This is a genomic window from Allobacillus saliphilus (assembly GCF_018138385.1).
GTDB lineage: Bacteria > Bacillota > Bacilli > Bacillales > Alkalibacillaceae > Allobacillus > Allobacillus saliphilus.
On record NZ_JAGSIE010000003.1, the window covers coordinates 1 to 57,671 of the forward strand.

Annotated in this window: 58 protein-coding genes (1 of these 58 running past the window's edge); 48 read left to right on the top strand and 10 right to left on the bottom strand. The window is 41.4% G+C overall.

Annotation, left to right across the window (positions count from 1 at the left end; translation table 11 throughout):
• From KC820_RS00310 to KC820_RS00320, 3 genes are all read left to right on the top strand, one after another.
• On the top strand, positions 1–374 hold a 374-nt coding region (locus KC820_RS00310; protein WP_212367056.1), incomplete at its 5' end, for a CidA/LrgA family protein.
• The gene (locus KC820_RS00315) at positions 365–1,030 is read left to right on the top strand and encodes an LrgB family protein (protein ID WP_212367057.1); all 666 of its coding nucleotides are present in this window, start codon (positions 365–367) and stop codon (positions 1,028–1,030) included. The genes KC820_RS00310 and KC820_RS00315, both read left to right, overlap by 10 nt.
• Positions 1,031–1,139: 109 nt before the next feature.
• Positions 1,140–1,463, top strand: a complete 324-nt coding sequence (locus KC820_RS00320; protein ID WP_212367059.1) for a hypothetical protein — start codon at positions 1,140–1,142, stop codon at positions 1,461–1,463.
• Positions 1,464–1,516: 53 nt separating this feature from the next.
• Here the strand turns inward: KC820_RS00320 and KC820_RS00325 are convergent, their stop codons facing one another.
• A complete protein-coding gene (locus tag KC820_RS00325; protein ID WP_212367061.1) occupies positions 1,517–2,032 on the bottom strand; it encodes a GNAT family N-acetyltransferase in 516 nt (171 codons plus the stop codon).
• Positions 2,033–2,285: 253 nt separating this feature from the next.
• Here KC820_RS00325 and KC820_RS00330 point away from each other — a divergent pair, with 253 nt between their 5' ends.
• The 5 genes from KC820_RS00330 to KC820_RS00350 all read left to right on the top strand — a co-directional run bounded on the left by KC820_RS00330 (position 2,286) and on the right by KC820_RS00350 (position 8,532).
• Positions 2,286–3,200, top strand: a complete 915-nt coding sequence (locus KC820_RS00330; protein ID WP_212367063.1) for a prolipoprotein diacylglyceryl transferase — start codon at positions 2,286–2,288, stop codon at positions 3,198–3,200.
• Positions 3,201–3,278: 78 nt separating this feature from the next.
• A complete protein-coding gene (locus KC820_RS00335) occupies positions 3,279–3,905 on the top strand; it encodes a hypothetical protein (protein ID WP_212367065.1) in 627 nt (208 codons plus the stop codon).
• 93 nt (positions 3,906–3,998) lie between these two features.
• Positions 3,999–5,879 (top strand): TcaA NTF2-like domain-containing protein, encoded by a 1,881-nt coding sequence (locus KC820_RS00340; protein WP_212367067.1) that lies wholly within the window; start codon positions 3,999–4,001, stop codon positions 5,877–5,879.
• Between the two features lie 312 nt (positions 5,880–6,191).
• Positions 6,192–7,313: a S8 family peptidase gene (locus KC820_RS00345; RefSeq protein WP_212367069.1), complete on the top strand. Its 1,122-nt coding sequence runs from the start codon at positions 6,192–6,194 to the stop codon at positions 7,311–7,313.
• Positions 7,314–7,590: 277 nt separating this feature from the next.
• Entirely contained in the window at positions 7,591–8,532 is a 942-nt protein-coding gene (locus KC820_RS00350) for an MBL fold metallo-hydrolase (RefSeq protein ID WP_212367071.1), read from the top strand.
• Positions 8,533–8,785: 253 nt separating this feature from the next.
• Here the strand turns inward: KC820_RS00350 and KC820_RS00355 are convergent, their stop codons facing one another.
• Positions 8,786–10,144 carry a hypothetical protein gene (locus tag KC820_RS00355; RefSeq protein ID WP_212367072.1) on the bottom strand — a complete coding sequence of 453 codons (1,359 nt, stop codon included), beginning with the start codon at positions 10,142–10,144 and terminating at the stop codon, positions 8,786–8,788.
• A gap of 306 nt (positions 10,145–10,450) precedes the next feature.
• Between KC820_RS00355 and KC820_RS00360 the strand changes: the two genes are divergently transcribed.
• Positions 10,451–10,972 (top strand): AbrB family transcriptional regulator, encoded by a 522-nt coding sequence (locus tag KC820_RS00360; protein WP_212367073.1) that lies wholly within the window; start codon positions 10,451–10,453, stop codon positions 10,970–10,972.
• Positions 10,965–11,447 carry an AbrB family transcriptional regulator gene (locus KC820_RS00365; protein ID WP_212367075.1) on the top strand — a complete coding sequence of 161 codons (483 nt, stop codon included), beginning with the start codon at positions 10,965–10,967 and terminating at the stop codon, positions 11,445–11,447. The genes KC820_RS00360 and KC820_RS00365 overlap by 8 nt, the downstream gene beginning before the upstream one ends.
• Here the strand turns inward: KC820_RS00365 and KC820_RS00370 are convergent.
• The gene (locus KC820_RS00370) at positions 11,439–11,621 is read right to left on the bottom strand and encodes a hypothetical protein (protein WP_144089125.1); all 183 of its coding nucleotides are present in this window, start codon (positions 11,619–11,621) and stop codon (positions 11,439–11,441) included. The genes KC820_RS00365 and KC820_RS00370 overlap by 9 nt on opposite strands.
• Positions 11,622–11,703: 82 nt before the next feature.
• Here KC820_RS00370 and KC820_RS00375 point away from each other — a divergent pair, with 82 nt between their 5' ends.
• Positions 11,704–13,593, top strand: a complete 1,890-nt coding sequence (locus tag KC820_RS00375; RefSeq protein ID WP_212367076.1) for an SEC-C metal-binding domain-containing protein — start codon at positions 11,704–11,706, stop codon at positions 13,591–13,593.
• Positions 13,594–14,003: 410 nt separating this feature from the next.
• On the top strand, positions 14,004–17,210 hold the full coding sequence (locus KC820_RS00380; RefSeq protein WP_212367077.1) for an AfsR/SARP family transcriptional regulator: 3,207 nt from the start codon (positions 14,004–14,006) through the stop codon (positions 17,208–17,210).
• Between the two features lie 391 nt (positions 17,211–17,601).
• Here KC820_RS00380 and KC820_RS00385 read toward each other — a convergent pair whose 3' ends face one another.
• Positions 17,602–18,327 carry a YwaF family protein gene (locus tag KC820_RS00385; protein ID WP_212367078.1) on the bottom strand — a complete coding sequence of 242 codons (726 nt, stop codon included), beginning with the start codon at positions 18,325–18,327 and terminating at the stop codon, positions 17,602–17,604.
• A 249-nt stretch (positions 18,328–18,576) separates the two neighbouring features.
• Here KC820_RS00385 and KC820_RS00390 point away from each other — a divergent pair, with 249 nt between their 5' ends.
• From KC820_RS00390 to proC, 11 genes are all read left to right on the top strand, one after another.
• Positions 18,577–19,782 carry a substrate-binding domain-containing protein gene (locus tag KC820_RS00390; RefSeq protein ID WP_212367079.1) on the top strand — a complete coding sequence of 402 codons (1,206 nt, stop codon included), beginning with the start codon at positions 18,577–18,579 and terminating at the stop codon, positions 19,780–19,782.
• A gap of 75 nt (positions 19,783–19,857) precedes the next feature.
• Positions 19,858–20,628 carry an ABC transporter ATP-binding protein gene (locus tag KC820_RS00395; RefSeq protein WP_212367080.1) on the top strand — a complete coding sequence of 257 codons (771 nt, stop codon included), beginning with the start codon at positions 19,858–19,860 and terminating at the stop codon, positions 20,626–20,628.
• On the top strand, positions 20,609–21,319 hold the full coding sequence (locus KC820_RS00400) for an ABC transporter ATP-binding protein (RefSeq protein WP_212367082.1): 711 nt from the start codon (positions 20,609–20,611) through the stop codon (positions 21,317–21,319). The genes KC820_RS00395 and KC820_RS00400 overlap by 20 nt, the downstream gene beginning before the upstream one ends.
• Positions 21,320–21,330: 11 nt before the next feature.
• The gene (locus KC820_RS00405) at positions 21,331–22,203 is read left to right on the top strand and encodes a branched-chain amino acid ABC transporter permease (RefSeq protein ID WP_212367084.1); all 873 of its coding nucleotides are present in this window, start codon (positions 21,331–21,333) and stop codon (positions 22,201–22,203) included.
• Positions 22,203–23,228, top strand: coding sequence for a branched-chain amino acid ABC transporter permease (locus KC820_RS00410; RefSeq protein WP_336511002.1), 1,026 nt, complete (start codon positions 22,203–22,205; stop codon positions 23,226–23,228). Before KC820_RS00405 ends, KC820_RS00410 begins: the two co-directional genes overlap by 1 nt.
• A gap of 2 nt (positions 23,229–23,230) precedes the next feature.
• Positions 23,231–23,416 (top strand): hypothetical protein, encoded by a 186-nt coding sequence (locus KC820_RS00415; protein ID WP_212367088.1) that lies wholly within the window; start codon positions 23,231–23,233, stop codon positions 23,414–23,416.
• Entirely contained in the window at positions 23,409–24,434 is a 1,026-nt protein-coding gene (locus KC820_RS00420) for a 3-oxoacyl-ACP synthase (RefSeq protein ID WP_272874413.1), read from the top strand. Before KC820_RS00415 ends, KC820_RS00420 begins: the two co-directional genes overlap by 8 nt.
• Positions 24,431–25,324 carry an intracellular short-chain-length polyhydroxyalkanoate depolymerase gene (gene phaZ / locus KC820_RS00425; protein WP_212367090.1) on the top strand — a complete coding sequence of 298 codons (894 nt, stop codon included), beginning with the start codon at positions 24,431–24,433 and terminating at the stop codon, positions 25,322–25,324. Before KC820_RS00420 ends, phaZ begins: the two co-directional genes overlap by 4 nt.
• Before the next feature lie 13 nt (positions 25,325–25,337).
• A complete protein-coding gene (gene fabG / locus KC820_RS00430; protein ID WP_212367091.1) occupies positions 25,338–26,069 on the top strand; it encodes a 3-oxoacyl-ACP reductase FabG in 732 nt (243 codons plus the stop codon).
• Between the two features lie 27 nt (positions 26,070–26,096).
• The gene (locus KC820_RS00435; RefSeq protein WP_212367092.1) at positions 26,097–27,584 is read left to right on the top strand and encodes a class I adenylate-forming enzyme family protein; all 1,488 of its coding nucleotides are present in this window, start codon (positions 26,097–26,099) and stop codon (positions 27,582–27,584) included.
• Between the two features lie 149 nt (positions 27,585–27,733).
• The gene (proC, locus tag KC820_RS00440) at positions 27,734–28,522 is read left to right on the top strand and encodes a pyrroline-5-carboxylate reductase (RefSeq protein WP_212367093.1); all 789 of its coding nucleotides are present in this window, start codon (positions 27,734–27,736) and stop codon (positions 28,520–28,522) included.
• A 260-nt stretch (positions 28,523–28,782) separates the two neighbouring features.
• On the opposite strand, the gene menC is transcribed toward proC, so the two are convergent.
• Positions 28,783–29,895, bottom strand: a complete 1,113-nt coding sequence (menC, locus tag KC820_RS00445; protein WP_212367095.1) for an o-succinylbenzoate synthase — start codon at positions 29,893–29,895, stop codon at positions 28,783–28,785.
• A gap of 86 nt (positions 29,896–29,981) precedes the next feature.
• Between menC and KC820_RS00450 the strand changes: the two genes are divergently transcribed.
• The 5 genes from KC820_RS00450 to KC820_RS00470 all read left to right on the top strand — a co-directional run bounded on the left by KC820_RS00450 (position 29,982) and on the right by KC820_RS00470 (position 33,115).
• On the top strand, positions 29,982–30,587 hold the full coding sequence (locus KC820_RS00450) for a pyroglutamyl-peptidase I (protein ID WP_212367097.1): 606 nt from the start codon (positions 29,982–29,984) through the stop codon (positions 30,585–30,587).
• Positions 30,588–30,602: 15 nt separating this feature from the next.
• Positions 30,603–30,893 carry a hypothetical protein gene (locus tag KC820_RS00455; RefSeq protein ID WP_212367099.1) on the top strand — a complete coding sequence of 97 codons (291 nt, stop codon included), beginning with the start codon at positions 30,603–30,605 and terminating at the stop codon, positions 30,891–30,893.
• Between the two features lie 174 nt (positions 30,894–31,067).
• Positions 31,068–31,295, top strand: a complete 228-nt coding sequence (locus KC820_RS00460; protein ID WP_212367101.1) for a hypothetical protein — start codon at positions 31,068–31,070, stop codon at positions 31,293–31,295.
• A 126-nt stretch (positions 31,296–31,421) separates the two neighbouring features.
• Positions 31,422–32,627, top strand: coding sequence for an Nramp family divalent metal transporter (locus KC820_RS00465; RefSeq protein ID WP_212367103.1), 1,206 nt, complete (start codon positions 31,422–31,424; stop codon positions 32,625–32,627).
• A 50-nt stretch (positions 32,628–32,677) separates the two neighbouring features.
• Complete coding sequence (locus tag KC820_RS00470; protein ID WP_212367105.1) at positions 32,678–33,115, top strand: PH domain-containing protein; 438 nt, start codon at positions 32,678–32,680, stop codon at positions 33,113–33,115.
• A gap of 6 nt (positions 33,116–33,121) precedes the next feature.
• On the opposite strand, the gene KC820_RS00475 is transcribed toward KC820_RS00470, so the two are convergent.
• The 3 genes from KC820_RS00475 to KC820_RS00485 all read right to left on the bottom strand — a co-directional run bounded on the left by KC820_RS00475 (position 33,122) and on the right by KC820_RS00485 (position 35,050).
• Complete coding sequence (locus KC820_RS00475; protein ID WP_212367107.1) at positions 33,122–33,397, bottom strand: hypothetical protein; 276 nt, start codon at positions 33,395–33,397, stop codon at positions 33,122–33,124.
• Positions 33,398–33,460: 63 nt separating this feature from the next.
• Positions 33,461–34,363, bottom strand: coding sequence for a DUF7916 family protein (locus KC820_RS00480; RefSeq protein ID WP_473678986.1), 903 nt, complete (start codon positions 34,361–34,363; stop codon positions 33,461–33,463).
• Positions 34,364–34,759: 396 nt separating this feature from the next.
• A complete protein-coding gene (locus KC820_RS00485) occupies positions 34,760–35,050 on the bottom strand; it encodes a hypothetical protein (protein ID WP_212367110.1) in 291 nt (96 codons plus the stop codon).
• Between the two features lie 224 nt (positions 35,051–35,274).
• Here KC820_RS00485 and murQ point away from each other — a divergent pair, with 224 nt between their 5' ends.
• From murQ to KC820_RS00540, 11 genes are all read left to right on the top strand, one after another.
• Positions 35,275–36,183, top strand: coding sequence for an N-acetylmuramic acid 6-phosphate etherase (gene murQ, locus KC820_RS00490; RefSeq protein WP_212367112.1), 909 nt, complete (start codon positions 35,275–35,277; stop codon positions 36,181–36,183).
• Between the two features lie 9 nt (positions 36,184–36,192).
• Positions 36,193–37,260: a serine hydrolase domain-containing protein gene (locus KC820_RS00495; RefSeq protein ID WP_212367114.1), complete on the top strand. Its 1,068-nt coding sequence runs from the start codon at positions 36,193–36,195 to the stop codon at positions 37,258–37,260.
• 13 nt (positions 37,261–37,273) lie between these two features.
• Positions 37,274–38,869: an ABC transporter substrate-binding protein gene (locus KC820_RS00500; RefSeq protein WP_212367116.1), complete on the top strand. Its 1,596-nt coding sequence runs from the start codon at positions 37,274–37,276 to the stop codon at positions 38,867–38,869.
• Positions 38,870–38,984: 115 nt separating this feature from the next.
• Positions 38,985–39,929, top strand: coding sequence for an ABC transporter permease (locus KC820_RS00505; protein ID WP_212367118.1), 945 nt, complete (start codon positions 38,985–38,987; stop codon positions 39,927–39,929).
• A 36-nt stretch (positions 39,930–39,965) separates the two neighbouring features.
• Complete coding sequence (locus KC820_RS00510) at positions 39,966–40,796, top strand: ABC transporter permease (RefSeq protein WP_212367126.1); 831 nt, start codon at positions 39,966–39,968, stop codon at positions 40,794–40,796.
• 23 nt (positions 40,797–40,819) lie between these two features.
• Positions 40,820–42,022 (top strand): anhydro-N-acetylmuramic acid kinase, encoded by a 1,203-nt coding sequence (locus KC820_RS00515; protein WP_212367134.1) that lies wholly within the window; start codon positions 40,820–40,822, stop codon positions 42,020–42,022.
• A 1-nt stretch (position 42,023) separates the two neighbouring features.
• On the top strand, positions 42,024–43,019 hold the full coding sequence (locus KC820_RS00520) for an ABC transporter ATP-binding protein (protein ID WP_212367135.1): 996 nt from the start codon (positions 42,024–42,026) through the stop codon (positions 43,017–43,019).
• A complete protein-coding gene (locus tag KC820_RS00525) occupies positions 43,012–43,998 on the top strand; it encodes an ABC transporter ATP-binding protein (RefSeq protein WP_236782448.1) in 987 nt (328 codons plus the stop codon). The genes KC820_RS00520 and KC820_RS00525 overlap by 8 nt, the downstream gene beginning before the upstream one ends.
• 18 nt (positions 43,999–44,016) lie before the next feature.
• Positions 44,017–44,862 carry a MurR/RpiR family transcriptional regulator gene (locus KC820_RS00530; RefSeq protein WP_212367136.1) on the top strand — a complete coding sequence of 282 codons (846 nt, stop codon included), beginning with the start codon at positions 44,017–44,019 and terminating at the stop codon, positions 44,860–44,862.
• A 49-nt stretch (positions 44,863–44,911) separates the two neighbouring features.
• Positions 44,912–46,327, top strand: coding sequence for a glycolate oxidase subunit GlcD (glcD, locus tag KC820_RS00535; RefSeq protein ID WP_212367137.1), 1,416 nt, complete (start codon positions 44,912–44,914; stop codon positions 46,325–46,327).
• A complete protein-coding gene (locus tag KC820_RS00540; RefSeq protein WP_212367138.1) occupies positions 46,320–47,645 on the top strand; it encodes a (Fe-S)-binding protein in 1,326 nt (441 codons plus the stop codon). Before glcD ends, KC820_RS00540 begins: the two co-directional genes overlap by 8 nt.
• Before the next feature lie 392 nt (positions 47,646–48,037).
• Here KC820_RS00540 and KC820_RS00545 read toward each other — a convergent pair whose 3' ends face one another.
• Positions 48,038–50,101, bottom strand: a complete 2,064-nt coding sequence (locus KC820_RS00545; protein ID WP_336511000.1) for a catalase — start codon at positions 50,099–50,101, stop codon at positions 48,038–48,040.
• Positions 50,102–50,269: 168 nt separating this feature from the next.
• On the opposite strand from KC820_RS00545, the gene KC820_RS00550 reads away from it, so the two are divergent.
• The 9 genes from KC820_RS00550 (at position 50,270) to KC820_RS00585 (ending at position 57,012) form a co-directional block, all read left to right on the top strand.
• On the top strand, positions 50,270–51,202 hold the full coding sequence (locus KC820_RS00550; protein WP_144089616.1) for a nucleoside hydrolase: 933 nt from the start codon (positions 50,270–50,272) through the stop codon (positions 51,200–51,202).
• Between the two features lie 19 nt (positions 51,203–51,221).
• Positions 51,222–52,130: a ribokinase gene (rbsK, locus tag KC820_RS00555; RefSeq protein ID WP_212367139.1), complete on the top strand. Its 909-nt coding sequence runs from the start codon at positions 51,222–51,224 to the stop codon at positions 52,128–52,130.
• Positions 52,123–53,022, top strand: a complete 900-nt coding sequence (locus tag KC820_RS00560; RefSeq protein WP_212367140.1) for a DMT family transporter — start codon at positions 52,123–52,125, stop codon at positions 53,020–53,022. Before rbsK ends, KC820_RS00560 begins: the two co-directional genes overlap by 8 nt.
• 35 nt (positions 53,023–53,057) lie before the next feature.
• Positions 53,058–53,531 (top strand): small multi-drug export protein, encoded by a 474-nt coding sequence (locus tag KC820_RS00565; protein WP_212367145.1) that lies wholly within the window; start codon positions 53,058–53,060, stop codon positions 53,529–53,531.
• A gap of 135 nt (positions 53,532–53,666) precedes the next feature.
• Positions 53,667–54,794 carry an NAD/NADP octopine/nopaline dehydrogenase family protein gene (locus KC820_RS00570; RefSeq protein ID WP_212367147.1) on the top strand — a complete coding sequence of 376 codons (1,128 nt, stop codon included), beginning with the start codon at positions 53,667–53,669 and terminating at the stop codon, positions 54,792–54,794.
• A gap of 95 nt (positions 54,795–54,889) precedes the next feature.
• Positions 54,890–55,114: a hypothetical protein gene (locus tag KC820_RS00575; protein WP_212367149.1), complete on the top strand. Its 225-nt coding sequence runs from the start codon at positions 54,890–54,892 to the stop codon at positions 55,112–55,114.
• Positions 55,115–55,251: 137 nt separating this feature from the next.
• Positions 55,252–56,181 (top strand): BCCT family transporter, encoded by a 930-nt coding sequence (locus tag KC820_RS00580; RefSeq protein ID WP_272874421.1) that lies wholly within the window; start codon positions 55,252–55,254, stop codon positions 56,179–56,181.
• Positions 56,148–56,639 carry a BCCT family transporter gene (locus tag KC820_RS13365; protein WP_272874422.1) on the top strand — a complete coding sequence of 164 codons (492 nt, stop codon included), beginning with the start codon at positions 56,148–56,150 and terminating at the stop codon, positions 56,637–56,639. Before KC820_RS00580 ends, KC820_RS13365 begins: the two co-directional genes overlap by 34 nt.
• A complete protein-coding gene (locus tag KC820_RS00585; RefSeq protein ID WP_212367151.1) occupies positions 56,617–57,012 on the top strand; it encodes a soluble NSF attachment family protein in 396 nt (131 codons plus the stop codon). Before KC820_RS13365 ends, KC820_RS00585 begins: the two co-directional genes overlap by 23 nt.
• Here KC820_RS00585 and KC820_RS00590 read toward each other — a convergent pair.
• Positions 56,979–57,671 carry the 3' portion of a YitT family protein gene (locus KC820_RS00590; protein ID WP_144089715.1) on the bottom strand. The gene runs 159 nt beyond the window's last position, so only the last 693 of its 852 coding nucleotides appear in the window; the start codon falls outside the window, past its right edge; its stop codon occupies positions 56,979–56,981. The genes KC820_RS00585 and KC820_RS00590 overlap by 34 nt on opposite strands.

A 57,671-nucleotide genomic window follows, 5' to 3' on the forward strand; every position in this document is an offset into this window, starting at 1 on the left:
TGATCGAGGTGTTCATGATTACTTACATACTAGGGATTTTACTTGTCATCGGGTTTTATTTACTTGGAGAAGCCGTTCAGGTTGTTCTATTGCCATGGCTCCCGGGCAGCATGATCGGGATGGTGTTGTTGTTTGTCGTCTTTGTCATTTTCGGTGAACGACTCGTCCGCTGGGTCAAAGAAGGAGCTGAGTTATTCATCAGCTATTTACCGTTATTTTTTGTTCCTGTAACGGTAGGTGTTTTGCAGTATGAGCATTTAGTCAGTTGGTTTGGATTATCGTTTTTCGCATTACTGTTCATTAGTTCATTATTTGTCATGATGTTTGTGGCTATAATGATGGACCGGAAAGCAGGTGGTTCTTCGTGTGGCTAGTCATGACGACTGTTGTTTTTTTAGCAGCACAGTGGGTTTATAAAAAGCGCAAGAAAAATTATTTACTTCCTGTATTCACAACGACCATAGCATTGATCAGTGTCATAGTCTTATCGGGTCAATCGTATGAACAGTATTATGCATCAGCCAAATGGATTGATTGGTTGCTCGGTCCGGCAGTAGTTGCACTGAGTTACCCTTTGTACAAATACCGAACAATGCTTTTGAAAAGTGGAGTCAAAATCATTGGTTGGGTAACTGTTGCTTCGTTGTTAAGTGTCGTTACTGGTGCATTGGTTTTGTCGTTATTTCCAGTGAGCCATAATTATATCGTTACGGCGATGCTGAAAAATATTACAACTCCAGTAGCGATTGACTTGGCAGAAATATACGGCGGTATTCCATCATTGGTTGCGATTATCTGTACCTTGTGCGGCATGCTTGGCGCGGTCGTCGGTCCGATGATTTATCGGCGATTTAATGTTCAAAGTAAACTGGCACAGGGCGTCGCGATGGGTGCGCTTGCACATGCAATCGGTACGTCGAGGTTGATGGAGGAAGATGACTATTCAGGGGCAATCAGTACGTTATCTTTTTTGGTAGTGACGTTGGTGATGCCTTTGTTCGTCCCTGTGTTGGTGTATTGGCTTAGCTGATAAGTTGTCGAATATTGTAGAAAAAAGTCGTACAATCCGAAATTGTGATACACTAAAGAAGAGACTGAAGTTTTATATACATAGAGGATAAATTTCAGCAATTGAATAAATGGTAGAGATATTATGGAGAAAGTTATTGATGACCGTCTTAATGGCAGGTTTTCTATTGTTAGTAGCCTGCGGTGGACAAAGCATCGAAGGAAAATGGGAAGATAGCACAGGTGCAATCGTTGAGATTACTGAGGATGCAATGAAATTCGGGGAAGATATGGGCATGGCCTTAGAAATTGACCTCAAACATATTAAAGATGACCTGTATGAAATCTCCATGATGGATGAAACTGAAGAAGTGACATTCAACGTCGATGGTGACGAGTTAACAATGGAACATGTAAGTTCTGGTGAATCAGAGGTCCTTACGAGAGCAGAATAATTGATTGAAAAAGGCTGTCCTACATGGGCAGCCTTTTTTACGTTGGTGACTATTTACTGACCAAATGTATAATCTTTCCGCAGCAAACTCATCACATAAGCATCATGATATTCTCCGTTTACAAAGTAATGTTCACGTAGTGTACCATCTACTTGGAAGCCGAGTTTCTTGTAAATATGGACGGCTTTTTCGTTTACTTCATCTACGTATAAATATAGTTTGCGTAGGTTCACTTTATTGAATCCATACTCGACAGTTAATCGAGTCGCGTCTGCAGCATAACCTTTGCCTTGATGCTCGGGTGCAATCATAATTCCGAATTCTGCGTTTCGGTGTCTTGTTTCAATATCAAAAAGGCCTACATAACCAATTCGCTCATCATTTTGGTACAAAATAAATTGCCGGTGCGAATCGTTGTCTTGGCTGTTTTCATACATCGTGTTCATTTTTTCAAGTGTTGTGTATGGCTCTTCAAACCAATAGTCCATCACGTCTGAATTAACGCGCATGTTATGCATGAATTCTAAGTCGCTTTTTTCTAACGGTCGTAAGTGTAAGTTTTTTGTCATCAATGGTTCTCCTTCGTTTGCAGATTATTTATATCATAGCAAAACATTGTAAAAACGTGAAATGATTAATTGAAGGTTAGCCGTTTTTTAAAAGGTTGAAGGGTTAGAAAAGTGTATTCGGTCTGTCATTAGGGGATCGAATTTTCCCGCGACATTTTAGAGTAAGACTTTATCGAATGGAGGAAAGTTTTAGCAAAGAATGATATAATCTACCTAACTTAGTCGAATTTCCATAAAGTTGGGAGAGACGGAAATGAAACGAAAACATTGGAGTGCAATCTTGGCGATTTTAGGGTTGCTTGTTTTGCCCGTGCATATGGTTGCTGAAGAACAAGGTCAAGAAGGCCCTGCTGTGCAGCAAGAGAATTCACCAGCCGAAGACTCGGAACCGGGCAAGACTGAAACACCTCAGGAAGAGGAGAATGGAGCAACTCAGCCAGGCGGGAATAATGAGGGGGAATCACCTGACGATGGATCGTTAAATGAAGAGGATTCAAGCGGATCAACAAATGATCCAAGTAACCCCGAGGATTCAAAGCCTAATAAGAAGCCTGATGAAAATAAGAAACCTGACAAAGACAAGAATGATCCAACTGAATCAAATAAAAATGATCAACAAAGTGCAAATCAGGAAGAGGATCCTGCAACAAAAGAAGAGGATAAAGAATCAAGCAATATAGATGATGGAAAAAACACTTCACCAGAAAACACAAACAAACCAACAAACACCCGAGACGACTCAAATACATCTACTGAACCACCATCCTCAACAAAGTCACCACATAGAGAGTCTACATATGAAGAAGATCCTGACTTAGAAGATTTACAACTCGAAGAAGAAGAACCAGAAGAAGATGAAGCAGCAGAAGATGTCGTGGATGAAGAAGAGCAGGAAGATGCAACTCTTGGCGGAATCGGTAGCAATATTTTCTCGAACCAACGAGTGACGGACGGGTTTTTCCAAGAAGTTCGGTTGGTAAAAAGTAAACCTGAAGAAGAAGTCGTTGAAGCGGATACCGATTCGGCAAATGAAGTGAAGGTAAAACACTATTCTTCTGGTTATACGCCGGATGAACCGAATAAGTTATTGATTGTAGTCATTGTCGTGACGACAGGGATATTAGCGTTTATGGCAATTCAGTATTTCATGAAACGACGAGTAAAGTAAGTGAATTGGCGCAACTCGGTTATATGAGTCGCGCCAATTGTTTTGTTATCTCCATAAAAGTTGAAGGAGGAGTTCATCATGGAAAATTACGTTTGGTATGCCAGCTACGGATCGAATATAAACCAAGATCGTTTTTATGCGTATATTTTTGGTGACATTCCGCCTGGTGGTACCGTAAGTGAGGTTGGTTGTCGTGATCAAAGTCTTCCGTTGCGTGCCGAAAATGTCATGATTGATTTTCCGATGTTTTTCGCGAAACGGTCGAGTCGATGGGACAATAAAGGAGTCGGGTTTATTGATACGACTTCCGACCCTGAACGCCCAACGTATGGACGGATGTATTTGATTACGAAGGAGCAATATGTGGATGTCGTTCGTCAAGAAAATAACGACATGATGTTGGAGATTGATTTCAATCAACTGGAATCAATGGGTGAGTATGTCATCGATTCGACGAAGATGTATGGAAAAGTCCTTGACGTCGGTGAAAAAGAGGGACGACCCATCTATACGTTTACGCATCCCCATGCCATTGATCCGGACGAACGAATCACTCCTTCCATCACGTATTTGAAAGTAATTGGTGCAGGAATAAAAGAAGCTTTTGGAATTTCAACAGCAGCATTGGTCGATTATTATTTGCTTCGAGAAGAGGTAGCGGAGGTTTATTCGAGAGAGGAATTAATGGAATACTTAGCGAATTAGGCTGCACAAACTAGAAATGCTCTTTCTTTTGTAGGAATTTTTAGATAGTATATTACTATAGAACTAGAATAATAGAATAAAGGGGAAGAGAGAATGAAATTTTGTTCAGAATGTGGGACGGAATTGTCAGATTCGACAGCTTTTTGTTCGAATTGCGGGAAAAAAGTTGAATCATCGGCAAGCGATCAATTGAATCATTCAAGTGAACAATCGATGAAGAGCAACCAGGCGGCAACGATTCAGCCGACGCGCCAAAAGGAGAAGAAAGAGGATTTTGCAACTTTCATCAAAAGACATAAGATGCTATTGTCGATTGGTTTAGGTGTTGCGCTTGTTATTTTGGCCGGTTACTTCACTTTATCTTTTATCAATTCACCGGATCGCTATGTCAATGGTGTGGTGGATGCAATTGAAGCGGATGATTATGAGTCTTTAGCGGGTTCGATGTATTTTGCTGATACGGAAGAAAAAATTTCTAAAGAAAGCATTGAAGTGTATGTGAATTATTTAAAAGAAAATAAAAATCGTTTAGATCAAGTGAAGCGTGACTTGCAGGAGCAAAGTGAATTGCTTGAGGAAGATGATCAGACGATAAGTGATTTTTCAACATACTGGGATGAAATGTACTTGGTTAAAAAGGACGGATTTTTGAAAGATACATACCGCGTCTATGTCATACCGAGTTATGTGACAATTGAATCAACGTTGGATGGCTTGATGTTATCCAATGATTTGGAAGAGGACCTTCATACATTTTCAGAACGCGAGAGTTCTTTTGAGGTAGGCCCGCTTGTGCGAGGGTTTCACCAGTTCACATTCACCTATGAGGGTGAGTGGATGAAGTTAGAGGAGCAAAGGGAGCACTATATTGCCGACAAAAGTGAATATGTTTCACCAGAATTTGATGTCGATTATTTAACATTTGAAACGGGTTTTCAGCATGATTACGAAGAAAAATTAATCGTGAGTGGCAACGAAGTCAGTGATCCGATTTTTAACGAGGAAATCGGTCCGTTTCTACTGGATGAGCAGTCGACGTATGAATACCAGGTTGATTTTCCGTGGGGAACGATGTCAACTGGCGAGCAGCATATTGATTCAGAATATGTACGCTTGGATTTCCAGGTAAACGAGGAATTGGCTGAGCAGTTGGCAGATGGGCTGCAGAATCATTATGAAACTGTTTTGACGAGTTTTGAAACAAGAGATTTCAGTTTACTTGAAGACATGAATGCTGGACTGCGGAATTCGTATGAAAATAATTATGAATCGATGTACGGGACTTTTGACAGTAATGATGAGTGGTATAGTGGGTTGCACTATAAGAATTTCAATATCCATCCGACTATGATGAGCTTTGGAAAGGATGACCAAGGTGAATGGCATGTGACGGTTCCGGTAACGGAAGAAGAAATGATCGTCAATTCATACGCTGAACCGAGTGAAAGTGATTTGGCGGATTACCGGAATAATAACCGACACTATCAATTGAATTACCGTGATGGTGAGTGGGTTGTTGTGGACCATCTGTCTATGTTCGGTTTTCCGGATAGTGAGCAGACGTTTGACTATACGTACGATGGTGACGTTCGTTTGTTGGAAACAACAGTAGAGGAAGCGGCTGGTGATCCGGGGAAAGTGATTCCAGTTCGAGTCGGTGAGTATGTGGAGCATTTAGTGGAAGCCATCAATGCGGGAGATTATTCGCTCGTTTCACCGTATATTTTATCAGGCAGTAGTTTGGAAAGTGACCAGCAATCGCTTGTGAAACGGTTATATGAAGCAGGAACGACTGAAGAGTTAAAATCGTTCGAAGTGTTATCCGTTGAGGAAAGTGGTGATGGATGGAAGGCTAAATCCAGAGAAGAAATCACCATTAACTATGAAAGCGGTGAAAGCGAAACAAACACGTATGAGTGGACTTATACCGTTGTCGAAAAAGATGGAGAGTACTTCCTTAGTAAAATCGAATAAAAAACAGAAAGAGGCTGGGACAAAATTTTGTTCCAGCTTTTTTTGTTGAAAAATGTCCATTGGCCTAGTTCATACGATTGAAAGTTTTCGACAAAACCCTCCATGAAACTACATTTGCAACCCGGTTGTATCCATTTTAAGGAATTTGCTTAGTTAGCAAATCACCGTTTTAGCACTTTTATCCATAAAACATTAAACTGAATTTTCATTCAATTTACCTATTAAAGAAAGTTCACAAAAGTGTTACATTTCATTTACACAACAGGAAACGTCATCTTTTGCTAAAACATACCCAAAAGGAGGAAGTTTCGAATGAAGAAGTTTTTAGTTGGTTTAAGTGCAGTGATCTTGGTGCTATTGGCATTTCAGACCGGTGTATCTGCAGACAAGAAAGAGAAAAAAGATTATATGGTCATGTTTGACGGTCCTGCCAAAAAAGGAATTCTTCAAGCTTTTGGGGTGAACGACGGGAATGTATTACGTGATTTTGAGTTGCTCGATGTCTATCAAATCGAGTTAACAGACAAACAAGCGAAAGGGTTAAAGAACCACCCGCAAATTAAATTTGTGGAAGAAAACGCTAAAGCTAAGGCGTATGGGCAGACGGTACCCTATGGGATTCCTCAAGTAGAAGGAACGACTGCGCAAGATAATGGTTTTAGTGGTGATGGTGTAAAGGTTGCTGTGCTGGACACAGGAATTGATCGCAGTCACTCGGATTTAAACGTTGCCGGTGGATTCTCTGCATACGATAGTGGCGCAAATGCGGATCCATATAATGATGGTAGCGGGCATGGTACACATGTTGCAGGAACAATTGCTGCACAAGATAATAATTTAGGTGTGCTTGGTGTAACACCAAATGTCGAGCTGTATGCAGTAAAAGTTCTAGATAATCAAGGAAGCGGTACGTATGCAGATATCGCTGAAGGAATTGAATGGGCGATCCAAAACAATATGGACGTTATTAATATGAGCTTAGGCGGTTCATCTAGTTCTAGTATTTTAAAAGAGTATAGTGATCTTGCCTATGATTCTGGCATTCTCGTTGTAGCGGCCGCAGGAAATGAAGGAAGCTTCCTATGGTTCGATACAGTTGGTTACCCAGCTGCGTATGATTCCGTGGTAGCTGTTGCAGCGGTTGATGAAAATAATCAACGCGGATCTTTTTCAAGTGTCGGTTCTCAAGTTGAATTATCCGCTCCTGGCGTGCAAATTTTAAGTACGGTTCCTGGGAATGGCTATGATTCGTATAATGGCACATCAATGGCTTCACCGCATGTCGCGGGTGTTGCAGCGCAAGTTTGGCAAGCGAAGCCTGGTTTATCCAATGTTCAATTGCGTCAATTATTGCGTGACACAGCCGAGCCATTAGGTGCTCAGCGTGAATATGGGTATGGACTTGTCCAATCAATGGACGCAATTAATCAATAAGAATAAAAAATCGTGGGGCTACATAGTGATGTGCTCCACGATTTTTTATGTATTAACAAGCATGCAGGTAATTGTTGCAATTGTTACATCTCCTTAACATAGACAGATCAAATCGTATGGCACTTTCATAAAATAAACAAGACTTTCTTCCTAGTAATCGATAGAATCTATTACGTTTCGACAGGAATTCACATGAACTTCATAGATTTTTTGTTAAAAAAATGGCATGATTTAATTATCAGATAACTGAATCCATTAAAATCGCTGGAGGTATTGAATGTTAGAGGAACTAGGAATAACCAAAGTTACAATTCCGCTTCCTTTTCGGTTGAATCATGTCAATTGTTTTTTAGCGGAAGGTCAAGATGGATGGCTCGTGATGGATACGGCGTTAAACCGACCAGTCACCAAGGAGATTTGGCAAAGTCATTTATCCGATAAAGAAGTGAAAGAAATATTGATTACACATTATCATCCGGATCATTCTGGCTATGCGGGCGAGCTGCAACAACAGACTGGCGCTGAAGTGTTGATGACGCAAACTACTGAGCGAGCGAGAAAAAGAAATTGGTCAGAAAACACAGTGGAAACGATACGCGCTTATTATCAAGCCGTTGGAATACCGCAAGAAATAGCTGATGGAATTAGTGAGAATACGAAAGAGTCTAGGGACTTTGTCATGCCTGAGCCTTCAGTGAATCGATATGTAAATGAAGGCGATCTTATTAAAATAGGAAACTATGAGTATGAGGTCATTTTTACACCGGGTCACGCTCCAGGGTTGATTACTTTATATAATCAAGAGAAAAATGTGTTGCTATCGACCGATCATATTTTACCGAAGATTACGCCGAATGTTTCTTATATGTTTATGGGTGATCAAAATCCACTTCAAACCTTTATGGAGTCGTTGCAAAAAATTAAACGGTTGGATGTTGATTATGTCATTCCATCGCACGGCGAGCCTTTCCATGGAGCGAATAAACGAATTGATGAGATTGTGAAGCATCATGAAGATCGCCTGAATGATATTCTCGATCAACTAAGAGACGGAAAGACTGTTTATGAAGTGTGTCAGTATTTGTTTGGTGACCGCTTGACCACTCATGAGATGCGCTTTGCGATTGGTGAAGCGTTGGCCCACTTGGAATTTTTACGAAGAAAAGGTGAATGCCAACGAGAAGTACGCAGTCACGACTGGCTTTATCGGGTTAAGTAAGGAAAACTTCAGGAGGAATCCTGAAGTTTTTAATTTTCGTAAGGCAGGGGCGTGCGTGACCGTTCAAAGTTAACGCGTGAACGTTCAATCCGAGACGCTGACCGTTCAAAGAGTTGCTCCAACCGTTCAAAATGTCGCTGCAACTGTTTAAAGAATCTCGCTAACCGTTCAAACCAGCACTCCAACCGCTCAAGCTAAACCCCATAAAATCATCCATATAAAAAAGCCCGCCAGTTTGCTAGGCGGGTTTTCCTTATAGAAAATAATAAAATCCACAAATCATTAAGTATTGTACGAGATAGATGAGCAAGCCAAAATGGAAGTTTAACTTATAACCGACGCGTAATGAATTGCTTCCGACGAGGTTTCCGACCATTAAGTTTGTTGCTGAGAATGGCGAGATCATAATGGTCAGCATCCATCCGCTCAAAATGCCGAGACTGAGAATCAGATGGTCGCCAGCAAAAATGATTGATGAACTAAATGTCGTCGCGAGTGCCGTGTTTGTAATAATTGGGTGGATGCCGATAAATGACAACACGTTAATGAGTAAAGCAATTAATGGCAATAGAACGAGCACATGTGTAATGCCGGTTGATTGCAAGAAGAAGATAACTAAGTCGCTTGCGCCAGCTTGGATAATTGCATACCCGAATGCACCAGCTGCAATGAATAATGATAGCTCATTCCCCATTTTCGGTAGTCGATCTTGAGCGTACTCGGATAATTTTTCAGCAAATTGCTTCGGTGATAAGTAAAACAATGTCCATACGGTCGAAAATCCAATCGCGACGAGTGGAACGATCGTGATCATCGATAAATCAACAAATTGCTCCAACAAGATGGTGATGCCTGTCATCGTGATGATGAGCGTTAGTAGCTGCATCACTTTTCGCCGAGCATTTTTCAATGTTTGTTCATCAACGGCCTCTTGTTGAACAGCGATTGGCTGAGAATTTTTCCCTTGAGCAATCGTCCCGATAACCATACCGATAAGAGCGAGTGCAAAACCATACGGGAATAGTTCTAACCAAGAAATATCGAAATAACTCAAAACGAGGGCAACGGAAATAAAATACGGGGACCACATGAAGGCCATTGAAAATCCGCGGTTCATTGCCCGTAACTTCGTATCCATATGATGATCGAATGCTTCCGTGCTCGTTAATTGGTGAATAATCGGAATAGAACCTAAGTTCATTACTGAGCCAACTCCCATTGTTGAGAAGGCCAAATAGTTATAGAGTTGTTTTGTTGAACGAACATATGAGGTAAAAATAACATCCATGGAATCTAAGTATCTACCTGCTTTAATCGGAATGGAAATAAGCGGAACGAAAATAAAGATCGCTAAAAGCCCCGCATTTTCGTCAAAGCTCCAAAGCATCGTCAAAAGCCCTTCGCCGAAAATGGACAAGAGGATCGTCAAAATCAACAAAGAGCTAATGAGAATCCTTGGAACCTTTGTTAAATAAGGGATAAAAAGAACTAATGTGATAAAAGCGAAAATACTGACCAATTTTGGTAGAAGCGGCGAGTCTATGAATTGGGAAATCAAATACGTTATTCCCATTAGTAAAATGCCCGTCGACTGCAAACGTATATAACTCATGTTGAAACTCCTTTGTGATTCACTTGTACCATTATAGAAAAGTTGTTGACGTTTGTCATGGAATCGCCGCGATGGGATATGTGCCAGATTTTCGAGGAAATGAGCCTGGCATGATTGATATGCGTCCAACCGCGAAATATATGGTACCAATCCAAAAAAATATGGCCTCAAAAATCAAATTTATGTGCCTCATATTAAAAAATATGAGCCCCACTTCAAAGTCCATTCCCACTCACTAGGTTTCTTTTCTATAGAATCTCCGATAATATGGAAAATAGATGTTCGCATGAAAGGGACCGATAGACTATGACAGCTTCAGTTATCTTTTATCTTATTCTCGCATTAATCGGCGGTGCAATTGGTTATTTTTCTCGATTTCCGGTTGGCGTCGTCCTCGGATCGATGTTTGCGGTCGGTTTGGCGAAGTATTTTGATATTTTACATTTAGAACGAACCGTTTCGATTTCATTCGTCATTCAAGTGTTGCTCGGTGCGATGCTTGGATTGTCACTCATTAAGATAAATAAAAAACAACTGATCACACTTGGGAAAAGCTTAGTAGCGGTCGTGGTCATTGTCGTTATTTTTACAGGGTTGGCTGGTGCAACGCTCGGTTGGATAACTGGAACCAATCCTGTTTTAGCAACCTTAGCGGTATCACCTGGTGCGATTGTTGAAGTGGCCACATTGGCACAAGAACTAAACTTAGATGCACCGACCGTTGTGCTCGTTCATCTCGTGCGCGTCATTGTCATTATGAGCCTATTTCCGGTATTGCTGAAACTAGCGATGCGATTGAGAAAGAGGGAGGGGGATATCAATGGATAAGTGGATTTTTGTGGTCGTGTTGGCTTTTGCGGGCGGTACGGCAGGCTTTTATTCAGGCATTCCTCTCGGTACATTGCTAGGGTCGTTATTTGCGGTTGGTGGCTATCAATTTGTGAGAAAAAACTTGCCGACGTTTAGCTTTCGTGCAAAAAAAGTGATGCAAAGTATTATTGGCGGAAGTATCGGACTGGCTTTTACGACAGAAACATTCCAGGCGATTCAATCCGTTTGGAAGGTTGCACTGTTGGCGCCGATTGCACACCTAATACTTGCCGTCATTTTAACGTGGGTACTTCATCGTATTTTTCAATTCGATATGGTAACGTCCTTTTGCAGTTCAGCTCCAGCCGGGATGAGTGAAGTGACAATTATTTCCGAAGAGTTCGGTGCCCAAATGCCTGTCGTCATCATGGTACATACGATTCGCGTCATAGCAATTGTCGTTAGTGTTCCGCTTCTTGTTATGTTATTTTGATTCTTTATGAGGATATTTACGTGAAAGTGGAACGATGAGTAAAAAGTGAGCTAGCGTACCACCGATCAATGAAGCAATTAGGAAAGCCCAATTAAACTCACCTTCAAACCAACCAGCGATCAAAAATGAGAGAAAGAACCCGAGCCAAATACCAATTAAGAAGTGAAGTTTCACGGAATACCTCCTTATCGTCTATGTTTACTGATTATATCAAGTTGAGTATACTGAAACAAATGAACTTAAATGAGGTGAATATATGCCTGGTCGAAATGATGCTTGCCCATGTGGGAGTGGAAAAAAGTATAAAAAGTGTTGTTTAAATAATAGTCAACAAGTGGCAGGGATGGTATCTCAAGGGATGTTTGAAGAAACCATCCAAGCGTTTCAACGAATGATTTTTGAGATTACAGAGAACTATACGCATTTATTGCCGACTCAGTTTGTGGAACTTGAAGACAATGATCTTGATTTTGTATATCAAGTATCTAAGCTGTTGAACGCGTTACGAAATGAGGAAAAGGAAGAGAGTAAATCTTATCTTGATCATGTTATCGAGCGCCAAAAGAAAAAAGAACGACGGGAGTCTGTCATCCGAAGTATGGATGAATGGCATAAGGTTGAGCCGTCATTTTTTGAAATTATTGAAATGGAAAATGGTGTCGCGCGTGCGAAAAATGTATTCACCGAAGAAGAAACGTCGCTTCTTTTAGGATTCCACACAAACGACCCGGAATTAGACTGTGTTTTTGGTCTCCCCGTGCAGTGTGGTCCATATCAAATATTTCCGCATGAACTAATAGAAATCTTGGATGATGAAATGGAGCTTTTGAAACAATTGATTCAGTATGCAGCAGATGAAGAAGGAAAAAGTATTGATGATTTTTTACGAACAACTGATTATATCTTTCCGGCAATTGATCATTTAGATGAAATGATGGAAGAAGCGACTGAAGATATGATTGGTCCATTATCCTTGCTTCCGGAAGAAGAGGAAGTTTTGCAAGGGATTCGTCAGCTTCAGAAACCCGGAAATAAAGATGTCATTGATGATATGATTGCTGAGTGGGAAAATATGGCAAGCATTAATTATATTCAAATCAATAAACCGGAACCAATGATTGCGGCTTTTGAGCATGCTTATCGAGTAGATCTTTATCCAGAGGATTATAAAAAGGTGACACTCAAATATTTAGCTGAAAAATATCAAACAACAACTGGGTCGATTAGTAACCGAAAAAAACAAATTGAGGAATATTTTGATGATAAAATGGAATCGCCGATTATTACCCGACAATCTCCAGCAGCGGATTTTTCCAGTCCGACAGAAGATATGTTTCGCGCGTTGAACGAACAAACTTTTGAGAGTGAGGAAGAGTTCGAACAATTTATTCAGAAGTGGAATGAAACCGGTGGTGTAGGAATGATGCCGGATAAAACCGAAGCTGAAAGATTGTTCGAAGAAGCGGTCCAAGCGCCACCTCAGCAGCAAAAAGAGATACTTGAAAAAGTGTTGAACATCAATCCTAGTTATATCGATGCACTCGTTCTCTATTCATCTCACCTTCCACTCGATGAGAGAAAACGCTATTTGACAGATGCATTGAAAATCGGAGAAGAGGAATTCGATGATGAATTCGAGAGGGAAAATGCTGGTTCTTATTGGATGATGGTTGAAACAAGACCATATATGCGTGGTTTATATGCATATGCGCAATATCTTCTCGAAACAAATAATCAGGAAAAAGCAACCAAGTATTTTGAGCGTATCATGTATTTAAACGAGAATGATAATCTTGGTGTTCGTTATGATTTAATTCCGTTGCTGATCGAACTCGAAAAATTTGATCAAGCACAAGCGCTATTTGATGCGTTTCCAGAACAAACAACTGAAATGATGTATCATAAAGTGTTGTTTGATTATAAGGCTGGAAAAAGTGAGAAAGAATTAAAGAAAACGATTCAAGCTGCCATTCAATCAAATAATCAAGTCATCGTTGTGATGGGCATTTTAGATAATCTTCAAAATGGAGGAATCTCCCCTGAGATCGGCCAATCTGAATACGAAGCCTACCAATATGCGAGTCAGTATGCACACTATTGGGACGAGCCATTACGGGAGCTAGTCAGGGATATCCAATTTGGATAATCGATCGAAATTGAATGAATCAATAAATCCGAACGAATTTTCGTTCGGATTTTTGCTATTTGGCAAGTGAACAATTCGCTTTGTTTGTGGAAGTAGGAAATTTCTAAAAGAGGGTAGAAGAAAATTTTAGCTCTCTATCCATGTAAAGAGCACCTCTAATCGAAGTTAGAGTAAAATTTCGAAGCCCTATCTATGAATAGAGCATCTAAATCGAGGACAAAACAGAAATCCGGATACCTACCCTCGAATTGATTTCCTTCATCGATATCATATCAACATAAATCAGCAATCTGTTTTCAATACCATCCAATGACTTCTACCTTTTCTATTTTTTCACCCTACTTACAATCTAGTATCAGTGTGCTAAAATTAAAAGTATCATAATATTCTAATAAGTGAGGGGGAGTTGTATGCGTACCGTGCCAATTGTTGTTTCTCAGTTTACGCCGCCGAAAATTAGGGATCACTTTGTCATGCGCGCGGGTTTGCAGAAAAAGCTGCGATTCATTCCAGAATATCCGCTAACATTGATTTATTCTAGTGCAGGTTATGGAAAGAGTACTGGAATTAGCCAGTTTGTTGAAACAACGAGCGAGCGTGTCAGTTGGTTTTCGGTATCTGCATATGACCATGACTTCCTTCCTTTTATGAAAAAAATTATTTATTCAATTCGGAGAAACATTGCTCAATTCGGTCAACATATTATTGAAGAAATGGAATCATTGGACCACGCGATTCAAGATGCGGATATTTGGTCGTTTATGGCGATGGTCGTTAATGAGTTGAGCCAAGAACAAGAACGACTTATCATAATCATCGATGATGCACACCATTTAATGCAGTCCGATCCAATTTCCACATGGCTTCAACTATTCATCGAACATCTCCCAGATCACATTCATTTTGTGCTGTCTTCTCGGAATCTGCCTGACTGGCCGATTTTATCGCAGATGAGAGTGAAGAGTGAGTTGCTTGAAGTAAAGCAGGACGATTTGAAGTTGAACGAGGAAGAGCTGGAGCATTTGGTTTTTGATTTACATGGGATCGAGCTTTCAGAAGAAGCTGTACATAAAATTCATATGCTGACAGAAGGTTGGACGATTGCTTGTACGATGTTTGTCCAACAGTTAAAAATGGGCGAGTCGGTTCAAAATTTATTGCTGAACCAAACGGAATCACTGAATGATTTATTTGAGTATATGATGCTCGAGATTTTAATGAAGCAACCTATTGAAATTCAACAATTTTTACTTGATACGAGTGTGTTTGAGACGATTTCTACACCGACGATTGAGGAAGTGTTAGAACAAGATCAAGCGGGTGAGCAGTTAGAAAGACTGAGCAATCAAAATTTATTTTTACAAAAAATCGATGATGAGAATTTTCGCTATCACGCCCTCTTTAAAGTGTTTTTGGAAAAAAGATTGAAGCAGCAAGATAGCGATCGTTTTCACCAATTACAAATCTCAGCTGCAGAATTTTTCGAGAGCAATCAAAACTATGAGCGGGCGATCCAACACTATCAAGAGATTCAGGCTACGGGTAAAATTGCTGCACTGTTGGCAGAACACGGACTTGCTTTGTTGAAAGAAGGGAAGCTAGAGCTTCTCGAAAAACAGCTTGTTTCGGTTCCTTCCGATGAGCCGTTATTGATTTTCTTGAAAGGAGAAGTTTTTCGATACCGATCGAACTATGAAGACGCTGAGAAGTTATATGACCAATCCATTTCACTGGCGCGAGTGGAGGACCGAACGGACGTCATCAGTTTAGCTTCGGAAGGGAAAGCGCATATTTATTTGGATACCATTCGGCCGCTTAAGGCTAAACGGTTATTAGAGGAAGCGATTCGGTACCGCGAGCAGCATAGTGATAACCAGGAGGATTTAGCTCGACTTTACTATATGCTCGGCGAAAACTTGATCAATTCTGGATCTGCAAAAAAAGCAGGTATGTGGTTGGAGAAGGCGAAGCGGTCGAATCTATTTTTGGATGACGTCAATTTGGAGGCGCGGATTTATTTGCGAACTGGTGAATTGGAGCGTGCGAAACGATTTTTATTAGATAAAAAAGAACAGATGGCAGAAGTGGAATACAATCAGTTGCCAAAATCACACCGGAACACGGATATTTTATTATCAATCATCTATTCCATGTTAGGCGAACCGGAAAAAGGCAAGACATACGCGGAGATTGGTCTGCAACAAGGCGTCATGTATGATTCTCCTTTTGTTGAAGCATGTGGCTGGATGCGACTCGGACATACTGAACAACTATTGCAACGGTATGATCAACAAACGACGGAAGCTTGTTACGAAAATGCATTAGCGATTATGGAAGAGTTGAATGTTTCGCGTGGTAAAGCAGAGCCATACATGGGGCTGTGCATGTTGTATGCCAACAACCAAGAGCACGAAAAAGCGTTGGAAGCGGGCATGAAAGGTTTGCAAGAAACGGAAAAAGTGAATGACCTATGGCTTTCTGCGCTTATTTTAGTTTGTTTAGGAATCAGTTCACTTCAGTCTAATCGAATGAATAAAGCAGCTGAATTTTTCGAAGATGCTTCACTGTATTTCCATACGTGTGAAGATGATTACGGAAAAATGGTCGTTACATTTTGGCAGGCGTATTTGAGTCATCAAACAGAAGATTGGGCTGATTTTTATGAAAAGATGGAGCAGTTTGCACTCATTATGCAGTCAAAAAGCTATGAATTCTTTCTGAGAAAGAAGACACTTCTCGGTCCGAATGATTTACAGGTGATGATTCCATTATTGCATCAGGCTTATGAACAAGGAATTCAACAGAAATATATTGGTCGGTTAATTCATGAACTTGGCTTTAACCATGTCGATAATCATCCAGGTTATACGTTACATATCCGAACGCTTGGACGATTAGAAGTTGCCATTGGACCGAATATTGTGCGAGATTCAATGTGGCAACGGGAGAAAGCGAAAGAATTGTTAGAGCTGCTGGTGACAAAACGTAGCAAACTAGTAAGGAAAGATGAAATTTTCGAAGCTCTATGGCCTGGTGAAAGCGAAGCGAGTGCCAATAAAAAACTAAAGGTGACGCTGAATCAGTTGTTGAAAGTGGTCGAGCCAAAGCGGAAAGCGAGACAGGAATCCTTTTTTATCAAACGGGATGGAAACGCTTATGGACTGAATCCTCGAGCGGGCATTGAATTGGATGTCGATGAATTCGAACATTTGATTTTAGCGGGAATGGATGAAAAAAATCCAACGCAAGCGAAAGAGCTGCTTTTGAAAGGGTTGGAGTTATATGAAGGGGATTATTTATCCACCCGAGGCCCTTCCGATTGGGTGTTGAGCGAACGAGAGCGATTGCAAGTATTGTTCTTACAAGGCGCAGAATATTTGGCGCAAGTTTCCGTTCGGTTGAATGAGTACAATCGATGCCTTTATTGGTGCCAACGAATTTTACAACAGGAGATTACTTGGGAGGAGGCGTACCGGTTGACGATCTTCAGTTATTATCAGCAAGACAACCGACCACAAGCGTTGAAATGGTACAAACGTTGTGAGGATGTGTTGAAGCGGGAGTTAGGTGTTGAACCTACGATGGCCACGAAGGAATTGTTGAATTTATTGGAATGAGCGGGAGTGGGTTGTATATTCTCGATCAGGGCATAGAGAGGACACCCATGCCCGCTTGAGGGCGCATAAATTTTCAGGTTGGTCGCATAATTTCCAGAATAGGGCGCATAAATTTTTAAGTTGGTCACATATTTTCTTGCTGTGGGCTCATAAATCCGTCTGTCGAGACCATATCCGTCGGTAATAGGCTCATATATTTTTCAATTGGGGGGGCGAGCCGAATCATTATCGTCGTGACGGCGATATTCGCCTCGGCGAATATCCACCAATTCAATCGACAAACTCATAAATATAGTAAAACTCCCGAGCAAGTCGGGAGTTTTGCATCTTTTAGCCGAGTTTCTCACCTCATTGGGTCTGGCTATATAGTTAATTTTACCAACCGACCGATTTATTTCTGCTTAAAGCCTTTCACGAATTGATAAAATCCAAACGATAGCAAAAATGCGAAAAAGCCGATGAACACCAAACTCACGATATATATTGGACCACTTCCAAGATAATTTATAATCGTTTCGTTCACTGGCGGCCTTGATAAAAATAAGTAATTTGCATCTAATGTTGGGTTAACAAACACGCCAATAATGAAAGCATAGACAAGCAAACCGCCAAATATAGTGAAAAGATGCTTCAACGTAATTTGGATGTCAGTTACTAGCACTAAGTAAAGACTGGAAACTGAAACAATCATATGATGTAAGAAAAATTGCCAATATCGGTAATGTGGAAAATCATAAGCAAGATCTGGCGTCATCACCGCCAACCCAGTCGAGAGGAAACCGATGAAAAATGTAACCCTAATCAATCTTTTATTGAAGCTGATGAGCGCATAGATCGCTAAGAATCCTGAAAGGCTTGTTATATGAAGCGGGAGGCTATGTCCTAAGAGCCACGTGTCGTTACTTGCCATCCACATATGATAACTACTCACCGAAATGAATAGAATTCCAGCAAACAACCATCTAAGAAAATTCGTTAACGTTTGATTGGCAGCTAGCTTTCTATAGCTAATAACTAGTGTAACGATCATGATGAGGTAAAGAATAATCATCGTTATATGACTTGCGCTAAACAACGAAAAACGATTTGGTACATCCCCGCTAAAGAAACTGTCCATCTTGTCACCCGCCTCTCCGTCAAAGCCTTTTTACTATCGTACATTATATTCCATCCTAGAAAAAGAAGACTCATCGTAAAAAAATGCCCTTCTTTCTACCTCCACATCGTTCAATAGAGTCCTTTTAAATGACAAAAAACAAAATACCAACCAATATAACCGGCGCTATGTAACTCATTTGTAACTATGCCGTTTTACAATCAATTCAAAGCTAATCAGCTTATTAAAAATCCTTAAGGGGGAACGTTTATGTTTGTGAAACGAAAGTCTTGGCTGTTGGCCGTCTTGCTTATTGGTGTTCTTTTGATGACTGCTTGTAGTGAAGAAGCAAGTGGGGAAGATGAACCGATCAAGATCGGCGTGTTGGCATCATTATCTGGTGCATTAGAAGCCTATGGAAAACAAACGCAACAAGGATTTGACTTAGGATTAGAGTACGCGACGGACGGAACGATGGAGTTTAATGGTAGAAAGATCGAAGTCATTTATGAAGATACAGAAACAACTCCGGATGTTGCACGTCAAAAAGCGTTGAAGTTATTGGATGATGACGACGTTGATTTCATCGTAGGTTCATCATCTTCAGGGGATACGTTAGCTGTAACAGGATTGGCTGAAGAGTATGAAAAGATTATGGTTGTCGAGCCAGCTGTTGCGGACAGTATCACTGGTAGTGAATTTAACGATTACTTATTCCGTACGGGCCGTAGTTCATCACAAGATGCGGTTGCAGCAGCAGCGGCAATTGCCGATGAAGGTGTAAAAATTGCAGCACTCGGACCAGACTATGCGTTCGGATGGGATGGCGTTGAGGCATTCTCAAATGCTGCAGAAGAATTAGGTGCTGAGATGGTTTTGGAAGAGTTTGTTGATCCAGAAGCGACAGACTTCACGCCAAACCTACAACGAGTTATTGAGCATGACCCAGATTACTTGTTTGTCGTCTGGTCTGGTGCGAATAGCCCGTGGAACCAAATTGTCGACATGGACTTACAAGGTCGAGGCATCAAGTTGACGACAGGTGCACCGGATATTGCGGCTTTGAAAACGATGCAAGACTTAGTTGGAATGGAAGGCTTTACGGTTTATTACCATGAGCTACCTGACAATGAAGTGAATGATTGGTTAGTCGAGCAAATGGAAGAACAACATGGCACGGTTCCAGATTTATTTACACCGGGTGGAATGAGTGCAGCGCTTGCAATCATGGAAGCACTTGAACAATCAGAAGGAAGCACAGATGCGAATGAATTGATCGACATTATGGAAGGCATGAGTTTCGAAACACCAAAAGGAACGATGACTTTCCGTGAAGAGGATCACCAAGCATTGCAGTCACTTTATGCGATTACGCTTGAGGAACGTGATGGGTATGACTATCCTGTACCGACCTTGATTCGTGAGTTAAAACCAGAAGAAACCGCACCACCGATCATGAATGGTGAAGGGGAATAAACGATTTACCTGGGTGAGCTTCAACGACGTGTTGAAGTTCATCCGATACATAACTGTAAGGGGGTACTTCAATCCATGAATTCGATTATCGAAACGAAGGATTTGACGATTGCTTTTGGTGGGCATGTCGCAGTTAATCAAGTCTCTGTTCAACTGCCAGAAAATCAATTCACTTCCGTCATCGGGCCGAATGGTGCCGGGAAGACGACTTTTTTCAATTTACTTAGCGGACAATTGAAGCCGACAAGTGGGCAAGTTTTTTATCAAGGAAAAGAGATCACGGATTGGTCCGTCGTGGAACGAACGAGAGCAGGAATCGGCCGCTCGTTTCAGCTGACGAACGTGTTTCCGAATGTAACCGTTTTGGAAAATATTCGCCTTGCGATTCAGTCGCGGGAAAAAGTTCGCTTTAATCTGTTTCGCCATTTTAAAAGTTATACAGCATTTGAAGAGGAAGCGCATGAGCTTTTAGATATCGTTTTACTCGATGAAAAAGCCGAATCACTAGCTATTCATCTATCACATGGTGAAAAGAGAAAGCTAGAAATTGCGATGTTGCTCGCTTTGGAAACAAAGTTGCTTCTATTAGATGAGCCGACGGCAGGGATGTCACTGGAGGAAGTACCGACAATCTTACGTGTCATCGAAAATATTAAAAAACAGGAAGACCGGACGATTGTTTTGATTGAACACAAAATGGAAATGGTCCTCGATTTATCGGACCGCATGATGGTTCTGTTTAACGGTGAGTTGCTTGCGGAAGGAACGCCGGAAGAAATTATGAAAAATGAAACGGTTCAAGAAGCGTATTTGGGAGGTGATCCGAATGAGCGAGTCCATACTTAAGTTAGAATCGATCAATACGTATATCGACCAGTTTCATATTTTGCAAAAAGTGAATTTCGAAGTGAAAAAAGGTGAACTGACGGTGTTGCTTGGACGAAACGGTGCAGGCAAAACGACGACACTTCGAACGATTATGGGCTTGAACCCAGCTTCAGCAGGAACGGTGACATTCAAAGGAGAGAACATTACGAAAGGCGCTCCTTACCAAATTGCCAATAAAGGGATCGGTTATGTGCCGGAAGACCAAGGGATTTTTTATGATTTGACGGTTGGCGAAAATATGCGGGTTGCGATGCGTCATGAAAATGATGAAACAAAAGAGCGCTTGGATTGGTCGCTGGATCTTTTCCCGGATTTAAAACGTTTTTGGAAAAAGCCAGCGGGTCAACTAAGTGGTGGACAGAAACAAATGCTAGCGATTGCGAGATCTTTCATCAATGAAACAGATTTAATTTTAATTGATGAACCGAGTAAGGGGTTGGCTCCTGTCATTGTTGAAGCGGTTATTGATGCAATTGAAAAAATCAAAGACCGCACGACCGTCGTATTAGTCGAACAAAATTTTTCGATGGCTAAACGATTAGGTGAGAAATATTACATTCTGGATAACGGGATGACGATGCATCACGGAAATATGAAAGACCTTGAGCAAAACGAGGAATTGAAACGAAAATATTTAGGGATCGGATAGGAGGGTTAGAGATGGAACTGATTATTAACTTATCGATCAATGGAATCGCAACGGGGATGCTCATCTTTCTCATTGCCTCTGGTTTGACGTTAATATTCGGCTTGATGAGTGTGTTGAATTTCGCGCACGGTGGGCTGTTCGTCTGGGGTGCTTATAGCGGTGTATTTTTCTTCAGCTTAACCGGTAGCTTTTGGATTGGTATTTTATGTGCGATTGTAACGGGCTTAATATTAGGACTACTGACAGAGGTTTTCATTATCCGACCTGTTTACGGCAATCATATTCGTCAAATTTTAATTACGTTAGGTTTAATGCTCGTGCTGTCGGAGTTAATCAAGGTTGTTTTCGGCCCGAATGTCCTTCCGGCTCCTGTGCCTGATTATTTGAAAGGGTCCTGGTTAATTGGTGATATTACGATTATTAAGTATCGAATGTTCATCATTTTGGTCGGTGCACTTATTTTCTGTCTCATGTTTTTCACGCTTCGCTATTCGAAAATTGGGTTGATTGTGCGAGCGGGTGTCATGAATAAAGAAATGGTTCAGGCTCTAGGCATTAACATTAAAAAGATTTTCATTTTCGTGTTCATGGTCGGTTCAGCACTAGCCGCTTTCGCAGGTGCATTATTTGCTCCAAGTGCAGGCGCGATCTATTCAGAACTCGGCATGGAGTTTGGCATTTACGCTTTCATCGTTGTCATCATCGGTGGAATGGGAAGTATACCAGGTTCGTTAGTGGCTGCCCTTCTTGTCGGTTTGGCCAATACGTTTACGGCTTACTACGTACCGATTTTGTCAATGGTCGTGACGATGTTGTTAATGTTAATCGTCTTGTTGTTCCGTCCACAAGGATTATTCAATGTGAGCGGGGTGTCTAACAAATGATGTTGAAAAGAATGAAGCTGTCGACGAAAGTGTATTTACTGATTGGATTAGCGTTAGCGTTTTTACCTTTTATTAACGATTCACGTTGGTTCATGTTTTTAATGATTCAAATATTCGTTTTTGCCATTTTTGCGATGAGCTATGACTTGCTTTTAGGCTATACCGGAATTGTTTCGTTCGGGCACGCGATGTTTTTCGGTGTCGGTGCATACAGTGCCGCAATCGTCATGGACCGGATGGAAGCATCCTTCGTCAGTTTTCTGCTAGGGACACTTGTCGCCGTATTGATTGGCGGATTCATTTCCTTTTTAGCCGGCATGTTGACGTTGAAATTAAAAAGTCATTACTACGCGATGCTTACGTTAGCACTTGCAGGGATGTTCCTTTATATTGCTGAGCGGTGGCGCTCGGTCACTGGTGGAAATGACGGTTTTACATTCCGCATACCAGAGCTGCCTGGATTTTTAGAGGAACACCGAAATTTTGTCATTTACTTATTTTGTTTACTGGCAATGATCTTGTTGTTTTTCGGGATGAAACGAATTACTGAATCACCGCTTGGACGCGTTCTCGTAGGCATCCGAGAAAATGATCAACGGGTCGAGTCGTTAGGCTACAGGATCATGCCGTATAAAGTGCTGATCAGTGTCATTTCAGGAATGGTTGCGAGTTTATCAGGGGTCTTGTACGCCATAAGTATCCGCTTTGTCGATACGAGTGTATTTGATATCCAAGTGACATTGGATGCGTTAATGATGACGATTATCGGTGGTGTCGGTACGCTGACTGGTCCGATTATCGGGTCAGCAATCATCAATTTCTCGCACCATTACTTATCAGACTTAGCGAATATCCACTGGATTTTTCAACGTTGGATGATTCTTTTTGGAGCGATTTTCATCTTAGCGGTTATCTTCTTCCCGAACGGTATTGTCGGAACGATCCAGAACAAACTAGCCAAACGTAAAACAAAGAAAAAACAGTATGATACAACGGAAAAGTCTCTGCGAAAAGAGGGGGCATAATGATGAGTTCGTCGATTCAATCGTATATAATTCGTTATCAAGAACAAATGAATGATTCGAAGACACTCGTCAAAATTAAAGTGACGAACGTCCAAACGGATGAGAATACTTTTTTCGAAAACGTAGATGAAGCTCTCTCCTTCATTCGCACGAATTTACAACCGAAGCGGGGTGAGGTGGTTGAGTAACATCGGTATTGTTTCAACTGGCGTTTATTTACCAGAAAAACGAATGACAGGTGAAGAAATCGCCGAGCAATCAGGCGTTCCGGTTGAAGTCGTTAAAGAAAAGATGGGGATTGTCGAAAAACCGATACCTGGGGAAGATGACCATACAGTAGAAATGGGTATCCGTGCAGCGAAAAATGCCTTTGCGAAAAGTGCCGTAAAACCAGAAGATATCGACTTAATTATTTATATCGGCGAAGAGCATAAAGAATATTTGCTTTGGACCGCGAGCATTAAAATGCAAAAAGAACTCGGGTGCACGAATGCGTGGGGATTCGATGTCGCGCTTCGTTGTGGAACGACGATTATGGCGATGAAAGTCGCAAAAGATATGATGACATCCGATCCGACGATTCAAACGGTTTTGCTTGCAGGTGGTTACCGCAACGTTGATTTCATCCATTATGACAATCCGCGAACGAGGTTTATGTATAACTTAGGGGCAGGTGGAGCCGCAATGATTTTACAGGCAGATGCCAATGAAAATGTAGTGCGCGAAAGTCATTTGATGACAGACGGCGATTTTTCAGAGGATGTCGTCGTTGTCGGTGGTGGAACGAAAACACCGATGTCTGAGGAAGTGCTGGCACAAGGACTTTATCAACTCGATGTGCTCGATCCGGAAGGGATGAAACAACGGCTTGAGCAAAAGTCGATGGGTAACTTTTTAACGGTCATTCGCGAAGCTTTAAGAAAGTCAGGTTATACAGAAGCGGATATCGATTATTTGGCCATTTTGCATATGAAAAAATCGGCCCATGATTATGTGTTGAATGAACTTGGGTTGTCAGCTGATCAAGCGATTTACTTATCTGATTACGGTCATATTGGCCAAATGGATCAAATTTTATCGTTAGAGCTGGCTGTAGAGCGCGGGCAAGTGAAAGAAGGCGACCTCGTTGTTTTTGTCAGTGCAGGCATTGGTTATGCATGGGGAGCGACTGTCGTTGAATGGGGAAAAAGGAGGCTTACGTCATGATGACGACATTACAATCTGTTGAGATTCCGAATGGTGAGCAAATTGCTTACCGCGAACGTAAAGGAAACGGTAAGACCATTTTATTGATCCACGGAAATATGGTTTCTTCAAAGCATTGGGATGTGTTATTTGAAGCTTTAGATGAAGATTATCACTTAATTGCGCCGGACTTACAAGGATTTGGTGAATCAAGCTACAACAAGCCGATTCGAGAGATTAACGATTTTGCGAAGACGATTGAGCAATTCGTTGACCAATTGGAGTTAACGCCTTACGCGATGATCGGTTGGTCGATGGGTGGAACAGTTGCGATGCAATATTGCGCGAATCGTCCGCAGGCATGTGAGAAGCTCATTCTCCTCGCATCAGGATCAACCCGTGGCTATCCTTTTTATGCGACAAATCCGGATGGGACGCCGAACGTAGAGCAGCGGTTGAAAACGTATGAAGAGATTAAAAACGATCCGGCGAAAACGAAGACGATGGAGCAAGCTCAACGAAACCAAGACAAAGAGACGATGAAGCTCGTCTGGGATACAGCAATTTACACACAGAAACAGCCGGATCCTGCTAAATACGATGAATATTTAGCGGATATTTTCACGCAACGAAATATCGCTGAATGCTACCATGCTTTAAATACGTTTAATATTAGCCCAGTCCATAACGGGTTAGTTGAAGGGACGAATGAAGTCGAGAAAATCGATGTTCCCGTTTTAGTTTTGCAAGGAAATTTGGATTATGTTGTCTTGCCACAAATGGCAGAAGAAATTATGGAAGATTTAACAGGTGATGTGACGTATCAAGAATTGACTGGTTGTGGTCATTCACCGATGATTGATGATTTGGAAACGCTCGTGAAAACAGTCGAAGATTACTTACAGAAATGAAAGGATGAATTCAATGCGGTTGAACAATAAAGTTGCCATTATTACGGGCAGTGCGAATGGAATTGGCTTTGAAGCGGCCAAGCGATTTATTGAAGAAGGAGCACAAGTCGCGATTGCCGATTTCAATCGTGAACAAGGAGAAGCCCGGGCGAGTGAGCTTGGTACAAATGCGTTGTTCGTGCAAGTGAACGTCGCCGAGCGTGAAAGTGTCGAAGCGATGGTTGAACAAGTGAGAAACCATTTCGGAAAGATTGATATTTTAGTCAATAATGCTGGAATTACTCAAGATGCGATGCTTTCGAAAATGACCGTTGAACAATTTCAACGTGTCATTGACGTTAATTTGACCGGTGTTTTTCATTGTACGCAAGTTGTCTTGCCACACCTCATTGAAAACGGGAAAGGCAAGATCATCAACACCTCTTCAGTTTCCGGTGTATATGGTAATGTCGGTCAGACGAATTATGCAGCGGCAAAAGCGGGATTGATCGGCATGACCTACACGTGGGCAAAAGAACTCGCGCGTAAAAATATCAACGTCAACGCGGTCGCTCCAGGATTTACGGAAACATCTATGGTCTCGACGGTACCCGACCATGTCATTGACGGGCTTGTGAAGCAAGTACCGTTGAACAGACTAGGAAAGCCTGAAGATATTGCGAACGCGTATCTTTATTTAGCCAGTGATGAATCCGATTACGTCAACGGCCATGTTCTTCATGTCGATGGCGCGATTATGATGTAAATGTCCACTTAGAGGAGGTGTAGGGAAATGTTGAAAGGGTTGGATTGGATCAGTTCACGTGCCAAATTGTATCCGGATGAGATAGCGGTTATCGTATCCGAAAATGGACGCCGATATACGTATAACGAAATTAACCAACGTGCTGAACAACTTAGTCGATACTTGTTTGAAAATGGCATTGAAAAAGGCGATCGGGTTGCACTGCTTGCGCCGAATGATATTAGCTATTTCGATTTTCTGTTTGCTTGTATGAAGTCAGGTGTCATTTTTGTCCCATTAAACTGGCGTCTGAGTGAGTCGGACTTATCGTATGTATTGAAAGATTGTGAACCAAAGTTGGTGGCAGTCCATACAACTTTTGCGCAAGAGCATAATTGGATTGAAACGATGTACGAATCAGTTGCCATTATAGATGAAACATATGTAGATAATCTGGATATTTCAACTAGCGTTTCCTATCAAGTTTCCCTTGAAGAAACCGACCCACTCGCAATGGTTTATACAGGAGGTACGACTGGTAAGCCAAAAGGGGCAGTCCTTAGTCACCGCTCAATTTTATGGAATGGATTAAACACGATTGTCAGTTGGGGATTAACAAAAGATGATTGTACATTAACGGCGATTCCGATGTTTCATTCAGGTGGTTTGAATGCACTGTCGACGCCGATTTTGTTGGCAGGAGGGACCGTTGTCCTACAATCTACATTTGAACCTGAACAAGCGGTCAGCAATCTATTAACCTATGAATGTTCGATTGTATTATTCATTCCGACGATGTATCACATGATCACGCAAACGGAAATATTCCGTGCGAGTGATTTTCCGAAAATGAAAGTCTTCCTATCTGGTGGTGCTCCATGTCCGCTTTCAATCTATGAACACTTCGCCAAAAAAGGATTGGACTTCAAAGAAGGATACGGATTGACGGAAGCGGGGCCGAATAACTTTTATATCGATCCGAAAATTGCTCGGATGAAACGTGGCTCCGTCGGGCAAGAGATGATTTTTAATAACGTTCAAGTCGTAGATGATCGAGGAAATGAAGTAGAACAAGGAGAAGTTGGCGAGCTGTGGCTTCACGGAAATCATTTATTCGAATTCTATTGGAATAATGATGAGGAAACGAACCGTTCACTAGAAAATGGTTGGTTGAAAACAGGCGATCTAGCAAGGATTGACGAAGATGGCTTCGTGTATATCATTGGCCGGAAAAAGGAAATGATCATTTCTGGTGGAGAAAATATTTTTCCACTCGAAATCGAACATTGGCTCCAATCGAATGAGGCGGTCAATGAAGTAGCGGTGCTGGGCATTCCAGATGAAAAATGGGGCGAGAAAGTCGTCGCTTACGTTTCGGTGAATGATGACCAAATAACGGAAGTCGATTTAGAAATGTATTGCGCTGAAAAATTGTCTCGTTATAAAATACCGAAAAGCTTTCATATAATCGATGAACTCCCGAAAACGCATGTCGGAAAAATTGATAAAAATGCGTTGATGACAACGCCGAATTGAATGATGAACTCGCCTAATAGAAGGCGGGTTCTTTTTTGTTTAATTTTTTTTATCGTAACCATGTATGAACTTGACCTAGTATAACCCTGTACTTTCAAGCTTCTATCTACTAAAATAAAATGCAACTATTCGTACGAGGTGAATTTTAAATGGATAAAAATATTGGTTTTATTGGCAGTGGAAAAATGGCTCAAGCAATGATTGGTGGGATGCTTGAATCGAGAATGGTGGATAAAAATCAGATTCTTGCTTCCGCTTTGACGACCCGCACGATCAATTGGATGGAAGAGCGGTACGGGATTGAAATGTTCAGAGATAATAAGAAAGTCGCTTCTGAAAGTGATTATTTATTTTTTGCAGTGAAACCGTATGTTTATCCAGAAGTGATCGAGGAAGTAAAAGGACATTTGAAGAAAGGTTCAATCATTATCACCATTGCACCAGGTGTTTCGATTAAAGATATTACTGATGTATTCGGGGAGCAAACGAAAGTTGTCCGCAGTATGCCGAACACACCTTCATTTGTCGGGGAGGGCATGACCGTCATTAGCCCGAATGAACACGTATCAGATGAAGAGCAAGGTGAAGTCATTAAGATTTTCGAAGCTTTTTCACAAGTGGAAGTGATGGATGAAAAGCAAATGGACGCCATCCCAGCAATATCCGGATCATCCCCGGCATATGTCTACGTCATGATTGAAGCGATGGCGGATGGTGCGGTGAAGCAAGGGATTCCACGCAGACAGGCGTATCGCTTGGCGAGTCAGGCTGTGTTAGGAGCCGCAAAGATGGTGCGCGACACGGACATTCACCCAGGAGAGCTGAAAGATCAAGTGTGTACACCGAAAGGCACGACAATTAAGGCAATCGCTGCTTTAGAAGAAAACGGGTTCCGTAATAGCATTATTAAAGCGATGGATGCGACAAGAGAAGAATAATAGAAGTAAGCGCGCTCTTCATACGATGAATGAAGAACGCGCTTTTTTGTGGGTGCTATGAGCGATTAGCTTACTTCTTTGAACGTTCATGCACTCTTTTTGAACGTTTAACGGGCTCCTTTGAACGTTTGCGTTATTCTTTTGAATGTTTAGCGCTCTTGTTTGAACGCTTAGCGCAGCCGTTTGAACGTTCACGCACATCATTTGAACGTTTAACGCTTTCGTTTGAACGGTTCAGCCCCACGCTCGTTAAAGTCGCATTAAAATTCAAACACTTTCTTAGCAATCGTAAAATTCTCCATCGCCTCATGATCGATGTCAAATCCGATCCCGGCGCCAGTCGGAACGGTTATTTGTCCGTTATCAACGGTAACTTCTGGTTTAATAATATCTTGATCCCAATAAAGTGCAGAAGCTGCGGTGTCTCCAGGTACAGTAAAGTTCGGCAGGCTTGTGAGTGCAATGTTATGTGCGCGTCCGATGCCTGCTTCAAGCATACCTCCACACCAAACGGTGATTCCTTTTTTGGCGCAATAGTCATGAATGCGTTTAGCTTCAGTGAGTCCACCGACGCGTCCGACTTTGATGTTGATGACTTTGCAGCTTCCAAGTTCAACAGCCTTCCGAGCGTCTTCAAACGAGTTGATGCTTTCATCTAAGCAGATTGGTGTATGAATGGCTTGTTGAAGCAAAGCGTGGTCAACAATATCATCATGTCCAAGTGGTTGTTCAATCATCATTAAATTTAATGCATCGAGTCGCTTCAAATGGGTAAGGTCGTCGAGTGTGTAGGCGGAATTGGCATCAGCCATCAATTGTGCGTGCGGGAATTTATTCCGTACCTCGGTCAGTGGCTCGATGTCAAAGCCAGGCTTGATTTTCAATTTCACCCGCTTGTAGCCTGCATCTAGTTTTTCTTGGACACGGTTGAGCAGTTCCTCAATTGTGGGAGCAATACCAAGACTAATGCCGACATCAATCGTTTGTTGACTACCGCCGAGTGCTTCACTCAACGAGATGCCTTTTCTTTTGGCGTAAAGATCCCAAACAGCGCCTTCAATCGATGCTTTCGCCATGTTATTTCGTCGAATGACAGAAAACCGTTTGGTGACTTCGTGCGGATGGTTTATTGGATTTTTCGTCAATAACGGAATTAAAAAATCAATGAGCATATGCTCTGTCGTTGCCACCGTTTCCTCGGTATACCAAGGCTCTGTGAAGGCAACGGACTCGCCGTAACCACGATTGTCTTCACCGTCTTCGATCTCAATGATAAAAAGTTCTTTATTTTGCAGTGTGCCAAAATTCGTTTGAAACGGATTTTTCATTTGCATGCGTAATTTATGCAAAGTGATTTTTTTAATCGGGATCATGGAATGACTCCTTTATGCATTCAGTTATTTTCTTCATTTTATCATATCGAACATGTGTTAAAATGGCAGGAAAGGGAGCGAGTCAGATGAAAACATTATTGTTAACTGGTTTTGAACCGTTTTTAAATTTTAGCGAAAATCCAACAATGACGATCGTTGAAAATCTAAATGAAATTGAATTGGCTGGCTATAAAGTAGTCGGGAAAATCTTGCCGGTCGATTATGAAAAAAGTGGTGATGCGATCATCAAATTGATCGAAGAATTGAAGCCAGATGCCGTTGTTTCATTAGGTTTAGCTGGTGGGAGAAATCAATTAACACCTGAGCGAATTGCGATGAATTGCAATGAATCAGATCAACCGGATAATGCTGGAAACACACCGAGAGGCGAGCGAATACATACGGACGGACCAGACGGGATATTTTCGACGTTGCCGATTCAACAAATGGTGGACCGCTTGCATGAAGCTGGGTATCCAGCGAAAATATCGAACTCAGCAGGTACCTATTTGTGCAATCATGTCATGTACAGAGCGCTTTATTATTTTCAACAAAATAACCAACAAGTGCCGACTGGGTTTATTCATATACCAGCATCACATCAACTGGCTGTTGAGCATGGTCGGATCCCGAGCTGGTCACAAGTGGATTTACAAGAAGCCGTAAAATTGTGTTTGGCATGTATGAAATGAGCTAGGAGGATAATTATGGGAGAAGTTGTCTCATTTGTGTTAGTGTTGATTGGTATTGTTTTTTTCATGTGGAAAGATCTAAAAAAGTTAAAGGTTCGCGAATGGATTGGATTCATTATTAGCCTTGTGACGGCTGTCGCGGTCGGTGTTATCATTATTTACTTTTTCGGTAACTGGATCTTAGATAAAATTGATCATTCTACACTGCATTGGATTCTCAGCTGGGGAATTGCCATTTTTGGAGTAGTCCTCGCATCTTATATCCATTTCAAACTGACTAAAAAGTTTACGAATGGAAAGTTATAAACTCAGCTCCATCTAAGCTCACGATGATTGAAAACAGAGCAATCAGGGAATAGTAAAGCAAAAGCAAAAAAAGGTGTGTCCCTAATGCGATGGATTTTTCGAATGTTATTTCGTGTATTTGTAGCTAAGAAATTATACAACAAAATTCGTGGCAGAAAATAACGAGGTGATTACATGAGTGAACTAGAAGGTTTAGATGGTACTGTAAATGTTTACGTCAACGGAAAAGAGGTTGAAGTATTTATGGGTGCACGTGTGCGAGATGCCCTATTAACCTATGATAAAGAAGCATTTAGTGAGCATTTGCAAGGTGAACTTAGAATCGAAGACCAAGAGGGACACCGATTGAGTCCCCAAGAGCGTGTCGCTAACGGTGCACATTATTTTATTGATGAAAAATAAACAGTTATCAAAAAAGCTTCAATAGCCAAAGTGCGCTGTTGAGGCTTTTTTTATATACTCTTGAACTTTGTCAATAATCAGAAAATATTGTATGCTGGATTTAAAAAAATACCGGGGAGGTTTCATATGGCTAAGAAAGGATTGGTCGAACGACTGAAGCGGGTTGGACCTGGAACGATTGTCGCTGCTGCAATTGTCGGGCCTGGGACCGTAACGACAGCTTCATCTGTTGGTGCGGAATTTGGTTACACACTCATTTGGGCACTCGTCTTCTCCGTCTTGGCGACGATGTTTCTACAAGAGATGACGACTCGTTTAGGTGTTGTATCTCGAATGGATTTAGGAGCTGCTTTCCGCAATCAATTTCAAAATCCGCTATTGAAAACAGCTACAATCCTCTTGATTATATCAGCGATTTTCGTCGGTAATGCGGCATATGAAGCAGGAAACATTACCGGTGGTGCCATTGGTGTAGCGGCACTTACGAACACACCTGTTAGTTATTGGTCAATCGTGATCGGCTTCATAGCTGCCCTTTTATTATGGTTTGGAAATTATAAAATGATCGAGCGTGTTTTCATCGTTTTGATTTCAGTGATGAGCTTTAGTTTTATTGTGACGGCGATTGTTATCCAGCCAGATCTTAGTGAGATATTTGGAGGATTTGCTCCTCAGATTCCAGACGGGGCAGCGATTTTGGTGATTTCTTTAATCGGTACAACGATTGTTCCTTATACACTTTTTTTACAATCGGCAACAGTGCAAGAGAGATATGAAGGAAAAGAGCGTTTAGGAGATAGTCGCTTCGATATCATTTTTTCCATGATCATCGTCATGGTGGTTACCGTATCAATCATCGTAACTGCAGCGGTTGCATTTCCGCTTGGAACCAACATCGAAAACCCAATCGATATGGCTAATCAAATAGAACCGCTGCTCGGTACTTGGGCGAAATATGTCTTTGGTTTAGGAATTTTTGCAGCAGGAATCACTTCAGCGATGACGGCACCACTTGCTGCAGCGTATGCGACAACAGGGGTACTCGGATGGAAACAGAATTTAAAATCGTATAAATTCCGCGCGATTTGGTTGTTCATTTTAATCATAGGTGTCGTTTTTGCTAGTATGGGTTACAGTCCAATTCAGCTCATCGTCTTTTCGCAATATGCAAATGGATTAATTTTACCAATCATCGTTCTGTTCCTGATGTTTGTCATGAACAATCGTCGAATGCTAGGTGAAAATACAAACCGAACCTGGCTTAACATCGTCGGTTGGATTATCTTTGCGATTACGCTGTTGCTTGCGTTGAATAGTTTTGAAATTATTTAATGAAACGGAATTGAATCAGTTTCGTTAAAAATAGAGAAGAGGTTTAGCTGATGTATTTTCCGTCAAAAAAAGATTTGTTTTTTATCATCGTTTTCTGGGGAATAATTCTGTTTTTAGTCGGCGTATATTTTGTAGGTGGCGAACCTGGTGGATATCAACTGATCACGTATGATAGCTTGATCGGCATCATCATTAATGTATTGTTGATTGGTTTTTTGTTATGGATTTGGTTTGGAACCGGATATTTAGTAAAGGATGGAAAGATTGTTATACGGTCGGGACCATTTAAGTCAACGGTTCCAATCGATGAGATTAAAAAGTTACGTAAAACAAAAAGCCCTTTTTCAGCACCAGCTTTGTCAATTGACCGGATGGAGATTTTATATGGCCATTATAAGGTAGCGTTAATTTCCCCAGACGATGAAGCAAAATTCGTTGCGATGTTGTTGGAAAAAAATCCAAGGATTGAATTGGATGAGAAACTGTAAGAGTAATTACGAGAAGAAAACTATGTATACTCCGCAAATGAAAAAAATGAGTACAGCACTCATCAAAAAGTAATCGACCAACGTATTTTTAGGCTTATTCGTTACTTTCGATTTGTAAATTTCATAGAGGGCACTGAGGAAAGCTGTAAATAGAAGAATGCTGATCGGATAGATCAGATTTTCATCCTCGGAATCAGAGATCAGTTCATCTGAAATTAACAAAAGACTGATCAAAAGAAATCCATATAGATATTTAATGGTTTTATAAACATTAGTTCTCATGATTTCCCCTCCATAAATCTAACCTTATGAAAAGCAGTCCAGCAAACTGAACTGCTTATTTTTTTATCGGTTAATAGAACGAGCCATACGGAGATATGTGTGACGCTTGCCACGGATGACAATAGAGTAATCCATGATGTTTTCCGGGATAGAAAGCCCTGTGTATCCAGCGTCGCCTAAATGGTGGATATCTGCACCGACCATTTTATTATGGAGAGCTGTTTGGCGAATCGTTGCTTGATCAGCACCTTCCTGGCTCGTCCCGATCGTTGTCATGACAAGAACACCTTTTTTATGGGCTACTTTTGCCCAATGGCTTGCGTGCTCAACAGTGATTCCTGGAATTGTTCCTGGAGGTGGCATCAAAAGGACGTCAGCTCCCGCCTGAATAAATTTTTCAATCCATTCGTCCGTAATAATTTCCCCACCTTGCTCACCAGCGACACCGGCTCCGTGCATTTTTCCAGCAATAATCATGACGTCTTCCTGGAAGATTTCTCGGGCCCTCTTGATTGCTGATTCGATTTCTGGGTTAGTGACGCCTGTTTGCGGATTTCCGGTAAAACAAACAAAGTCAACTCCAAGTTCATAAGCTTTTTTCAATGATTCATCGGCAGCTGTTCGTCCAATCGGCAAATCGTTCAAATCTTCAAGTCGCTCTGCATGAGGGTCGATTGGCTCGAGGTTAATTCCGACAGGCCTTCCCGTCAATCGCTTTATTTCACCGACTAAGTTTTCTGCATTCGCGGTCACACCATTAACCATCGGTTGAAAAACATCAAAGATATTCATCAAAATAAGATCGGCACCAATTGCCGCAGCCATCTCTGCATTGGTGACTTCCGGATACATCGGCTGGCTCGTTCCAATCACTTCGGACAAAACGACCCGGCCTTCAGATGCCTGGATGGATGCTTTTAAGTCTTTACCAGAGAGTTGTTGCATTTCGCTAGTTGTGCAACTGATTAGTCATTTCAATTTCGGATATCCTCCTTAGTCTGTAGTTTTCGATTACAATGGAAAAATTGTATAAGGATCGTCTATACCCCCGAACGACTGAGAAACGTTGCCGAAAAGTCGTATAGAGAGGCTCTATACTCCCGAACGGTTTAGGAAAAGTGCTGAAAGGTCTTATAGAAGTGCTCTATACCCCCTAACGGCTGATAAAAGTTGCTGAAAGGTCGAATAGAAGCACTCTATTCGCCCGAACAGCTCAGAAAAGTTGCCGAAAGGTTGAATAGAAGCGTTCTATTCCTCCAAACGACTGATAAAAATAGCTGAAAGGTCGAATAGAAACACTCCGAACGGTCGAAAGAAGCGCCCTAACGAGGGTGATTTTTTCGTTAGCGTCTGAAGTGTGTTCTACTTCATCTTTTTCAACATCGTTTGCTGTAGGGGCGCACCACCCATTTTGACATTTCGTTCAACGAGTACATACTTTTGTCCATCGACTTGAAATGTTCGGTCACCGATATATTTAGCCTCATAGTTTTTATTGGCTAATTCATCCAGAATCGCATGTACATAATCCTCAAATTTGATGTAGCGCTGATCGAATGTTATTCCGATATTTTCTTTTTTAAAACCTAAAAAGCGACTGAAAAAGAAAAGGATAATCATGCCCATTAAAAAGAAAAAGATCCATTCAATCAATGAAATAACCTCCCTTACCGTCAGTTTATCACAAGGATTTTAAACAAATAACACCTTTCTGAATTTTAACAATCAACTGTCAAATAAAAATAAATTTCACTAAATAGTCTTGAAATTTGATATTTTGTTTTATACAATAGATTTATAGTACTTAGCTTAAGTGAAAGTCTTTTTTTAAAACATCCTTTGTAAAGGCTTTCATATTTAAGTAGGAAGGTATGAACATGGATATGCTAACGAAGCTTACGACAGAAAGACAAAACCCAAAATCTTTGGAACTCGATCAAATGCCGATCAGCGATATTCTCCAGTTAATGAATGAAGAGGATCGAATGGTAGCTGATGCGGTTGCCAAAGAGCTACCTTCAATCGAGCAAGTGATTGAAAAAGTTCGCGAAAGTTTTCAAAACGGAGGGAGGTTATTTTACGTTGGCGCCGGAACGAGTGGGCGCATTGGAATTTTAGATTCGGTTGAATGTCCGCCAACATTCAGTACCCCGCCTGAACAAGTGCAAGCGGTCATGGCAGGCGGTGAACAAGCATTTCTCGTAGCTGTAGAAGGTGCTGAAGATGAAGAAGTGACAGGTCGAGATGATCTGTCGCAAAGAAACTTGACTGAAAACGACGTCGTGATTGGCATCGCAGCAAGCGGTCGCACACCTTATGTCATCGGTGCTTTGAAATTCGCCCAAGAAATTGGAGCAACAGCGGTCAGTCTCTCTAGTAATAAAAATAGTGAAATCAGTGAATATGTCGATTACGCTATCGAAGTCGAAACAGGACCGGAAGTCTTGACAGGTTCGACTCGGTTAAAAGCAGCCACAGCCCACAAAATGGTATTGAACATGATTTCAACCATTTCCATGGTGAAGGTGGGCAAGGCTTATAAAAATTATATGATTGACGTAAAAGCGTCTAATCATAAACTCAGAGAGCGTGCAAAATCAATCGTGGCAGAAGCCGCAGATGTCCCATATGAAGAGGCGGAAACTGTTTTACAAGAAACGGAATTTCAAGTGAAGCCGGCCATCGTGATGATTATGACGGACCAACCTTATGAATCTGTCAAACTTGCATTAAAGGCTTCGAATGGATTCGTCAAAGAAGCGATTCAACAATTGCTAAAACAGTAGGTGATAAAGATGGAATTACAAAAAGAAATCCAGGACATCACTGAATCTTATCTAACAAAAAACGATTTCAATACAGTCGATCTTTTATTCAAACAGGCTAACGACGAAATGGTCAGGTTGTCATACCGGGATGGTAGGTGGGTAAATGAATCACCTAACTCTATGATTTTTGATTTGGCGAGTTTGACAAAGATTGTCACGACGACGGGGATTCTCAGATTAATAACCGAGAAAAAGCTATCGCTTCAATCAACATTAGCTGAGCATTTACCACTACAGAACTCACTCATAGAAAAAATCGGACATATTACAATCGAAGAGTTATTGACCCACTCATCCGGTTTGAGAGCATGGTATCCATTTTATAGCTTACAAACGAGAAATTTTTTAGAAGCTTTGGCCCAAATTGAAGTTACACATAATCTAGAGAGAAAAACGGTTTATAGTGATTTGAATTTCATATTATTGGGTGAAGTGATTCAATCAAATACAGATATGCGTCTTGATGATTTTGTAACGAACAAAATCGTAAAACCTTTAGAACTTCGAACATTAACTTATGGACCAATAAAAGATAACGAGAACGTCATATCTACAGAGTTTGGGAACCAGACAGAGAGAAAAATGTGTTCCAAACGCAACATTTCCTTCGCTAGATGGAGAAATTTCGATCAAGCGATGAAAGGTGAAGTGAATGACGGTAATGCGCATTATTTTTTCGATGGTCAAGCAGGTCATGCTGGGTTATTTGGAAGTATAGATGATTTACAAATAATTATAGATTTATATAGAAGAGGGGGACTACATAAAAAAAACGAATTTATTGAGCAAGCGTTAGTAGACCGGTCACTTGGGTCGTTTATCGAACAGAGAGGACTCGGTTGGCATGCGGGTGAACCATTTCCGACAGGAGTTGGTCACACAGGGTTTACAGGAACATCAATATGGCTTGACCGAACCAATGAGCTGACGGGGATTATATTAACGAACCGATTGAATGTATCTACACCAAAGAACATTAATCCTTATCGCTTACAGGTACATCAAAAAGTAGTGGATTCGATTCAAAAATACTAGGAGGTAGAAAACCTTGAAAAATAACAAAATTCTTTTGGCTTTGTTTGCGATTACATTCATGATGGTGCTTGTGGCTTGTGGAGGAAACGAGGGTGAAACTTCCGGTGAAACAGATAATGAGAACACGGAAGATACGAATACAGAATCTGAAGAAAGTAATGAAGAAGATTCTTCTGGTGAGCAAGTGTTAAAGATTGCAAATGATCAAGAACCAGCAGGACTTGATCCACATATTACGCCAGCACATTCATCCGTTCGAGTCTATTCAAAGATTTATAGTACGTTAGTACGTTTCGATGAAAACATGGAAATTGCTTCAGATTTTGCGAAAGAATGGGACTGGAAAGATGATACGACACTTGTTTTCCAATTAAGAGAAGGTGTCAAATTCCACAATGGAGATGAAGTGACAGCAGAAGATGTCATTTATAGTTTTGAACGTATTTTAGATGAAGAAACAGGTTCACATATTGCTTCTTATCTAAGTTCGATTGACAGCATGGAAGCAACAGACACTTACGAAGTGACGTTCCACTTAGCAAGTCCGGATGCAACGCTGTTAACGAACCTTACAAACTCGAGTGCAGCCATTGTCAGTCAAAAAGTCGTTGAAGAAAATGGAGACTTGCAACAGGTTGCAGTTGGTTCAGGGCCATTCAAATTAGAAGAATGGGTTCCAGATAACCGTGTAACACTCACCAAAAACGAAGATTACTATGTTGAAGGACAGCCAGCAGTAGATAAGTTGGAATACTACACAATGGTTGAAGAAGCTTCAAGATTATCAGCAGTACGCACAGGTGAAGTCGATATGACAACTGTTACCGCACAATCAGCTGAGCTTTTGGAAAGCGAAGAGAACGTCAATGTAATGGATTATCAATCATTGGAATATAGCTACGTTGGCTTCGATATGAATCATGAGATTTTAAGTAACGAAAAGGTCCGCCAAGCATTAAGTCTTGCAACAAATCGTGAAGCCATTGCAGATATCGTATGGAATGGTCAAGCGACAGTGAGTGGTCCGATTGCACCTTCCATGGGTGATTGGTCGATTGATGTGAAAGAGCATGAGCTTTATTCAAATGATCTAGACCAGGCACGTCAGTTATTGGAAGAAGCGGACTATGGTGACGGTTTTGAAATCGAAATTACAGCGGCTTCTACGTATGCTGACATGATTGATACAGCTCAGATTCTACAGCAGCAGTGGGCAGAAATCGGTGTTGATGCATCCATTAAGCAAGTTGAATGGGGCGAGTATATCGATATTTGGAAAAATACTTCAGCAGATGTTCTTGTCGGAAGAAATGGTTCTGGAAGTGATCCAGACCGTGCAATGAACTACTTCTTTAATTCAGAAGGTTCCGCAAACGTTTGGGGCTATTCGGATGAAGAGTATGATGAGATTGTTACAAATGGTAAAACAACAATTGATGATGCGGAACGTAAAGAAATATATGTGAAAGCTCAAAATCATCTATTGGAGAAGTCTCCAAACTTATTCTTAGTTTCTCCGAAAAACTTTGTTGCTGTAAGGGACTCTGTTGAAAACTATCAACCATACCCACACAACTCAGAATATATTGTAGAAACAACAAAGAAGTAAGTTCATTATTCAATTGACTGGGCAATTCGATTTTAATTGATTGTCTCGAGTTAAAAAAGAATGAGAGGCTGCTTATCAATAAGCAGCCTCATCTTTCTACATAAGGGTGAGATTCATGTACGCATATATAATTAGAAGGCTACTTATGATTATTCCAGTGTTATTTGGTGTCTCGATTGTTATTTTTTTTACGCTTCGAGTCATCCCGGGAGATGTTGCGCAAACGATTCTCGGAACTAGCGCTACAGACGAATCATTAGCCGCATTACGAGATAAATTTGGGCTCAATATGCCATTGTATGAACAATATTTCACATGGATGTCCGGTGTGCTTGTCGGGGATTTTGGTGTATCCATGCGAACTGGTGCAGAAATTTTACCGGAAATTTTAAGCCGCTTTGCGATTACATTTGAATTGACCATATTAGCAGCCTTCATTTCATGGATTATTGCCATCCCTCTCGGCATCATTGCTGGAGTGAAACGAAATACAAAAACAGATTTTTCCGTTCGGGTTATTTCTTTATTAGGTGTATCTGTTCCAAACTTTGCATTGGCAACGATTTTGATCTTAGTTCTATCACTTAGCTTTAATTACAGTCCACCAGTTGGGTATGTTGGATTCTTTGAAGATCCATTAACGAACTTACAAATTCTTTTCTTGCCGGCATTTGTACTCGGAACAGGAATGGCTGGAGCAGTCATGCGTATGACCCGTTCATCCATTTTGGAAATATTGCGACAAGACTTCATTCGTACCATTCGCGCAAAAGGCGTAAGGGAACGAGTGGTCATCTTCAACCATGCGTTTAAAAATGCATTGATTCCAATTTTAACAATTATCGGAATGCAAATTGGTGTTTTGCTCGGTGGAACGGTCATCATTGAACAGATTTTCTCATTGCCTGGATTAGGGCAGATGGTGTTAACCGGTATTAACCAGCGTGACTTTACCGTTGTGCAAGGTGCTATTTTATTTATTGCTTTTGTTTTCGTCATGATTAATTTGCTTGTTGACTTACTCTATTCTTATTTAGATCCGAGAATATCGTACAAATAGTCTAGCATAGATGAGTATGAAGAAAGTGGGATTCGAATGAGAGATTTTACACGAAAAATAATAGAAGATAAAGTGGGGCTCGTCGGTCTAATCGGTGTATTGCTTGTTGTCTTGTTAGCTGTTTTCGCACCGATTATTGCGCCTTATGCGCCTGATAAAATGCACACGATGCACACAATGGAAGGTCCGAGTTCTCAGTTCCTTTTCGGTACCGATGAATTCGGTCGTGATATTTTTTCCCGTGTCGTTTATGGTGCGCAAGTTTCTTTACAAGTCGGCTTGATCGCTGTTGGAATCGGGGCATTTTTTGGTTTGTTGTTCGGCTTATTGGCTGGTTTCTTTCAAGGGAAAATCGATCAAATTATTATGCGGATCATGGATGTCTTTTTCGCTTTTCCGGATATTCTATTAGCTTTGACGATTGTAGCTGTTTTAGGGCCAAGCTTAACGAACACGATGATTGCCATTGGGATTGTGTTTACCCCTGTTTTCACCCGCTTGATTCGCTCAGCGGTGCTGACGGTTAAAGAAAATGAGTACATTACGAATGCGGAAGCGGTCGGTGTGAGCAATACGAAAATAATCGTAAAGCATATTGCACCGAACGTGATGGCACCGTTCATCGTACAAATTACGCTCGCATTGTCAGGGGCTATTTTAACAGAAGCCGGCTTAAGTTTCTTAGGCTTAGGTGTTCAACCTCCAGATCCTTCTTGGGGTGTCATGTTGAACGAAAGTCGCTCTTATATGGAAGTTGCGCCGTGGATGATGGCATTCCCGGTAACGGCAATCATCATTACGATTTTCTGTTTTAACTTATTAGGTGATAGTTTACGAGATTTACTCGATCCGAAGTTAAAACAATAATTTTCTAAAAAAGGATGAAAAACATGTCGAAGTTAGGAATCGGTTTGATGTCAGGTACTTCCTTGGATGGAATTGATGCGGTCCTTTGTCGGGTCAATGGTACTGGGTTCGAAACAGAGCTAGAAGTACTGCATGCTTATAGCGTCGCTTATACGGATGACGAAAAACAAAAAATTATGGCTTTATGTGATGAGCATACTGCTCGCGTAGATGATATTACAGCGATGAATTTTTATTTGGCGGAAAAATTCAGCGAAGCGGTTTTACAGCTCATCGAACAGTCAGATTATTCGTTGACAGATATTGATTTTGTAAGTAGTCATGGTCAAACAATTTATCATTTACCTGATGAAGGTTCAACTAAATTTCAACCAAAGAGTACCTTGCAAATCGGTGATATTTCGGTTATATCTGAACGAACCGGCTTGCCAGTAGTCGGTGATTTCCGAACTGCAGATATGGCAGCAGGTGGGCAAGGTGCGCCACTTGTATCCTTTTTGGATTACGTATTTTTCAAAGATGAAAAGAAATCACGTGCGTTGCAAAACATTGGTGGAATTGGAAATGTGACGTATTTAGGTCGTGGTGATGACCAACAACTGACTTCGTTTGATACAGGGCCTGGCAACATGGTGATTGATGAAGTGGTTTATCGATTGTCAGAGAAAACATTAACGTATGACAAAAATGGTCAATGGGCAGCGAAAGGGCAAGAGAATAGCCAATTTGTGGAGGAATTGATGGATCATGAATATTTCTCGCGGAAACCACCGAAAACGACCGGCCGTGAAGTGTTCGGCAAAGCTTATGTCGATGGCGTCATGAAGCGAGCAAAAGAGCTGGATCTATCAGCTGATGACCTCGTTGCTAGTGTGACGGCATGGACGGCGAAAACAATTGCGAAAAGCTATAAGGACTTCATTTTATCAGCAAATAAACCACTTGATGAAGTCATTGTTTCTGGAGGAGGCGGACATAATGAAACGCTTCTTCGATATTTGCAAGAGTACTTACCAGATCAGCGTGTCACAACAATTGATGAATTTGGGATCTCGAGTGATGCGAAGGAAGCTGCGGCCTTTGTACTATTTGGCTATCATTTCTTGCTCGGAGAAACCAATACTATCAGTGAATTTACGAATGCTGACCATGAAGTCATTATGGGCAAGCTGAGTTACACACAACCACAGGCATTTGAAAAGGTTCTTTCCATAAGGGGGAGTTAGCGTGGAAAGTTTATTGGAGCTAAAAGATGTTTCCATTGATTTTCAGTCGAAACGAAAATCATTTAACATTATTAAAAATATTAATTTAAAGATTGACCGAAAAATGAAGTATGGCATTGTCGGTGAATCAGGCAGCGGAAAAAGCTTGACTTCCTTGGCAGTGATGAATCTATTATCAGATAACCTATCAATTGGGCAAGGCGAAATTATTTTGCGAACTGACGAAGAAAAAGTGCTGAATCATTTGAGCAAAAAGGAAATGCGTAACGTTCGCGGTGAAGACATTGCGATGATCTTCCAAGAGCCGATGACAGCGCTAGATCCGCTTTATACGATTGAATACCAAATCATAGAAGTGTTAAGATATCACCGCAAAATGAGCAAAAAAGAAATGCGTGAAAAAGCAATTGCCATGCTGACGAGTGTTGGTATTTCACGACCTGAAAAAATAATGAATGATTACCCGCACCAATTATCTGGAGGCATGCGACAACGGGTAATGATTGCGATGGCATTGGTCACAGAACCGAAACTGTTAATTGCCGACGAACCGACAACAGCACTCGATGTTACGATTCAAGCACAAATACTCGATTTGATGAACGATTTAACGGATGAACACGGCACTTCGATTTTAATGATTACACATGATCTAGGTGTTATTTTAGAGACGTGTGACCGGGTTGCTGTTATGTATGCAGGTCAGGTAGTGGAAGAATCGACCGTTAAAAATGTGTTCGATAATCCGCAACATCCGTATACACAAGGGTTATTGAAATCGATTAAAACATTAGGGGACCGTTCTGAAAAGCTTTATTCCATTCCAGGTAATGTTCCGACGCCAGATGAATATCAAGAGCTTGGATGCCGGTTTGCCACACGATGCCCATTCGCTTTTGAAAAATGTTTCAACGAAGAGCCGCCAGCCTTTCAAGTAGGGTCTGATCAAACGAGTAAGTGTTGGCTTCATGATGAGGAGGCAAATCCGAATGAGTAATCAGCCAGTTGTTTTGGAAGTGAAAAATTTAAAAAAGCATTTCCCGATCAAAGGGGGAGTTTTTAAAACAACTCAAGGCTACGTCAAAGCAGTTGACGGCATTTCTTTTTCCATTAAAGAAAATGAAACGTTCTCAATTGTTGGTGAAAGTGGTTGTGGAAAGTCAACAGCAGGTCGAACAATTTTGCGTTTGTTGGAACCGACGGAAGGAGAAGTTTGGTTCAATGGCGAAAATCTTTATGACATTAAAAAGCGGGAATTTCGGAAAAAGCGGAAAGACTTTCAACTCATTTTCCAAGATCCTTATAGCTCATTGAATCCACGAATGACGGTCCAAGAGTTAGTAGTCGAACCGTTACTGACACATAATTTATGTACAAAAAAAGAAGCGACTGAAAAAGCGAAGGAAATGGTTGAACGTGTTGGCTTATCAGAAAAGCATTTAACTAGATTTCCACATGAATTCAGTGGCGGGCAGCGACAGCGAATCAGTATTGCACGAGCGTTGATCGTTCACCCGAAGCTGGTCATTCTTGATGAAGCAGTTTCGGCTTTAGATGTTTCTGTGCAATCACAGATTTTAAATCTACTAATAGACTTGCAGGAAGAATTCGAATTAACGTATATTTTCATTTCACATGACTTGAACGTTGTGAAACACTTAAGCGATCGTGTAGGTGTCATGTATTTAGGACAAATGATGGAATTAGCTAAGACAGAAGATCTTTATAATGAGCCTTTACATCCGTATACCCAAGCTCTATTGTCAGCGATTCCGAACCTATCGACGTCTGAGAAAAAAGAACGGATTATTTTGCAAGGGGATGTTCCGGATCCTTCTAACCCACCATCAGGCTGTCCGTTTCGATTGAGATGCCCTTCTGCCCATGATCGTTGTGTGTCTGAAAACCCAGTTTTTCAAGAAGTAAAAGATGACCATTGGGTTGCATGTCATTTGTATGATGAAAAAAATAGCTGATAAAGGAAAGGGATGCTGATGAATTCAGGGCTACTGATTGTGAAAGAAATGATGGAAAAGCTACCGAATTCGGAGAAGAAAATTGCCCAATATATTTTAGAACATCCTCAGGAAACGGTTTCTATGACGGTGACAGATCTCGGGAAAAAGAGTGGGACTAGTAGTGCAGCCGTCATCCGCATGTGCAAATCATTGAAGTTAAAAGGATTTCAAGATTTAAAATTACGAATCGCGGGTGACCTGCAACGTCAAGAACCGTTGGAAGAACGAGATATTAATCGTGATGAATCGATTGATTCCATTTTGCATAAGGTGACGACAATTAGTAAACAAACGATTCAAGAGACGGCAGATTTGCTGGATGTCGATCAATTGAAGAAAGCTGTTGAGGTCATCATGAGTAGCCGAAATATTCATTTGTATGGTGTCGGTGCTTCTAGTATTGCAGCTTATGATGCTCAACAAAAGTTTTTACGAATTAACCGAAATGCAATTGTCTTTTCGGATTTACATATGGCTGCTACGACAATCGCTAACGGGACAGCCGAAGATACATTCATGGCTATTTCTTTCTCAGGGGAAACGAACGAAGTCATTAAATCATTAGAAATTGCCAAGCGTTCGGGGATGAAGACGATCAGTTTAACGAAGTATGGTGACTCACCCGTCGCTCGGTTGGCCGATATTAATCTATTTACTTCAGCGACAAAAGAAGCGAACTTCCGAAGCGGTGCAACATCCTCTCGGTTGGCACAACTTCATGTCATCGATATTTTATTTATGTGCGTCGCTTCGCAAACGTTCGATGAAACAATCGAATACTTGGATTCGACACGGCAAGTGATCCGTTCGTTGTATGAATAATCAGGGGATATTTGGGTTTATTACGTACTCATTTTAAAGGAGAGATTACATGTTATCTCCAGCAATCATTCAAGAATTTGAACAGTTATGCGGGAAAGAAAATGTCCAGCATTCAAGCGCTACGAAGCTCGCTTATTCATATGATGCGACAGCGAATTTTCAAGCGTTGCCGGACTTGGTCGTCTCCCCTCGGAATACAGAGGAAGTATCCGGGATTGTAAAGCTTTGTCAAAAACATGAGATCCCAATTGTTCCGCGTGGATCGGGAACGAATTTGGCTGCAGGTACGACTCCGACAAAGGGCGGTGTCGTTCTTTTATTTCGTCATATGAATCACATTCTTGAGCTCGATGAAGAGAATTTGACGGTGACCGTTCAGCCGGGCGTAATTACAGACGAACTGCATGCATTCGTAGAAGATAAGGGATTGTTTTATCCGCCAGACCCAAGCTCTGGGAAAATTTCAACGCTCGGCGGTAATATTAGCGAAAATTCAGGTGGGTTACGTGGCTTGAAATACGGTGTGACGAAAGATTATGTGTTGGCACTCGAAGTCGTCTTGCCGAATGGAGAAGTGATTCGTACTGGTGGAAAACTAGCGAAGGATGTTGCGGGATATGATTTAACGAGCTTGATGGTCGGTTCAGAAGGTACACTTGGAATCGTAACGGAAGCGACGCTGAAACTCGTTCCGAAGCCAAACCATAATCAAACGTTATTAGCCGTATTTGATTCATTGGAAAAAGCAGCCGAGACAGTATCGGCAATAATCGCTGCCAAAATTATCCCGGCCACACTCGAATTTATGGACCAGGGGACAATTCAAGTCGTGGAAGGTTACAAACAAATTGGATTGCCGCTCGATGCGGAAGCGATTTTGTTAATCGAGCAGGATGGACCAGAAGAGATTGTCGCTTCTGATATGGCAACTGTGTTAACAATCTGCGAAGAATACGGAGCGAGAGAAATTTCCAAGGCGAAAAATGAACAGGAAGCAGAAGATTTACGCCGCGCTCGTAAGGATGCACTGTCTTGCTTGGCGCAACTGACGCCAACGACGATGCTTGAAGACGCGACGGTTCCGCGTTCCGAAATTGCGCCGATGGTTCGTGAAATTATTCGGATTGCTGAGAAATATGACGTTCGGATTCATACGTTCGGTCATGCGGGTGATGGAAACTTGCACCCAACCGCCGTGACGGACGCGCGAAACGAAGAAGAAATGAAACGTGTGGAAGATGCGTTTGCGGAGATTTTCGAAACAGCCGTGAACATGGGAGGAACGATTACCGGTGAGCACGGTGTTGGTGAAATGAAATCTTCCTATTTGGAGTGGAAAGTCGGCCCGAGCGGACTGGCTATCATGCAAAGTATCAAGCAGGCAATCGATCCGAATAATATGATGAATCCTGGAAAGATGTTTGCGAAGTCTACGAGAAAACGGGTGGTGGTCCATAATGGCTGAAGCCCAATTGCACGTTCGGATCCAAGAAGGCTTCCAGCAGGAAGTGGAAGAAGAGAAGCTGCTCGATTGCATGCGTTGTGGATTTTGCTTGCCAGCTTGTCCGACTTATTTGCATTCGAATTTTGATGAAACCCAATCACCACGCGGACGAATCGCCTTGATGAAAGCTGTCCGCGATGGAATGATACCGTTTGATGACTCGATTGAGGAATCGCTTGATTTATGTTTAGGTTGCCGTGCTTGTGAACCTGCTTGTCCAGCGGGTGTCGAGTATGGATCATTATTGGAAAGTGCTCGCAATGTCATTCAACGGGAGAAAAAACAGTCGATGACAGAAAAAGTAGCTCGTCATGGTGCTTTCAAACATTTATTTAAAAACCAACGGACAATGGAGCGGACGACAGGATTAATCCGGTTTTACCAGAAGTCAGGCATTCAAGCGTTAACGCGCAAAACGGGAGTTCTATCATTATTACCATCGATCATGAAAGATATGGAAGCAATTTTGCCCATCATTGATAAAAGCAAGATTAAAAAAGGCCATACGTACGAAAGCACGAAAAAAACGACAAAGGTTGCATTTTTCACGGGTTGTATGATGGATACGATTTTCTCACAAACGAATCAGTCAACAGTTAAGCTATTGCAACAATTAGGTTGTGATGTTTGGGTGCCGGAGAACCAAGTATGCTGTGGTGCATTACAAGGACATAGCGGCGAACTTGATATGGCACGTGAAAATGCGATTCAAAATATCGAAGCCTTCCTTGCACAAGATGTTGATTATATTGTCAACAACGCAGGAGGTTGCGGAGCCTTTTTATCCGAGTATGATCATTTACTGAAAGATCATCCAGCGTTGTTGGAAAAAGCTAAGGCTTTTTCCGAGAAAACAATTGATATATCCACGTTAATTGAAAAATTAGGTATAACCGGACGTTCGTTGAAATTAAAAAACGGTCGCCAAGCCGTTATTACGTATCAAGACTCCTGTCATTTACGAAACGTCAATCGAGTTGTCGACGAACCACGAGAAATCATGCAATCGATCGATGGAGCAACTTACGTGGAATTACCAACAGCTAACCAATGCTGTGGCTCGGCAGGAATTTATAATTTAATTCATACAGAAATGTCGATGCGCATACTCGATTCGAAAATGGAAGATGTCAAAGCGACCGAAGCTCAATTTTTACTGACATCGAATCCAGGGTGTCTTCTACAAATGAAGCTCGGTATCGAGAAAGCCGGAGTGTCCGATCACATGGAAGCTATGCATCTCGTCGACTTTTTGGCTGAGTATGTTGAAGTGGAATGATACGAGGTGAGAACTTATCACGGGGCTCATATATTTCAAAGTTGGTCCCATATATTTCTGCGAAGGTCGCATAAATCTTAAGAAAGGTCGCATAACTGCATCATGTCGGCATATATTCATGTCGAGATGGCACATATTTTCAGATGTAGGTCGCATAAATCCTGTAAGTGCTTCATTGAATCTACAAAAAATAAGCAGGGAACATATTATTTTGATGTGGTCACATAAAAATTCGAACTGGTCGTATAAATTTCACAAAAGGGTGCATATCCCAGTGACATTGGCACATTTCCTTGCCAAGTGGGTATATATATTCTGACCAAGGTCGCATAAATACAAAAGTCTCATGATGAAAAAAGACAGGACCCAAAAACTGGGTCTTGTCTTTTCTTCTATGTCCGATTCCAAAACCGCTGCTGTGCAATAGCTGAAATAAAATCTTCCCCGAAGTCGAGGTTGTTTTCAGCAAAGACGACACCAGCGAGGTTGTTTTGTTCGGTTGCTTGAATGTAATAGTCAGCGCCGATTGCGACTCCGATTGGTTTGTATCTGCGATAGGCTTCGTTGACGTAATGCATAATCTCTTGGTTGAATTTTCCTTGGTTATTCGCTTCACCGCCGACAACATAAAGTGCGTCATATAAGACGGGATAAGTGGTTGATAATGTTTCGTTCACTTTGATTTTCGTTCCATCCGAACCGACTGCCGGGTTTAATGTTTCACCGATCACATCAAAGAAGACACCGTGCTGTTCAAATAAGTCGGTCACGTACCGGACTTCATCGCAGTTAAATCCATTGCCGATTAGGATTGCGACTTTTTGGGTGTAAGCATAGTGCGGTGTGTTCGCTTGACTGATTGCAGGCGAACTACCGGTAACAGGGACGTGTGATTTCTTCGGTGGATGGACACCAATTGCTTCGGCGATCTTTGTTGCCATACCTTGGTCGACATTTGCCCACATTTCGATATTTTGTTCGCGTACCGATTTACTCTCAACGTTCGTAAGATGAAAAATAAACGTGTCGACGAGATCTTGCTTTTCGACTGGTGATAAGCTATTCCAGAAAAATCGAGCTTGAGAAAAGAAATCTTCAAACGATTTGCTAGGAACTTCGCGCGTGACGTGGCCATCGACTTTCTCAGGATAATGTACATAACCGCCTTCTTCCCAGGAGGATTCGGACGGCGTGTTGCCAGCAAGAGAATTATTATGATAATCTACTTCATCCACATCAATGCGGTGTCTTTGATAGCTGTCTCTTAAATTATAATGTTTCGGGACAATCGGTTTGTTGACAGGGATGTCTTCGATATTGGCAGAGTGCTGTCGGTACAGTTCGGTATCTCGGTAGGCAATCGCTCTTCCTTGAAGAACTGGATCATTTGTAAAATCAATTCCTGGAACAAGATTACTAGGATCGAATACAGACTGCTCTTCTTCGGCGAAAAAATTATCAACTAATCGATTTAATGTGAGCTTGCCGACTTTTTCTACGGGAATGACTTCTTCCGGCCATAACTTTGTATCATCGAGAATGTCAAAGTCATAATCGAACTGTTTTTCCTCCTCGATTAATTGAATGCCTAAGTCATATTCGGGGTAGGCACCTTTTTCAATCGCTTCGATTAAGTCATGCCGGTGATAATCCGGGTCGACACCGCCTATAATATTGGCTTCATCCAATAACAACGAATGTACTCCAAGACGAGGAATCCATTTAAACCTGACGAATGTCTGCTTGCCCTCTTCGTTAATGAATCGGAATGTATTGATTGGCCAGCCGTCCATCATGCGCCAGCTTCTCGGTCGTCCGCGCATCGACATGAGCCACATGACCATATGAGCGGATTCTTGATTGTTCGCAACATAATCCCAAAAGCTATCATGAGCAGTCGTCGCTTGAGGGACATGGGTTTTTGGATTTGGCTTGGCCGCATGTGTCACATCCATAAATTTCATTGCATCGGCTAAAATAAATACAGGGAATTGCAGGGCGAGCATGTCATAGTTTCCTTCTTGCGTGTAAAATTTTGTCGCAAAGCCGCGAATATCAATTGCTGTATCTTTTGAACCTTTGCTGCCGATAAAGTTTGAAAAACGGACAAAGACAGGTGTTTTACAGCCGGCTTCTTGCAAAAAATGCATTTTCGTTAAATGTTTCAATGATTTGTATGTTTCAAATTCTCCGTATACACCAAACCCTCTAGCATGAACGACTTTTTCAGGAATACGTTCCCGGTTGAAATGCGTTTGTTTTTTATAAAAATGGAAATCCTGCAGTAAAGTCGGCCCGCGTTTGCCAGCTCGAAGTGTTTGTTCGTCATTTGATATTTTTTTGCCACTTTCATCGGTCATTTTCTTACCCGGACCTGTATTTTTGTGCTTGTATTTATTCAACTGTTCTTGTTTTGCATCTCGGCTATTTGATTGGCGATCTTTATCCTTATCCACTGAATCACCTTTCTTCGCAAAATATTTTCATCCATTGAAATCATATGCCTTGCAAATGGTCTTTATTCGATGAACTTCATCGTCGATTTTTGTGTGGGAATTGTGCTTTTGACAGCAACCTTATATACTGAATGAACAAACAGTAGATAAAATCAAGGGGTGGTTTTCATGACATCAAAAGAAAAAGTCATCTTGGATTGTGATCCAGGTCATGATGATGCGATTTCAATTATTTTAGCAACGTTACACGAGAAGGTTGACATTGTCGGCATTACAACGGTCGGCGGGAATGTCAGCGTAGAAAAAACAACGAAAAATGCGTTGAATATTTGTGACTTGGTTGGATTAAATGTGCCGGTTGCCATCGGAGCCAATCGTGCGCTCACGAAGCCACTTTCGGTAGCTGAATCCATTCATGGTGAATCTGGATTGGATGGACCTGAACTACCTGAAGAACCGACACTTAATCCAATCGATCAGCATGCGGTTGATTTCATTATTGAAAAATTGCTCGAGTCAGACGGAGACATTAAGCTTGTACCGACTGGCCCGCTTACGAATATCGCTTTAGCAATGATTAAAGAGCCAAAAATCATTCCGAAAATCAGTGAGATTGTTTTAATGGGTGGAGGCACATTTGGAAACTGGACGCCGGCAGCAGAGTTTAATATTTGGGTAGATGCGGAAGCGGCTAAAGTCGTTTACGAGAGCGGAGTTCCGATTCGGATGTTTGGCTTGGATGTGACACATCAGGCGTTAGCAACGAAAGAGGTTACGAAGCGTCTTCAGACAATTAACAACGATGTAGCTGATTTTGTAGTGGAACTTTTAGATTTCTTCATTCACACATATAAAGAAGTTTTTGATTTCGATGGTGGACCGGTCCATGATGCTTGTACGATTGCTTATTTGATTGACCCTAGCTTGTTTACGTTCAAGCATGTTCACGTTGATATTGAAACAAAGGGTGAGTTTACATACGGAATGACGTGTGTAGATTTATTGGAAACGACAGGTAAGGAGCCGAATGTTTATTTTGCTGATGCATTAGATGTGGATCGGTTCTGGGACTTGTTTGACGAGACATTGCAGAAGTTTTAAATCGAAAGGAGGGAATCTCATGAATGTTCTTGTGATTGGGAGCATTAATATGGATTTGGTTTTAAGTGTGAAAGATATCGTGAAACCTGGAGAAACGACATCTAGCACTTCCTATACGACAAATTTCGGTGGAAAAGGTTCTAACCAAGCGGTTGCTTGCCGTCACTTAGGTGCGAATGTTTCTTTCATCGGAAGTGTCGGTGCGGATGAGTTTGGCGAAGCGATTTTGACAAACTACGATGAGCTGGGCATTGAAACATCTGGAATCTCCAAAGAAGGACAAACGGGAATTGCGATGATTCAAGTAAATGAAGCTGGTGAAAACTCAATCGTGCTCGTTCCAGGGGCAAACTACCAAGTGTCGAAAGCAGATATCGATCGTCATCGTTCATTGATCGAAGCATGTGATATTGTTTTAATGCAGCTCGAAATACCGATTGAAACCGTTGAATATGCGATTGAACAAGCGAAAACACTTGGTAAGAAAGTTGTGTTGAACCCAGCGCCAGCTAATGAGATTTCACGAGAAGCCCTTCGTCAAGTCGATTTATTGACGCCGAATGAAACCGAATTAGCTGGTTTGTCCGGTCTGCCTGTCCATGATTTGGAGCATGCAGAAGCGGCTGCGAAAATGCTTTTGGATGAAGGTGTTGGTGAGATTGTCGTCACATTAGGCCGGCAAGGTTCGTTATTGGTTACTAAAGAGGAAAGCTTTTATTTGGAAGCAAAAAAAGTAGAAGTCGTTGATACGACAGGCGCGGGTGATGCCTATAATGCAGCATTGGTGACAGCATTGAGTGATGGGTTGACAATTAAACAAGCGATGAAGCTTGCGACATTGGTAGCCGGGTATACGGTCAGTGTTAAAGGGGCGCAGCCTAAACTTCTGTCAATGAATTATTTTTTGGAACAGGTAGAAAATGATTAAAAACAAATCAGTTATCAGTGTTTCACTTTTATTGCTGCTCAGCTTGTTATGGGGATCTTCGTTTTTATTTACGAAGATTCTCGTTGAAGACCTTCACCCGGTCAGTCTTATTTTTATTCGTTGTTTATTTGGCCTTATTATGTTGGGGCCGATTCTTTATTTCAAGCGAATTTCAATTAAACGAAAATTGACGTTTACGTTTGTCAGTTCTCTAAGTCTCGCGGCAGGAATTCCTTGGATGTTGATGGCATTTTCATTAGTCTCTTTACATAGCTCGGTAAGTGGTATTTTGAATTCATTCACATCGATTTTCACGTTTGTGCTATCATTGATTTTTTTAAAAGTTAAACCGCTTGCCAACCAACTCGTCAGTCTTGTGCTTGGGATGCTTGCATTGATCATTTTATTTCTCGACACACTCCAAGTAGATGCATTTGGCTTTTTCAGTGTTGGTTTAATGCTAACGTGTACGCTTTGTTATGCGACAAATTCGATTATAGCCGGACGGTATTTCCAGGGAATTTCGCCGTTCGTATTAGGTTTTTATACATTATTGTTCGGTATGATTATTAATGGCATTCCGACGATATTCATCCAACCGGAAGTGTTTTTACTTCTTGGTTCTTGGGATATTCTCATCCCAGTAGCGATTCTTGGATTTTTAAGTTCCGGGCTTGGATATGTTATTTTTTATCAATTAATTGAAAACGGCGGTCCAGTTTATGCGACGTTTGTTACCTTTTTAATTCCATTCGTCTCTGTGTTGCTCGGTGTCGTTGTATTAAATGAACCGTTTCGGGTTTACATGATTATTGGCGGTGTCATGATTTTCTTCGCACTTGTTGCGATGAACTGGCATCTGTTTACGAGAAGAAAATTTAATGTCACCTGAGCCAGTTTTTCGGTTCAAATAAGGAGGACGAGTATATGACATTTTTATTAAGCACCTGGGATTACCTGCTTGTTTTCCTACTGGCTGCTGTACCGTGGTTTGAAATCGGATTAATTATTCCTGTCAGTATTCTTGCTGGAATGAATGCTTTTTGGGTGGCAGTTTTAGCATTTTCGGGAAATTTACTGACGGTTTATTTGTTAATTATCTTTTTTGATCGATTAAAAGGATGGTTTCTTCGAAAGAAAAAGAAAGAACAGGACGATCAGGAAGAAGCAGGTCGGTATGCGAGAGCGAACCGTATGTGGGAAAAGTATGGCGTGTCTGGTTTACTACTCGCAGGACCACTCATAACCGGCTCGCATATTGCAGCAGGAGCAGCGATTTTATTCGGAGCTGCCAAAAGACGCGCGCTGTATTGGTCAACGATTAGTCTGGGGCTTTGGACGATCGTTTTTACAGTTGCCTCGATATACGGTATTGGGTGGTTCACTGATATCAATCTTTAATGAGGAAGATTACCGATAAAAGCAGGATTTTCGGTGATTTTGACGAATTAAGACGATAGAAGGATTTTAATTGGAAGAATGGATAGGGACATCGTTTCGATCGATGATGACGACATAGATGGAAGGTGGGAGATGATGAATAAACCAGTGACCGTTATTGGTATGAACGAAGTTGGATTAGCAACCGCTGCTGACTTAACAGCGCGAGGTTTTGCAGTCACGTTATACAATTCTGAATTAGATGATAAATTGTTGAAAGATAAAGAGGGCGGAATCCACTTTAATAATGAATGGGTTTTCCCGGAGCCAGTAACTTCTGATGTAGAAGAAGCTCTATTTGCTTCGTCGCTCGTTTTGATTACGGAGTCGGTGAATCATATTGAACTTTTAGCTGAGATGTGTGCGCCTTATTTAGCAGACAATCATCGTGTAGTATTTCTTGGCCACGGTTCCCTTGCCAGCATTCGATGGACTCGACGATTAAAAGAGTTAGATGTCGAAGCGAACATATTAGTTGGTGAAACACATCTACCGCCTTATGAAACAAAATATAATGAAGATACAACGGAAGTAGAGTTACTTTTACGAACAAAAAAACTCTTGTTCTCAACATATCCTGTGGCGGACAATGATGAATTTTTTCGAGGAATGCGTTCAGTTTATCCAAGCATTGAAAAAGCGACAAACAGTTGGGAAGTACTTTTGAATAATTTACTCCCTGAAACAGTGGTTGCACCGTTATTATCAAACCTAGCGAAATTCGATCAAGATGATGCGCATTTTCAAGTATATCTAGACGGGCTTTCCCCTTCAGTTGTGAACGTCATTCAAGAGGTCGATCAAGAAAGACAGAAAATATGCCGGGCGTTAGGACTTGAAGCAAAGAACCTTGAAAGGCGTCTAGTAGAGACAGGCTATGCGAGGCCACTAAATGAATTGATGGAGCAGCTTAAGGAAAGTGATGTACTTAAGAAAAAATCAATCGTTGCATCGGATGAAAACGCTCAATTGATGGAAGGGCTACATTTTGCTATCGTTCCATGGATCGAATTAGCGAATATGCTTGAGCTTGAAACACCTACGCTTAATGCATTGTTACATATCGGTTCTGTTTCTCTCGATCGCTTGCTTGTTCAAGAAGGGTTGACCCTTGATAAAATTGGTTTCTTTAATGAAACAGCAGATTCATTAATAGCAGCCGTTCAAGAAACCTCAGAACAAGAAAATGATGAAGAAACAGATGAACCACAGCTTTTAAAATGATAAATGATGATAAGCACTGACTCCGGTCGGTGCTTTTTTTGTGTGCAAAGGGAGAAGCTGGCGAAGGAATATAGAAGGCGTGTTCAGTAATGTTGATGATTCGTAGATTAATGTTGAAGAAGCGCGAAAACACTGAAGCCGCGCAGATTAACGCTGAAGGATTGCAAATAAACACTGAAGCTCCACAGATTAACACTGAAGAATCGCAAGTTAACGCTGAAGAAATACAGAGAAACATCGAAGCAGAATGTAGTAAAAATGTTTCTTTTCTACTGAACTTGTCAACTAGATGTGTAGGAGATGTTCGTAGAAAGTGGTGAGTCCATGAAAAAATTGCTTGCGAAAATGAAAAGTCAAATCGTATTCACCATATCGGCAATCGTCAGGGCATAATCGGCCCTCAATCAATGGAATCTACCACAACAGCGTTGATGGATGGTATGACGAAGCATCTTGGTTGGTTTATGTAGCTGTAACAGCTTTTTATATAGGGTTTTGTATTTATTTAGGAGTTGGACCTTACCGTAAGATGAAACTAGGGAAGAAAAACGATCAGCCGGAGTATTCTTATTTTGCTTGGATTGGCCTATTATTTGCGGCAGGAATGGGTGTCGGTCTAGTGTTTTGGGGATTTGCTGAGCCTATTTCACACTACATTACTGCACCAGGTGCAGCAACCGAGCCAGAAACGGAAAAAGCAGTTAGACATGGCCTGTTACTGGGCGTTTTTCATTGGGGGTTTCAGCCATGGGCGATATATGCAGTCGTCGCACTTGGATTAGCTTTTGCGAAATTTAGAAAAAATCTTCCGGGGTTGATCAGCTCAACATTTTATCCATTAATCGGAAATCGAGTACATGGTTGGCAAGGTAAAACGATTGATATCATTGCCATTGTCGCTACAACGGTTGGTATTGCTACTTCTTTCGGACTGAGTACGATGCAATTTGGAGAAGGCTCGTCTGAAGTTTTTTCATTGCCAGATAATAATTGGAGGCTAGTCGGAATCGTTGTCGTAATAACAGTTATTTTCCTTACTTCTGCTTTAACGGGTTTAAATAAAGGGATGAAATACTTAAGTGTCGGCAACCTTTGGCTATCAGTGGTTGTTTTGATTGCTGTTTTATTGGTTGGTCCGACGTTTTTTTTACTTGAACATTTATTGAAAACGATTGGTGACTATGGGGCGAACATTTTCCAATATACGTTTAACACGACACCTTACTCTTCCGATAATCAATGGATGGGTGATTGGACATTGTTTTATTGGGCTTGGATTATTTCATGGAGCCCTTTCCTTTCGTCGACACGTTTATTGCACGCGTTTCGAAAGGCCGCACCCTCGGTGAATTTATGTTCGGTGTACTTGTCGTACCAACAGCGTTGACTATTATTCGGTTTGTCATTATGGGAGGCACCGGATTGCATATGGAATTAACCGGACAAGCAAGTTTCGCTGAAGAAATCAAAAAGACACCGGAAGTAGGCTTATTCCGTGTGTTCGAACAACTTCCAATGGGTCAGATTTTATCCGTTCTTGGATTGATTTTAATCGGCATCTTTTTCATCACTTCAGCAAATTCAGCTACGTATGTGCTTGGTGTATTTTCGGAGTCAGGTCGTTTAAACCCTGGGAAGAAAGTTTTATTGACATGGGGATTATTGATTTCAGGAATTGCGATGGTATTGTTGTTAAGTGGAGGCTTACAAGGGCTACAAGCAATTGCAACAATTACAGCTTTTCCATTCGGGATTATTATTATCTTCATGATCTACGGCATCATTCATTCCTTACGACAAGAAGGCCGCGAAGAGCAACAGGTTGAAGAAAAAGAAGATTGGTAAGAATATGGAGCGCATGCAGTTGTTAGGAGGCATGCGCTTTTATCGTCAGTTAGGCGGTGTTTATCGACAGTCAGCGCGCTGTTATCAACAGTTAGAAAGCGTTTATCGACAGTCAGCGGGCGTTTATCAACAGTTAGAAAGCGCTTATCGACAGTCAGCGCGCTATTATCAACAGTTAGAAAGCATTTATCAACAGTCAGCACGCTATTATCAACAGTCAGCACGCTATTATCAACAGTCAGCACGCTATTATCAACAGTTAGCAAGCGTTTATCTACAGTCAGCCCACGTTTATCAGCAGTCAGCTCACATTTATCAACAGTCACAACACATGATCACCTATTTCGTATGTCCTTTATACCCCCGACCATAAACTTCTTGAACACGGTGAACGGTAATGTAAGCATCTTGATCAATTGAATCGACAATTTTTCGGAGTCGAACGATTTCCCGTTTGTTTACAACGATATAGAGAACTTGCTTGTTCATTTTCGAATAACCGCCGCGACCTTCTAAGACGGTGACACCTCTAGCTAACCGGTCTGTAATAGCTTCCAATAATGCTTCCGATTGGTTGCTGATGATCATGACAGCGCTTCGGGCATTTGGTCCTTCTAATACCATATCGATCACTTTCGCACTGATATATACAGCGACTAATGTGTACATGGCTCGTTCTTGTCCGATGACAAATGAAGAACCAGCGATAATCACAAGGTCGATAAACAAAACGACTCCGGACACACTGAATCCGAATACTTGGTGCATAATTTGTGCAATGACGGTTGTACCGCCAGCAGTGCCGCCTGATCTGAGCATAAGTCCAAGACCTAACCCGATAAAAACCCCTGCAAATAATGCAGCAAGTAATGGGTCATCATCAATTGGACTACTCCAACCTTCCGTTACCAATAAAAATACAGCTACTGAAACAACCGATAGTGCTGTATAGGTTAACGCTCGTTTGGAAAAAAACTTATAACCGACAATTACTAGTCCGGCGTTCAATGCAAAGTTAATCACACCAGGTGA

Bases quoted from the DNA above. Each gene is read 5' to 3' on its own strand.
- KC820_RS00455 (WP_212367099.1), top strand. From the start codon at position 30,603: ATGGGAGAAGTTGTCTCATTTGTGTTAGTGTTGATTGGTATTGTTTTT.
- KC820_RS00385 (WP_212367078.1), bottom strand. From the start codon at position 18,327: ATGGACAGTTTCTTTAGCGGGGATGTACCAAATCGTTTTTCGTTGTTT.
- KC820_RS00375 (WP_212367076.1), top strand. From the start codon at position 11,704: ATGCCTGGTCGAAATGATGCTTGCCCATGTGGGAGTGGAAAAAAGTAT.
- rbsK (WP_212367139.1), top strand. From the start codon at position 51,222: ATGAATGTTCTTGTGATTGGGAGCATTAATATGGATTTGGTTTTAAGT.
- glcD (WP_212367137.1), top strand. From the start codon at position 44,912: ATGTTATCTCCAGCAATCATTCAAGAATTTGAACAGTTATGCGGGAAA.
- KC820_RS00390 (WP_212367079.1), top strand. From the start codon at position 18,577: ATGTTTGTGAAACGAAAGTCTTGGCTGTTGGCCGTCTTGCTTATTGGT.
- KC820_RS00505 (WP_212367118.1), top strand. From the start codon at position 38,985: ATGTACGCATATATAATTAGAAGGCTACTTATGATTATTCCAGTGTTA.
- murQ (WP_212367112.1), top strand. From the start codon at position 35,275: ATGGATATGCTAACGAAGCTTACGACAGAAAGACAAAACCCAAAATCT.
- KC820_RS00515 (WP_212367134.1), top strand. From the start codon at position 40,820: ATGTCGAAGTTAGGAATCGGTTTGATGTCAGGTACTTCCTTGGATGGA.
- KC820_RS00360 (WP_212367073.1), top strand. From the start codon at position 10,451: ATGACAGCTTCAGTTATCTTTTATCTTATTCTCGCATTAATCGGCGGT.
- KC820_RS00530 (WP_212367136.1), top strand. From the start codon at position 44,017: ATGAATTCAGGGCTACTGATTGTGAAAGAAATGATGGAAAAGCTACCG.
- KC820_RS00565 (WP_212367145.1), top strand. From the start codon at position 53,058: ATGACATTTTTATTAAGCACCTGGGATTACCTGCTTGTTTTCCTACTG.
- KC820_RS00380 (WP_212367077.1), top strand. From the start codon at position 14,004: ATGCGTACCGTGCCAATTGTTGTTTCTCAGTTTACGCCGCCGAAAATT.
- KC820_RS00410 (WP_336511002.1), top strand. From the start codon at position 22,203: ATGTTGAAAAGAATGAAGCTGTCGACGAAAGTGTATTTACTGATTGGA.
- phaZ (WP_212367090.1), top strand. From the start codon at position 24,431: ATGATGACGACATTACAATCTGTTGAGATTCCGAATGGTGAGCAAATT.
- menC (WP_212367095.1), bottom strand. From the start codon at position 29,895: ATGATCCCGATTAAAAAAATCACTTTGCATAAATTACGCATGCAAATG.
- KC820_RS00525 (WP_236782448.1), top strand. From the start codon at position 43,012: ATGAGTAATCAGCCAGTTGTTTTGGAAGTGAAAAATTTAAAAAAGCAT.
- KC820_RS00570 (WP_212367147.1), top strand. From the start codon at position 53,667: ATGAATAAACCAGTGACCGTTATTGGTATGAACGAAGTTGGATTAGCA.
- KC820_RS00405 (WP_212367084.1), top strand. From the start codon at position 21,331: ATGGAACTGATTATTAACTTATCGATCAATGGAATCGCAACGGGGATG.
- KC820_RS00465 (WP_212367103.1), top strand. From the start codon at position 31,422: ATGGCTAAGAAAGGATTGGTCGAACGACTGAAGCGGGTTGGACCTGGA.
- KC820_RS00460 (WP_212367101.1), top strand. From the start codon at position 31,068: ATGAGTGAACTAGAAGGTTTAGATGGTACTGTAAATGTTTACGTCAAC.
- KC820_RS00415 (WP_212367088.1), top strand. From the start codon at position 23,231: ATGAGTTCGTCGATTCAATCGTATATAATTCGTTATCAAGAACAAATG.
- KC820_RS00470 (WP_212367105.1), top strand. From the start codon at position 32,678: ATGTATTTTCCGTCAAAAAAAGATTTGTTTTTTATCATCGTTTTCTGG.
- KC820_RS00350 (WP_212367071.1), top strand. From the start codon at position 7,591: ATGTTAGAGGAACTAGGAATAACCAAAGTTACAATTCCGCTTCCTTTT.
- KC820_RS00400 (WP_212367082.1), top strand. From the start codon at position 20,609: ATGAGCGAGTCCATACTTAAGTTAGAATCGATCAATACGTATATCGAC.
- KC820_RS00355 (WP_212367072.1), bottom strand. From the start codon at position 10,144: ATGAGTTATATACGTTTGCAGTCGACGGGCATTTTACTAATGGGAATA.
- KC820_RS00345 (WP_212367069.1), top strand. From the start codon at position 6,192: ATGAAGAAGTTTTTAGTTGGTTTAAGTGCAGTGATCTTGGTGCTATTG.
- KC820_RS00320 (WP_212367059.1), top strand. From the start codon at position 1,140: ATGGTAGAGATATTATGGAGAAAGTTATTGATGACCGTCTTAATGGCA.
- KC820_RS13365 (WP_272874422.1), top strand. From the start codon at position 56,148: ATGTTCGGTGTACTTGTCGTACCAACAGCGTTGACTATTATTCGGTTT.
- KC820_RS00575 (WP_212367149.1), top strand. From the start codon at position 54,890: ATGATTCGTAGATTAATGTTGAAGAAGCGCGAAAACACTGAAGCCGCG.
- KC820_RS00495 (WP_212367114.1), top strand. From the start codon at position 36,193: ATGGAATTACAAAAAGAAATCCAGGACATCACTGAATCTTATCTAACA.
- KC820_RS00335 (WP_212367065.1), top strand. From the start codon at position 3,279: ATGGAAAATTACGTTTGGTATGCCAGCTACGGATCGAATATAAACCAA.
- KC820_RS00450 (WP_212367097.1), top strand. From the start codon at position 29,982: ATGAAAACATTATTGTTAACTGGTTTTGAACCGTTTTTAAATTTTAGC.
- KC820_RS00365 (WP_212367075.1), top strand. From the start codon at position 10,965: ATGGATAAGTGGATTTTTGTGGTCGTGTTGGCTTTTGCGGGCGGTACG.
- KC820_RS00550 (WP_144089616.1), top strand. From the start codon at position 50,270: ATGACATCAAAAGAAAAAGTCATCTTGGATTGTGATCCAGGTCATGAT.
- KC820_RS00540 (WP_212367138.1), top strand. From the start codon at position 46,320: ATGGCTGAAGCCCAATTGCACGTTCGGATCCAAGAAGGCTTCCAGCAG.
- KC820_RS00510 (WP_212367126.1), top strand. From the start codon at position 39,966: ATGAGAGATTTTACACGAAAAATAATAGAAGATAAAGTGGGGCTCGTC.
- KC820_RS00340 (WP_212367067.1), top strand. From the start codon at position 3,999: ATGAAATTTTGTTCAGAATGTGGGACGGAATTGTCAGATTCGACAGCT.
- KC820_RS00475 (WP_212367107.1), bottom strand. From the start codon at position 33,397: ATGAGAACTAATGTTTATAAAACCATTAAATATCTATATGGATTTCTT.
- KC820_RS00325 (WP_212367061.1), bottom strand. From the start codon at position 2,032: ATGACAAAAAACTTACACTTACGACCGTTAGAAAAAAGCGACTTAGAA.
- proC (WP_212367093.1), top strand. From the start codon at position 27,734: ATGGATAAAAATATTGGTTTTATTGGCAGTGGAAAAATGGCTCAAGCA.
- KC820_RS00435 (WP_212367092.1), top strand. From the start codon at position 26,097: ATGTTGAAAGGGTTGGATTGGATCAGTTCACGTGCCAAATTGTATCCG.
- KC820_RS00560 (WP_212367140.1), top strand. From the start codon at position 52,123: ATGATTAAAAACAAATCAGTTATCAGTGTTTCACTTTTATTGCTGCTC.
- fabG (WP_212367091.1), top strand. From the start codon at position 25,338: ATGCGGTTGAACAATAAAGTTGCCATTATTACGGGCAGTGCGAATGGA.
- KC820_RS00395 (WP_212367080.1), top strand. From the start codon at position 19,858: ATGAATTCGATTATCGAAACGAAGGATTTGACGATTGCTTTTGGTGGG.
- KC820_RS00330 (WP_212367063.1), top strand. From the start codon at position 2,286: ATGAAACGAAAACATTGGAGTGCAATCTTGGCGATTTTAGGGTTGCTT.